47 protein-coding genes and 1 pseudogene (2 of these 48 cut by a window edge) are annotated in these 57,244 nt (G+C 71.9%); 23 read left to right on the top strand and 25 right to left on the bottom strand.

Features of this window, described 5'->3' with window-relative positions; translation table 11 throughout:
• The 3 genes in view from ACLZN2_RS24640 to ACLZN2_RS24630 are tightly spaced (each overlapping or abutting the next) and all read right to left on the bottom strand, a layout consistent with a single transcriptional unit that may run on beyond the window.
• Nucleotides 1-1,575, bottom strand: partial view of a xanthine dehydrogenase family protein molybdopterin-binding subunit gene (locus ACLZN2_RS24640; RefSeq protein WP_416981179.1) — the 5' portion only. 558 nt of this gene lie to the left of the window's left edge; 1,575 of the gene's 2,133 nt are visible here — the first part of the coding sequence; its start codon is at nt 1,573-1,575; the stop codon falls past the left edge of the window.
• Nucleotides 1,572-2,564: an FAD binding domain-containing protein gene (locus tag ACLZN2_RS24635; RefSeq protein ID WP_416981178.1), complete on the bottom strand. Its 993-nt coding sequence runs from the start codon at nt 2,562-2,564 to the stop codon at nt 1,572-1,574. Before ACLZN2_RS24635 ends, ACLZN2_RS24640 begins: the two co-directional genes overlap by 4 nt.
• On the bottom strand, nt 2,561-3,139 hold the full coding sequence (locus ACLZN2_RS24630) for a (2Fe-2S)-binding protein (protein ID WP_416981177.1): 579 nt from the start codon (nt 3,137-3,139) through the stop codon (nt 2,561-2,563). Before ACLZN2_RS24630 ends, ACLZN2_RS24635 begins: the two co-directional genes overlap by 4 nt.
• A gap of 173 nt (nt 3,140-3,312) precedes the next feature.
• On the opposite strand from ACLZN2_RS24630, the gene ACLZN2_RS24625 reads away from it, so the two are divergent.
• The 3 genes from ACLZN2_RS24625 (at nt 3,313) to ACLZN2_RS24615 (ending at nt 7,089) form a co-directional block, all read left to right on the top strand.
• Nucleotides 3,313-3,807: a hypothetical protein gene (locus ACLZN2_RS24625; RefSeq protein WP_416981176.1), complete on the top strand. Its 495-nt coding sequence runs from the start codon at nt 3,313-3,315 to the stop codon at nt 3,805-3,807.
• A gap of 161 nt (nt 3,808-3,968) precedes the next feature.
• On the top strand, nt 3,969-5,690 hold the full coding sequence (locus ACLZN2_RS24620; RefSeq protein WP_416981175.1) for an FAD-binding protein: 1,722 nt from the start codon (nt 3,969-3,971) through the stop codon (nt 5,688-5,690).
• Complete coding sequence (locus tag ACLZN2_RS24615) at nt 5,677-7,089, top strand: protoporphyrinogen/coproporphyrinogen oxidase (protein ID WP_416981174.1); 1,413 nt, start codon at nt 5,677-5,679, stop codon at nt 7,087-7,089. Before ACLZN2_RS24620 ends, ACLZN2_RS24615 begins: the two co-directional genes overlap by 14 nt.
• Here the strand turns inward: ACLZN2_RS24615 and ACLZN2_RS24610 are convergent.
• The 5 genes from ACLZN2_RS24610 to ACLZN2_RS24590 all read right to left on the bottom strand — a co-directional run bounded on the left by ACLZN2_RS24610 (nt 7,062) and on the right by ACLZN2_RS24590 (nt 12,937).
• The gene (locus ACLZN2_RS24610; RefSeq protein ID WP_416981173.1) at nt 7,062-7,670 is read right to left on the bottom strand and encodes a TetR/AcrR family transcriptional regulator; all 609 of its coding nucleotides are present in this window, start codon (nt 7,668-7,670) and stop codon (nt 7,062-7,064) included. The two genes, ACLZN2_RS24615 and ACLZN2_RS24610, sit on opposite strands and share 28 nt — an antisense overlap.
• Before the next feature lie 127 nt (nt 7,671-7,797).
• The gene (locus ACLZN2_RS24605; RefSeq protein WP_416981172.1) at nt 7,798-9,987 is read right to left on the bottom strand and encodes a xanthine dehydrogenase family protein molybdopterin-binding subunit; all 2,190 of its coding nucleotides are present in this window, start codon (nt 9,985-9,987) and stop codon (nt 7,798-7,800) included.
• On the bottom strand, nt 9,984-10,964 hold the full coding sequence (locus ACLZN2_RS24600; protein WP_416981171.1) for an FAD binding domain-containing protein: 981 nt from the start codon (nt 10,962-10,964) through the stop codon (nt 9,984-9,986). The genes ACLZN2_RS24605 and ACLZN2_RS24600 overlap by 4 nt, the downstream gene beginning before the upstream one ends.
• 9 nt (nt 10,965-10,973) lie before the next feature.
• Nucleotides 10,974-11,615 carry a (2Fe-2S)-binding protein gene (locus tag ACLZN2_RS24595; protein ID WP_416981170.1) on the bottom strand — a complete coding sequence of 214 codons (642 nt, stop codon included), beginning with the start codon at nt 11,613-11,615 and terminating at the stop codon, nt 10,974-10,976.
• A gap of 137 nt (nt 11,616-11,752) precedes the next feature.
• Complete coding sequence (locus ACLZN2_RS24590) at nt 11,753-12,937, bottom strand: thiolase family protein (RefSeq protein WP_416981169.1); 1,185 nt, start codon at nt 12,935-12,937, stop codon at nt 11,753-11,755.
• Nucleotides 12,938-13,099: 162 nt separating this feature from the next.
• On the opposite strand from ACLZN2_RS24590, the gene icmF reads away from it, so the two are divergent.
• Nucleotides 13,100-16,324 (top strand): fused isobutyryl-CoA mutase/GTPase IcmF, encoded by a 3,225-nt coding sequence (gene icmF, locus ACLZN2_RS24585; protein WP_416981168.1) that lies wholly within the window; start codon nt 13,100-13,102, stop codon nt 16,322-16,324.
• Nucleotides 16,325-16,838: 514 nt separating this feature from the next.
• On the opposite strand, the gene ACLZN2_RS24580 is transcribed toward icmF, so the two are convergent.
• Nucleotides 16,839-17,270, bottom strand: a complete 432-nt coding sequence (locus ACLZN2_RS24580) for a tautomerase family protein (RefSeq protein ID WP_416981167.1) — start codon at nt 17,268-17,270, stop codon at nt 16,839-16,841.
• A gap of 128 nt (nt 17,271-17,398) precedes the next feature.
• Between ACLZN2_RS24580 and ACLZN2_RS24575 the strand changes: the two genes are divergently transcribed.
• Complete coding sequence (locus ACLZN2_RS24575; protein WP_416981166.1) at nt 17,399-17,989, top strand: TetR/AcrR family transcriptional regulator; 591 nt, start codon at nt 17,399-17,401, stop codon at nt 17,987-17,989.
• Nucleotides 17,990-18,019: 30 nt separating this feature from the next.
• On the opposite strand, the gene ACLZN2_RS24570 is transcribed toward ACLZN2_RS24575, so the two are convergent.
• The 5 genes from ACLZN2_RS24570 to ACLZN2_RS24550 all read right to left on the bottom strand — a co-directional run bounded on the left by ACLZN2_RS24570 (nt 18,020) and on the right by ACLZN2_RS24550 (nt 23,566).
• Nucleotides 18,020-18,496 carry a tautomerase family protein gene (locus tag ACLZN2_RS24570; protein ID WP_416981165.1) on the bottom strand — a complete coding sequence of 159 codons (477 nt, stop codon included), beginning with the start codon at nt 18,494-18,496 and terminating at the stop codon, nt 18,020-18,022.
• A gap of 75 nt (nt 18,497-18,571) precedes the next feature.
• Nucleotides 18,572-20,176, bottom strand: coding sequence for a sigma-70 family RNA polymerase sigma factor (locus tag ACLZN2_RS24565; RefSeq protein WP_416981164.1), 1,605 nt, complete (start codon nt 20,174-20,176; stop codon nt 18,572-18,574).
• Nucleotides 20,177-20,330: 154 nt separating this feature from the next.
• Nucleotides 20,331-21,623, bottom strand: a complete 1,293-nt coding sequence (locus ACLZN2_RS24560) for a sugar ABC transporter permease (RefSeq protein WP_416981163.1) — start codon at nt 21,621-21,623, stop codon at nt 20,331-20,333.
• 5 nt (nt 21,624-21,628) lie between these two features.
• Complete coding sequence (locus ACLZN2_RS24555) at nt 21,629-22,402, bottom strand: ATP-binding cassette domain-containing protein (protein WP_416981162.1); 774 nt, start codon at nt 22,400-22,402, stop codon at nt 21,629-21,631.
• A gap of 57 nt (nt 22,403-22,459) precedes the next feature.
• The gene (locus ACLZN2_RS24550; RefSeq protein WP_416981161.1) at nt 22,460-23,566 is read right to left on the bottom strand and encodes a sugar ABC transporter substrate-binding protein; all 1,107 of its coding nucleotides are present in this window, start codon (nt 23,564-23,566) and stop codon (nt 22,460-22,462) included.
• 157 nt (nt 23,567-23,723) lie between these two features.
• Between ACLZN2_RS24550 and ACLZN2_RS24545 the strand changes: the two genes are divergently transcribed.
• Together ACLZN2_RS24545 and ACLZN2_RS24540 are read left to right on the top strand one after the other, a co-directional pair.
• Nucleotides 23,724-26,138 carry a SpoIIE family protein phosphatase gene (locus ACLZN2_RS24545; protein WP_416981160.1) on the top strand — a complete coding sequence of 805 codons (2,415 nt, stop codon included), beginning with the start codon at nt 23,724-23,726 and terminating at the stop codon, nt 26,136-26,138.
• The gene (locus ACLZN2_RS24540) at nt 26,135-27,220 is read left to right on the top strand and encodes a sugar ABC transporter substrate-binding protein (protein ID WP_416981159.1); all 1,086 of its coding nucleotides are present in this window, start codon (nt 26,135-26,137) and stop codon (nt 27,218-27,220) included. The genes ACLZN2_RS24545 and ACLZN2_RS24540 overlap by 4 nt, the downstream gene beginning before the upstream one ends.
• On the opposite strand, the gene ACLZN2_RS24535 is transcribed toward ACLZN2_RS24540, so the two are convergent.
• From ACLZN2_RS24535 to ACLZN2_RS24520, 4 genes are all read right to left on the bottom strand, one after another.
• Nucleotides 27,210-27,455: a zinc-ribbon domain-containing protein gene (locus tag ACLZN2_RS24535; protein WP_416981158.1), complete on the bottom strand. Its 246-nt coding sequence runs from the start codon at nt 27,453-27,455 to the stop codon at nt 27,210-27,212. The genes ACLZN2_RS24540 and ACLZN2_RS24535 overlap by 11 nt on opposite strands.
• Nucleotides 27,456-27,565: 110 nt before the next feature.
• Nucleotides 27,566-28,573, bottom strand: coding sequence for a 4-hydroxy-2-oxovalerate aldolase (gene dmpG, locus ACLZN2_RS24530; RefSeq protein WP_416981157.1), 1,008 nt, complete (start codon nt 28,571-28,573; stop codon nt 27,566-27,568).
• On the bottom strand, nt 28,570-29,517 hold the full coding sequence (locus ACLZN2_RS24525) for an acetaldehyde dehydrogenase (acetylating) (RefSeq protein WP_416981156.1): 948 nt from the start codon (nt 29,515-29,517) through the stop codon (nt 28,570-28,572). The genes dmpG and ACLZN2_RS24525 overlap by 4 nt, the downstream gene beginning before the upstream one ends.
• Nucleotides 29,514-30,365, bottom strand: coding sequence for a 2-keto-4-pentenoate hydratase (locus tag ACLZN2_RS24520; RefSeq protein ID WP_416981376.1), 852 nt, complete (start codon nt 30,363-30,365; stop codon nt 29,514-29,516). Before ACLZN2_RS24520 ends, ACLZN2_RS24525 begins: the two co-directional genes overlap by 4 nt.
• A gap of 140 nt (nt 30,366-30,505) precedes the next feature.
• Here ACLZN2_RS24520 and ACLZN2_RS24515 point away from each other — a divergent pair, with 140 nt between their 5' ends.
• Complete coding sequence (locus ACLZN2_RS24515; protein ID WP_416981375.1) at nt 30,506-31,228, top strand: IclR family transcriptional regulator; 723 nt, start codon at nt 30,506-30,508, stop codon at nt 31,226-31,228.
• A 36-nt stretch (nt 31,229-31,264) separates the two neighbouring features.
• On the opposite strand, the gene ACLZN2_RS24510 is transcribed toward ACLZN2_RS24515, so the two are convergent.
• A complete protein-coding gene (locus ACLZN2_RS24510) occupies nt 31,265-34,195 on the bottom strand; it encodes a glycosyl hydrolase 115 family protein (protein ID WP_416981374.1) in 2,931 nt (976 codons plus the stop codon).
• A 231-nt stretch (nt 34,196-34,426) separates the two neighbouring features.
• Nucleotides 34,427-35,008 (bottom strand): sigma-70 family RNA polymerase sigma factor, encoded by a 582-nt coding sequence (locus ACLZN2_RS24505; RefSeq protein WP_416981155.1) that lies wholly within the window; start codon nt 35,006-35,008, stop codon nt 34,427-34,429.
• Between the two features lie 114 nt (nt 35,009-35,122).
• Between ACLZN2_RS24505 and ACLZN2_RS24500 the strand changes: the two genes are divergently transcribed.
• The 5 genes from ACLZN2_RS24500 (at nt 35,123) to ACLZN2_RS24480 (ending at nt 41,420) form a co-directional block, all read left to right on the top strand.
• Nucleotides 35,123-35,983, top strand: a complete 861-nt coding sequence (locus tag ACLZN2_RS24500; protein WP_416981154.1) for an alpha/beta fold hydrolase — start codon at nt 35,123-35,125, stop codon at nt 35,981-35,983.
• 197 nt (nt 35,984-36,180) lie between these two features.
• The gene (locus tag ACLZN2_RS24495) at nt 36,181-37,056 is read left to right on the top strand and encodes an SCO6745 family protein (RefSeq protein WP_416981153.1); all 876 of its coding nucleotides are present in this window, start codon (nt 36,181-36,183) and stop codon (nt 37,054-37,056) included.
• A 61-nt stretch (nt 37,057-37,117) separates the two neighbouring features.
• Nucleotides 37,118-37,573 (top strand): RpiB/LacA/LacB family sugar-phosphate isomerase, encoded by a 456-nt coding sequence (locus tag ACLZN2_RS24490; protein ID WP_416981152.1) that lies wholly within the window; start codon nt 37,118-37,120, stop codon nt 37,571-37,573.
• Between the two features lie 143 nt (nt 37,574-37,716).
• Nucleotides 37,717-40,101 (top strand): phosphoketolase, encoded by a 2,385-nt coding sequence (locus tag ACLZN2_RS24485; RefSeq protein ID WP_416981151.1) that lies wholly within the window; start codon nt 37,717-37,719, stop codon nt 40,099-40,101.
• A 341-nt stretch (nt 40,102-40,442) separates the two neighbouring features.
• Complete coding sequence (locus ACLZN2_RS24480; RefSeq protein WP_416981150.1) at nt 40,443-41,420, top strand: ATP-grasp domain-containing protein; 978 nt, start codon at nt 40,443-40,445, stop codon at nt 41,418-41,420.
• Here the strand turns inward: ACLZN2_RS24480 and ACLZN2_RS24475 are convergent.
• On the bottom strand, nt 41,404-43,359 hold the full coding sequence (locus ACLZN2_RS24475) for a PAS domain S-box protein (RefSeq protein ID WP_416981149.1): 1,956 nt from the start codon (nt 43,357-43,359) through the stop codon (nt 41,404-41,406). The genes ACLZN2_RS24480 and ACLZN2_RS24475 overlap by 17 nt on opposite strands.
• 178 nt (nt 43,360-43,537) lie before the next feature.
• On the opposite strand from ACLZN2_RS24475, the pseudogene ACLZN2_RS24470 reads away from it, so the two are divergent.
• Nucleotides 43,538-44,407 (top strand): annotated as a pseudogene (locus ACLZN2_RS24470) (fructosamine kinase family protein).
• A 15-nt stretch (nt 44,408-44,422) separates the two neighbouring features.
• On the opposite strand, the gene ACLZN2_RS24465 reads toward ACLZN2_RS24470, so the two are convergent.
• Nucleotides 44,423-44,788, bottom strand: coding sequence for a DUF6479 family protein (locus ACLZN2_RS24465; protein WP_416981148.1), 366 nt, complete (start codon nt 44,786-44,788; stop codon nt 44,423-44,425).
• A 77-nt stretch (nt 44,789-44,865) separates the two neighbouring features.
• Complete coding sequence (locus ACLZN2_RS24460; protein ID WP_416981147.1) at nt 44,866-46,833, bottom strand: PE-PGRS family protein; 1,968 nt, start codon at nt 46,831-46,833, stop codon at nt 44,866-44,868.
• Between the two features lie 114 nt (nt 46,834-46,947).
• On the opposite strand from ACLZN2_RS24460, the gene ACLZN2_RS24455 reads away from it, so the two are divergent.
• Nucleotides 46,948-48,126 carry an acyl-CoA dehydrogenase family protein gene (locus ACLZN2_RS24455; RefSeq protein WP_416981373.1) on the top strand — a complete coding sequence of 393 codons (1,179 nt, stop codon included), beginning with the start codon at nt 46,948-46,950 and terminating at the stop codon, nt 48,124-48,126.
• 109 nt (nt 48,127-48,235) lie between these two features.
• A complete protein-coding gene (locus tag ACLZN2_RS24450) occupies nt 48,236-48,844 on the top strand; it encodes a helix-turn-helix domain-containing protein (protein WP_416981146.1) in 609 nt (202 codons plus the stop codon).
• Nucleotides 48,845-48,952: 108 nt separating this feature from the next.
• Here ACLZN2_RS24450 and ACLZN2_RS24445 read toward each other — a convergent pair whose 3' ends face one another.
• Together ACLZN2_RS24445 and ACLZN2_RS24440 are read right to left on the bottom strand one after the other, a co-directional pair.
• Entirely contained in the window at nt 48,953-49,807 is an 855-nt protein-coding gene (locus ACLZN2_RS24445; RefSeq protein WP_416981145.1) for an IclR family transcriptional regulator, read from the bottom strand.
• A 260-nt stretch (nt 49,808-50,067) separates the two neighbouring features.
• Nucleotides 50,068-51,432 carry an MFS transporter gene (locus ACLZN2_RS24440; protein WP_416981144.1) on the bottom strand — a complete coding sequence of 455 codons (1,365 nt, stop codon included), beginning with the start codon at nt 51,430-51,432 and terminating at the stop codon, nt 50,068-50,070.
• Between the two features lie 331 nt (nt 51,433-51,763).
• On the opposite strand from ACLZN2_RS24440, the gene ACLZN2_RS24435 reads away from it, so the two are divergent.
• The 7 genes in view from ACLZN2_RS24435 to ACLZN2_RS24405 are tightly spaced (at most 50 nt apart) and all read left to right on the top strand, a layout consistent with a single transcriptional unit that may run on beyond the window.
• Nucleotides 51,764-53,092: an aromatic ring-hydroxylating dioxygenase subunit alpha gene (locus ACLZN2_RS24435; RefSeq protein ID WP_416981143.1), complete on the top strand. Its 1,329-nt coding sequence runs from the start codon at nt 51,764-51,766 to the stop codon at nt 53,090-53,092.
• Nucleotides 53,089-53,466 carry a bifunctional 3-phenylpropionate/cinnamic acid dioxygenase ferredoxin subunit gene (locus ACLZN2_RS24430; protein ID WP_416981142.1) on the top strand — a complete coding sequence of 126 codons (378 nt, stop codon included), beginning with the start codon at nt 53,089-53,091 and terminating at the stop codon, nt 53,464-53,466. The genes ACLZN2_RS24435 and ACLZN2_RS24430 overlap by 4 nt, the downstream gene beginning before the upstream one ends.
• The gene (locus tag ACLZN2_RS24425; RefSeq protein ID WP_416981141.1) at nt 53,463-54,737 is read left to right on the top strand and encodes an NAD(P)/FAD-dependent oxidoreductase; all 1,275 of its coding nucleotides are present in this window, start codon (nt 53,463-53,465) and stop codon (nt 54,735-54,737) included. Before ACLZN2_RS24430 ends, ACLZN2_RS24425 begins: the two co-directional genes overlap by 4 nt.
• Nucleotides 54,734-55,303, top strand: a complete 570-nt coding sequence (locus tag ACLZN2_RS24420; RefSeq protein WP_416981140.1) for a 3-phenylpropionate/cinnamic acid dioxygenase subunit beta — start codon at nt 54,734-54,736, stop codon at nt 55,301-55,303. Before ACLZN2_RS24425 ends, ACLZN2_RS24420 begins: the two co-directional genes overlap by 4 nt.
• Nucleotides 55,304-55,316: 13 nt before the next feature.
• Entirely contained in the window at nt 55,317-56,219 is a 903-nt protein-coding gene (locus ACLZN2_RS24415; protein WP_416981139.1) for an alpha/beta fold hydrolase, read from the top strand.
• A 3-nt stretch (nt 56,220-56,222) separates the two neighbouring features.
• On the top strand, nt 56,223-57,062 hold the full coding sequence (hcaB, locus tag ACLZN2_RS24410) for a 3-(cis-5,6-dihydroxycyclohexa-1,3-dien-1-yl)propanoate dehydrogenase (protein WP_416981138.1): 840 nt from the start codon (nt 56,223-56,225) through the stop codon (nt 57,060-57,062).
• Nucleotides 57,063-57,112: 50 nt separating this feature from the next.
• A protein-coding gene (locus ACLZN2_RS24405; protein ID WP_416981137.1) for an acyl-CoA synthetase crosses the window boundary here: on the top strand, nt 57,113-57,244 show its beginning. 1,446 nt of this gene lie beyond the right edge of the window; 132 of the gene's 1,578 nt are visible here — the first part of the coding sequence; the start codon lies at nt 57,113-57,115; its stop codon lies off the right edge, out of view.

Raw genomic sequence — 57,244 nt, 5'->3', positions numbered from 1 at the left:
TTCGCCGCAGGCTTGCAGGACCGCCCAGGACCAGGAGCGGGTGCCCATGGAGCCGCCGCCCAGGATGGCCGGACCGAAGTCGCTGTCGCCGATGAGGACACGAACCCGGTCCGGGGCCACGTCCAGAGCGTCGGCGGCGACCAGCGTGAGCGCGGTCCGGGCACCGGTGCCCATGTCGGCGGCGGCGATCCGCACCGTGTAGCCGCCGTCGACCTCGGCGGTGACACTGGCCGTGGCCGGAGCGGCCGACACATGGTAGGTGGCCGCCGCCGTGCCGGTCCCGAGCAGCCAGCGCCCTTCGCGGCGTACGCCGGGACGCGGATCGCGCTCGGCCCAGCCGAACCTGCGGGCACCCTCCCGGAAGCAGGCGACCACGTGGCGGCCGCTGAACGGATGACCGGACACCGGGCCCCGCTCGGGTTCGTTGCGGATCCGCAGTTCGATCGGATCGATCCCGCTCTTCTCGGCGAGTTCGTCGAGCGCGGACTCGACCGCGAACGACCCCGGCGCCTCGCCCGGTGCCCGCATGAAGGACGGGGTGGGCACATCGAGGGGCACGACGTCGTTGGCCGTGCGGTGGGCGGCGGCGTCGTACATCACGCGGGAGAACCCGGCGGCGGGCTCCACGAACCGGTACACGGTCGAGGTCATGCTGAGGGCGCGGTGGTCCAGGGCGCGGAGTCGGCCGTGCGAGTCGGCGCCGAGCCTGACGCGCTGGAGCGTGGCGCTGCGATACCCGGTCAGCGCGAACATCTGCCGACGGGTCAGGACCACCCGTACAGGGCGGCGCAGCATGGTCGTGGCCATCACCGCCGCGACCTGGTGCACATGAACCATTCCCTTGCTGCCGAAGGCACCGCCGACGTGTTCCGACCACACCCGTACGGCGGCCGGATCGAGGGAGAACAGCCGCGAGAGGTGGTCCACGACCCAGGGGCTGCCCTGGTTGGCGTCGACGACCTCAAGCCGGTCGCCGTCCCAGCGGGCCGTCACCGCGTGCGGCTCGATCGGGCTGTGGTGTTCCTCCGGGGTGGTGTACTCGGCGTCCACGACGAACACGGACGCGGCGAGTTCCGCCTCCAGGTCCCCCTTCTCCGTCAGTCCCGGTCCGCCCGGTCCGTCCGCGGTGAGGATCCCGGGGCGCTCTGCCCCGAAGTCGACGTCGTGGGGCTCCGTGTCGTAGTGCACCACCAGCGACTCGGCCGCCTCTCGGGCCTGCTCGGACGTCTCGGCCACGACCAGCGCCACCGGCCAGCCCAGGTACGGCACCCGGTCGTTCTGGAAAAGGGCGAGGACCGGGTTCGGCTTGGTGCCCAGCATCGGCACCACGAAGTCGGCGTCCAGGGGCAGCGCGTGACCGTGGTGCAGCATGTCGACCACGCCCGGCATGGCGCGTACGGCGTCGGCCTCGACCGAGCGGATCCGGCCGCGGGCTACGGTGGACAACACCAGCCAGCCGTGGGCGAGTTCGGGAAAGGTGACCTCTCCCGCGTAGCGGGCGGCGCCGGTGACCTTGGCCCGGCCCTCCACTCGCACCTGTGCGGTGCCGACGACACGTCGGGCGGCGGTGGTCATCGTGCTGACTCCTCAACGAGAGCGGTCAGTTCGGACATCACCAGGTTGCGTAGCAGGGGAACCTTGAAGACGTTGTCCGGGAGTGGCTTCGCGGCCGACAGCTCGGCGGTCGCGGCGGCGGCGAAGGCCTCCGCGTTGGCCGGCGCCCCGCGCAGCACCCGCTCGGCCACACGCGCTCGCCACGGGTGTGAGGCGACGGCCCCGAAGGCCAGCCGTACATCGTGGACGACACCTTCGCGGACGTCGAGCGCGGCGGCGATCGAGCCGACGGCGAAGGCGTACGAGGCCCGCTCGCGCACCTTGCGGTAGTGCGACCTGGCGGCGACGGGGGAGGGCGGCAGGGTGACGGCGGTGATCAGGGCGCCCGAGGGCAGCGCGGTCTCCAGATGCGGGGTGTCCCGCACCGGGAGGTAGAAGTCGGCGAGTGCCAACTCGCCGGTCCCCTCGGCACTTTCGTATGACACGATCGCGTCGAAGGCGGCCAGGGCCACGCCCATGTCGGAGGGGTGCGTGGCCACACAGTGGTCGGACGTGCCGAGGATGGCGTGGTTGCGGTGCTCGCCCAGGACGGCGGGGCAACCGCTGCCGGGGGCACGCTTGTTGCAGGGCATGGTCACATCGGCGAAGTAGGCGCAGCGGGTGCGCTGGAGCAGGTTGCCGCCGACAGTGGCCATGTTGCGCAGCTGGCCGGAGGCTCCGGCGAGCACGGCCTGCGCGAGCGCCGGGTAGCGGCGGCGGACTTCCGGGTGCGCGGCGAGGTCGCTGTTGGTGACGGTCGCACCGATGCGCAGGCCGCCGTCCGGCTGCACCTCGATCTCGGTGAGCGGGAGTTCGCGGATGTCGACGAGCCGACCGGGTCGTTCGACGCCGGTCTTCATCAGGTCGACGAGGTTGGTGCCGCCGGCCAGGAAACGGGCCTGGGGGTCGGCGTCGAGCAGGGCGAGGGCGCCGGAGACGTCGTGCGCGCGCTGGTAGGCGAACTCCCTCACGCAGCGTCCCTTTCGGTGGTGTCCCTCTCGCCGGCGTCCCTCTCTGCGGCGGCGCGGGCGACGGCCCGGACGATCGACACGTAGGCTCCGCAGCGGCACAGGTTGCCGCTCATCCGTTCCCGGATCTCCTCGTCGGTCAGCGGTGGCGGCCCCGCCTCGGGACGGACGTCGTCGGTGGCGGCGCTGGGCCAGCCGGCCGCGTGCTCCTCCAACATCGCCACAGCGGAGCAGAGCTGGCCCGGTGTGCAGTAGCCGCACTGGTAACCGTCGAGGTCGAGGAACGCCTGCTGCACGGGGTGCAGTTGGTCGCCGTCGGCCAGGCCCTCGACGGTGGTGATCTCACGGCCCTCGGCCGCCACCGCGAGCTGGAGGCAGGCCAGCGCGCGACGACCGTCGATCAGGACCGTGCAGGCGCCGCACTGCCCCTGGTCGCAGCCCTTCTTGGTGCCGGGCAGATCGAGCCGCTCGCGCAGGGCGTCGAGCAGGGTGGTGCGGTGGTCGACGGACACCGGGTGCACAGCGCCATTGATGTACAGCCTTATGGCACTGTTCGTCGACGACGGCGGTGAGTTCATGGGGGGCTTCTTTCACAGATCCGGAGGACGTGAAGGGAGTGGCACGTCGGCCGCGGGTGCCGCAGGCCGGTCGAGTCGCGCATGTCCGGCCGCCGGGGTGGCCAAGCGGACAGCAGTCCGATAAGAACTTCAACGTAGCGGACGAGTGTCCGGTAAGCAAGGCGCTTCGAGTGATGGAGGGGATGGGGGGCGTGTTGTCGCGCGCTGCGGACGTGCCGCTGAGTGTGATCGCCAGGCGGGCGGGGGTCGGGCGGGGCACGCTCGATCGGCAGGTCGGGCAACTCGCCGACCGTGCGGCCCGATTGCTGAACGAGTGCGGTCCCGGTCGGGCTCTGCACGCATGGATGGATGACCTCGCCCAGTACGCCATGACCAACAGCGGTCTGTCCGACGCGTTGCGGGAGGCCGCGCGGGCGACCGGGGGTCCGGAGAGGTCGGGTTACTCCGTGATCGCCGAGGCGATCACCCGACTGCTCGACGCCAACCATGGGGTGGGCGCCCTGCGGCCGGGGGTTACGGCGGACGACTTCGTCCCGGCCTGCGAGCCGGTGCGCCCGGCGGGATGTGACCGGGTGGCGCCCCCCGGGGTCCCGGGTCCCCTGCTGTGCCGGCCTTGGGTTTCCCGCCGCACCCTTGACACTCGATTGACGCACTGTTGCAATATTTGACGGATCTGTAATCAGCGTCTGTGGGGCCGTCCTGGCTGTGCCGATCGCAACAGGCACCTGGACCGGAGAGCGCCCCGATCGGGACCGCGGGTGTCGACGCATACATCAAGACAACTGACATCGACGGGAATCGAGCCGACGCGAGGTCAAGGGAGTCCGCCATGCACGGAGTTGACGGCGTCCAGAGGGTTGCCCCCGACACCCCTAACGAAGTCGATGTGATCGTCGTCGGGTCGGGCTGCGGCGGACTCGTCGCCGGACTCGCGGCGAAGGCCGCGGGGTTGGACACCATCGTGTTGGAGAAGAGCGGGGTCGTGGGTGGAACCACGGCCCTGTCGCACGGCGCTATCTGGGTGCCCGACAACCCCGTGATGCGCCGGGCCGGGGTGAAGGACACGGCGGAGGACGGAGTCCGCTACCTCCAGTCCGTCGTCGGCGACCAGGGGCCGGCGACAAGCATCGGCCGCCAGGAGGCGTACGTCCGCGGAGGCGCGCGGATGATCGATTTCCTGTTGGAGGAAGGTGTTCCCCTCTCCATCGCACCCGACTACCCCGACTACCACCCCGAAGCCCCCGGCGCCCACGACCAGCGGATCGTCGCCACCCCATGGCTCGACGCCCGGGAACTCGGCCCCTGGCAGGACCTCCCGCGCCCCCGCCCCGACATCACCGCGGGCATGGTGCTGGCGTCGATCCCCGAGTTCCGTTCCCTCCTCAACGCCGGTGTCAGCTGGAAGGCCCGGCTGGGTGCCGGGAAGATCGTGGCCCGGACGCTCAAGTGGAAGCTGAACGGCGTGAAGCCGCTGATCATGGGGCAGTCGTACATCGGCCATCTGCTCAAGGTCGCGCAGCGGCGCGAGCTGCGCATCGCCCTCAACAGCCCGATGCTCGAACTGATCCACGAGGGGGGACGCGTCAGGGGCGTCGTCGTCGACCAGCCCGCCGGCCGCATGGCCCTTCGCGCCCGGTACGGCGTCCTTCTCGCGTCCGGCGGATTCCGCCACAACCTGGAGCTGTTGCAGAAGTTCGGGCCGCATCCCGCGAGCACCGACTGGACCGCGGTCAACGAGGGGGACACCGGTGACGCGTTCCTGGCCGCGACCGCGCTCGGTGCCGCGACCGCGAATCTCGACAAGGCCTACTACCTGCCGGGCCTGATGGACAAGGACGGCGTCTGCCAGATCTTCATCACCGAGCGCGTGGTGCCCGGCTCGATCCTCGTCGACCGCAGCGGCTCCCGCTTCGCCGACGAGGCCCAGTCCTACATGGCCCTCGGCAACGACCAGTACGCCCGCCAGCAGAGCGTGCCCGCCATACCGGCCTACCTGATCATCGACGCCGAGCACCGTCGCAGGTGGCCGCTCGGGCAGTACCCGCCGATGGTCCCGCCGCGCGCATGGCTCAGGAGCGGGCACCTCGTCAAGGCCGACTCGCTGCGGGAACTCGCCGAGAAATGCGGCGTCGACCCGGACGGCCTGGTCCACACCGTCGAGCGCTTCAACAAGATGGCCGTCGCCGGTGTCGACGAGGACTTCGGCCGGGGCGGCAACGCCTACGACCGGGCCTACGGCGACCCGACGTACAACGGCCCCAACCCCTGCCTGGGGCCGATCGAGAAGGCCCCGTTCTACGCGGCGAAGATGTTCCCGACGGACGTCGGCAGCGCCGGCGGACTCCTCACGGACGAACACGCCCGCGTGGTCGGAACGGACGGCGCGCCCATCGAGGGCCTGTACGCCTGCGGCACCGCCGCCGCGAGCTGCATGGGCGACAAGTACCCGGGCGGCGGCATCTCCCTCGGGCAGTCGTCGGCCTTCGGGTACATCGCCGCCGAGCAACTCATCGAGCGGGCCCGGACGGAGGCCGTCGATGCGGGACGCTGACCGTACGAGGACCAAGGCGGAGGGCGAACCAGCCGGTACCGGACGTCGTACGGACGTCGTGGTCGTCGGCGCGGGCATCTCGGGGCTCACCGCGGCCTTTCGGCTCCAGCGGCGGGGCTGGGACGTCACTGTGCTCGAAGCCGCCGACCACGTGGGCGGGAAGATGGCGAGCAGGGTGCGCGACGGCTACGTCCTCAACCGCGGCGCGACCATGATTCCCCAGGCCTTCACCGTACTGACCCAGCTGGCCGCGGATGCCGGACTCGCCGACTCGTTCAAGCTCGCGCCCCTCAGCTTCGGCATCCCACGCGAGGGAAGGGTGCTGCCCCTGGGCGGCGACGGAATCGGCGCCGCGGTACGCGGAGTCCGCACCGACCTGCTCTCCTGGCGGAGCAAGCTGCTGCTGCGCCGCCTTCTGACCGACCTGCTCCGCTGGCGGCGCCGGCTCGGGCACGACGACTTCGAGGCGGCCGGCCGCCTCGACACCGAGTCCGTCGCCTCGTACGCCGAACGACGCCTCAACCAGGAGATCTACGAGTACGTCATCGATCCGCTACTGCGCGGGATCTATCTCTCCGAGCCGTCCACGATGTCGGTCGTCGACTTCTTCCTGACGGTGGGAAAGTTCGCCGAGGGCGGGCCCATGGAATACCCGAACGGCATCGACTTCCTCGCCAGGCGGCTCGCCTCCCTGGTCCATGTCCGGACCGACGCGACGGTGTCGTCCATCAGTCACATCGGATCCGGAGTCCGTACCGTGTGGCAGGACGCGGCGGGAGAGCATGTCATCGAGAGCCGTGGCTGTGTCATCGCGGTCGATGGGCCCACGGTGCTGCGGATCTATCCCGAACTGACGGACCGGCAGCGTGAGTTGATTGAGTCCATTCCATACGGCAGTGTCCTGAAGGGGATCTTTGGGCTGCGCCGGGATCCGGTGCACGTTCCCACCATGGTCGCCGTCCCGAGCGGCGCGGGGCTCGGTCTCGGGATCACGAACGTCGACTCCAGGGCCATGCCGCAATCCGTGCCGAAGGGAAAGGCCGTGGTCTCCGGACACTGGGTCGACGACTACGCCAAGAAGGCCTTGGGGCGACCGGACGGCGACCTCTTGCCCGAGATGATCCGCGAGATGGAGACGATCATCCCCGGGCTCTCCGAAGATCTGGAGTTCGCCGAGATCGAGCGCTGGGAGACCGCCACCAACGCCCGACACGTCGGCTTCTACCGCACGGTGGCGGAGCTGCGGTCATCGGCCGATCCGGACGACGTCATCCGACTCGCCGGGGACTATCTGGGCATCTCCGGGACCAACAGCTCCGCGGAGGCTGGTGAGCGAGCCGCCGCGGCACTCGCCAGGCGGCTGGAGTCGCTCTACGGAAGCCTGCGCGGCGGCGTGTGAGCCGCCGGCCCGGGCGCTCCCGCCCGCAGTCCGTCCATCACGAGGTCCAAGAGGCGGGCGGCCCGGGCATGCCGCTCCTCGCTCAGGCCGATCTGCCAGAGGCCGGCGATGGCGAGGAGGAAGTCCTCCGAGGTCACTCCCGGGCGGATGGCGCCGAGCTCATGATTGGCGTCGAGCAGCAGTTGGATCGCGTCGTCCACCAGGCTGTACCCGGGCCTTTCCGGTCCGCCCGTCGCGCTCGTGGCATTGCGCAACGCGTCGGCCAGACCGGCTTTGGTCACGGCGAAGCGGGCGAGGTGGTCCATCCACTCCCGTAGGGCCCGGTCGGGTTCCCTGCTCTTCAGCAACTCCTTCGCGCTCTGGGCGAGTTGCTGCACCTCGTTGCGATGTACCTCCAGGACGAGCGCGTCACGGTTGGGAAAATTGCGGTAGAACGTCCCCTGTCCGACACCCGCCTTCTTGGCGATGACGCTCAGCGGGACGTCAGCCGCACGTGACAGTTCCGCCAGCGCCACCTCCAGGATGCGCTCGCGATTGCGCAGCGCGTCCGAGCGCTGAGGCGCGTCGTTCCGCGACTCCACTCGCCCTCCCTCCGGGCCCTGTCGGGGGCCTCTCCCGACGGGTACGGGCCCCCGACACGGTGAACCCAGTATCGGACTGGTGTCCGATTGGGACAGCATAGTGGGCCATGCGGTGGCCCTGACGTGCTCAGAGCAGGGCTTCGGGAGTGATCGGCAGTTCGCGGATCCGGCGGCCAGTGGCGTTGAAGACCGCGTTGGCGATGGCGGGCGCCACACCGACGATGACGATCTCTCCGAGCCCCTTGACACCGATCGGGTCGGCCTCGTAGTCCTGTCCGTCGATGAAGACCGCCTTCAGGTCGGCGGGAATGTCGGCGTGGACCGGCACGAGGTAGTCGGCGAGGCTGGCGTTGACGATCCGGCCGTCGCGGTGGTCGGTGACCGTGTGCTCCAGCAGAGCCTGGCCGATGCCGCCCACCATGGCCCCGATTGCCTGGCTGTCCGAGAGCTTCGGGCTGATGATCCGGCCGGCGTCGTACACCCCGACCATGCGCCGCACCCGCACCAGGCCGAGGCGGGCGTCGACCGCCACCTCCGCGAAGGTCGCGGCGTAGGCGTAGAGGGAGAACCTCTCCGTCGTGGGCGCCCCGGCGTAGGAGCCGAGCGCTTCGAGGTGGGTGAGATCGTTGCGGGCCAGGAGCTGCCGGTACGTCTCCCCGCGCGTGGGGTCGTTCTTCACGTGCAGTCGGCCGCCGCGCACCACGACATCGACGGGGTCGACGCCGTGCAGCGGCGATCCCTCGTCGCCGACTGCGAGCGTGATGGCCTGGTTGCGTAGCTTGTCGCAGCCGTCCTGGACGGCGGAGCCGACGCTGGCCATGGTCCGCGAGCCAGCGTGAATGGTGGCCGGGGGCATGAGGGAGTCACCCAGCCGGAAGGTCACCTGACGCATGGTCAGACCGAGGGCGTCGGCCGCGACCTGGGTCATGGAGGTGGCCGTGCCGGGACCCATGTCACTGGTGGCGGACTGCAGCAGGGCGGTGCCGTCGGCATCGAGCCGGACCGAGGCCTGGGACGCGCCGCGCTGAGTGTCGTAGACACCGGCGGCCATCCCCCTGCCGATCAACCAGTCACCGTCACGCACCGAGCGCGGCCCGGGGTTGCGCCGCTCCCAGCCGAACTCCCGGGCGCCCACGGTGTAGCAGTCGCGCAGCCGGCGGCTGGAGAACGGCAGCCCGCTGGACTGGTCGTCGGCGGGTTCGTTGCGCAGTCGCACCTCGATCGGGTCGATGCCCAGCTTGTGGGCGAGCTCGTCCATCGTCGACTCGATGGGGAACGCGCCACTGGAGTAGCCGGGACCGCGCATGTACGCCGGTGGGTTCACGTCCAGCCGAATGTGCTGGTACGCCTGGCTGACGTTGGGTGTGCTGTAGAGCATCTGTCCGGGCATGAGCACACCCTCGATGTGCGTCTCGGCGACGGCGGACTCCGCGCGGACGTCGTGATCCGACGCGGTGAGGCGTCCCCGCCGGTCGCTGCCCACGCGTAGCCCGTACTCGTAGGCGGGCCGGTAGCCCACGTTGAAGTACGTCTGCCTGCGGGTGAGGGTGAGTTTCACGGGGCGTTTCAGCTCGCGGGCCACCATGGCCGTGATGAGGGTGTGCGGCCAGCAGCGGCCGGAGCTGCCGAAGCCGCCGCCGACGTACGGCGCGATGACGCGGATCTTGCTCATCGGCATGCCGAGCTCGTTGGCCATGACCATCAGGGTGCCCTGCACCCAGTTGGTCTTCTCCCAGAGCGTGAGGTGGTCACCGTCCCAGCGGGCGACGGTGCCGGCGGGCTCCATCGGGTTGTGGTGGTTGCGGGACATCCGGTACGTCGACTCGAGCCGGACGGCGGAGCTCTTGAAGGCCGCGTCCGCGTCGCCGCGCGCATAGGTGAGGGTGGGGGCGGGTGTGGGCGCGGTGCTGATGTCGGTGGAGGGCGTCTTGGCGTCGTAGGCGATCTTCACCAGGCTCGCCGCGTGCTGTGCCGCCTCCAGGGTGGTCGCCACCGCGACCGCGATCGGCTGCCCGAAGAACCGGATCTGGTCGTCCTGGAAGGCGCGCAGCGCCCCGGCGGGCGGCATCGGGCCCTGCCGAGGCGGGAGCTCGGGTGCGTTGAGGTGGCTCATCACCATCAGGACGCCGCTGTGGGCGAGGGCGGCGCTGGTGTCGATGCCCGTGATACGGCCGAGGGCGACCGTGCTGTCGACGATCACCGCGTGCACGACCCCTTCGGGGCTGTTGTCGGTGGCGTACTTCGCCTTGCCGGTGACCCTCAGCCGTGCGTCGACTCGCGCTACCGACGCGCCGACGGCTGCCTGTGGCTGGCTCACTTGGTGCCTCCTACGATGCGCAGCTGGCGTTCGACGGTGCGTCTGAGCAGCGCGGGCTTGAAGCCGTTGTGGTGAAGGGGGCGGGCCCCGTCCGCCGCCAGTTCGGACGCCTCGGTCCACAGGGACTTCGAGGGCCGCTCACCGAGGAGCCGCTGCTCGACGGCGGGCAGCTTCCACGGCACGGTGCCCACGCCACCGGCGGCCACCTTCGCCGCGTGGATCACCCCGCCCTTGATGTGCAGTGCGACGGCCGCCGAGGTGAGGGCGAACTCGTACGACTGCCGGTCACGCACCTTCAGATAGCCGGACCGCAGCGGTCGCGGGTGGGCCGGTATCTCCACGGCGGTAATCAACTCGCCTTTGTGCAGGGCCTGCTCGCGGTTCGGTGTGCTGCCGGGCTCCAGCAGGAAGTCCGCGAAGGGTACTTCACGCGCCCCGTCCGGGCCGAGCAGGTGCACGCTCGCCTCCAGCGCCGCGAACGCCACGGCCACGTCGGAGGGGTGCGTCGCCACGCAGGAGTCGGACGTGCCCAGGATCGCGTGGCTGCGGTTGAATCCGTCGCGGGCCGCGCAACCGGTGCCCGGCTCGCGCTTGTTGCAGTTGGCGGACACATCGCGGAAGTAGGTGCAGCGGGTGCGCTGCATGATGTTGCCGCCGATCGTCGCCATGTTCCGCAGCTGGGGCGACGCGCTCAGCTCCAGAGCCTGGGAGATCACCGGGTATGCCTCGCGCACCGCCGGGTGGGCGGCGGCCTCGGCCATCCGCACGAGCGCGCCGATCCGCAGTCCGCCGCCCTCGGTGGCCGTCACCTCATGCAGGGGCAGGGCGCTGATGTCGACCAGCGTGTCGGGGGTTTCGACGGTCTCGCGCATCAGGTCGACGAGGGTGGTGCCGCCCGCGATGTAGCGCCCGCCGCGCCGGCCGGCGGCGAGTGCCGCACGGGTGTCAGAGACCCTGGTGTAGGTGAAGGGATGCATGACCGGGCCTCATTTCCCATCGGCGGTCTGCTCGACCGCGCGCACGATCTTCAGATAACAGCCGCACCTGCAGAGGTTGCCGCTCATCCACTCCCGGATCTCCTCCGGCGAGCCCGTGTGGCCCTCCGCGATGCAGGCGGTGCCGGACACGATCTGGCCGGGGGTGCAGAAGCCGCACTGGAAGGCGTCCTGCTCGATGAACGCCTGCTGCAGCGGATGGAGTCGGCCACCCCTCTCCAGGCCCTCGATCGTGGTGACTTCGGCGCCCTCCAGCCGCACTGCCAGCGTGAGACAGGAGTTGACCCGGCGTCCGTCGACCAGGACCGTACAGGCGCCGCAGGCACCGGCGTTGCAGCCCTTCTTGGCGCCGGTCAGGTCCAGATGTTCGCGCAGCAGGTCGAGCAGCGAGGTGCGGTTGTCGACCGTGACGGTGTGCCGGACACCGTTGACCTTCAAGGAGACCCGACTGCCGGGCGGTGGTTCGGCGGCCGACCCTTCCTCGGTGGCGAGCGCGGGCGGGGCCGCGGCCAGGCCGCTGGCCAGGGCGACCCCTCCGATCACGGTGGTCGTCGCGATGAAAGTGCGTCGGGTAGGTGCCGAGGCGGACTCGGTGGGGGGAGGCGCGGTGGAGTCTGAAAGTTCGGTGGACATGTCCACCCTTTCTTGAGATGGGGGGTGGTTGAACCCGCGTAACGCGCTGCAACGCACTAAGCGGACCACTGTCCGTTACTTCGGTGAAAGTAACGGACAGCGGTCCGCTTAGCAAGGGTCGTCGGGGGCTACGGCGCTCAGCGCACCCTGCGGAAGAGCGCGGCCAGTGCCTGACCACCGCCGATGCACATGGTGACGACGCCGAGTTCGAGGTCCCGGCGGACCAGGTCCTTGGCCACGCGCAGGGACAGGATCGCGCCGGTCGCGCCCACCGGATGGCCCAGGGCGATGGCACCGCCGTACGGATTGGTCTTCTCCGGGTCCAGTCCGGCGTCGCGGATCACCGCCACCGCCTGGGAGGCGAACGCCTCGTTCAGCTCGACCGTGTCGATGTCCCCGGGGGTGGTGCCGGTCTGCGCGAACAGCTTCTTGAGGGCCAACACGGGGGCGTAGCCCATGAGTTCGGGCTCCATGGCCGCGGTCGCCACGGATTCGAGGGACACGAGCCCGGTCAGGCCCCGTTCGCGTGCCGCCGACTCCCGGGCCAGCACCACGGCGGCGCCCCCGTCGTTGATGCCCGAGGTGTTGCCCGCCGTGACGGTGCCGCCCTCCGCGAACGCCGGACGCAGCTTGGCCAGCGTCTCCAACGTCGTTTCCGGCCGCGGGTGTTCGTCCTCGCCTACCGTGACCGGCTTCCGGCCGCCGGACTCCACCGGCACGATCTCCTCGGTGAACGCGGCACGGGCCGCGTCCGTCGCCGCGCGCCGCTGGGACTCCACGGCGAACTCGTCCTGCCGCTCACGCGACACGTCGTACTTCGTCGCCACGTTCTCCGCCGTCACGCCCATGTGGATCCCGTGGAACGGGTCGGTGAGCATCATCACCGTGCCGTCCGCCAGCTTGCGGTCCCCCAGCTTGTAACCCGACCGTGCCCCGAAGTCGTAGAACGGCATCCGGGTCATCGACTCGTTGCCGCCCGCCAGGGCGAAGTCCACCCCACCCCACCGCATCTGCATGGCGGCCGACCAGATGGCCTGAAGCCCGCTGCCGCACAGGCGGTTGACGGTGTAGGCGGGCACGCTCCGCGGTAGCCCGGCGGCGATCGCGACCCGGCGGGCGTTGTAGGCGTCCGGGCCCACCTGGCCGATGCACCCCATGACCACCTCGTCGATGTCCTCCGCACGGACGCCGGACCGTACGAGGGCCTCCCGCGCCGCGGCCGCGCCGAGTTCGAAGCCGGGTACGTCCTTGAACACTCCGCCGAAGCTTCCAATCGGGGTGCGGGCCCCGTCGAGGATCACGATCTTCTCGGTGTCCGTCATGCGTATCCCCTCTCGCGTGCTGTCACGGAGATCGTAGGGATAGTAGGACGTCCTACTATCTGTGCGACTCCTCACACCGTGCGGCGCGCTCAATAAATACTAGGACGTCCTAGTATTTTCGGTGTCTGTGCTCCCCGACACGTCTTTTGGGAAGGCCTCGCCATGAGCGAACTGCACCGTCCTGTGCACCCCGTCCGCCTGGTCACCGCCGCCGCCCTGTTCGACGGGCATGACGCGTCGATCAACATCATGCGCCGGATCTTCCAGTCCCAGGGGGCCGAGGTGATCCATCTCGGACACAACAGGTCGGTTCAGGAGGTCGTGGACGCGGCGCTGGAGGAGGACGTCCACGGTGTGGCGGTCTCGTCCTATCAGGGCGGGCACGTCGAGTACTTCGAGTACCTGGTCGAGTCGCTGCGCGCCCGCGGCGCCGGACATGTGCGCGTGGTGGGCGGCGGGGGCGGCGTCATCGTGCCCGAGGAGATCGCCCGGCTGCGCGACAGCGGGGTGACGATCTTCTCGCCCGAGGACGGGCAGCGCATGGGACTGGCCGGAATGGTCAACTCGGTGGTCAAGGAATGCGACGTCGACCTGTGGGACGGCAGGCCCGCCGACGTCGCGGGCGTACTCGCCGGTGACCGTTTCGCCGTAGCCCGGGCGATCACCGGCGCCGAGCTCGGCAAACTGCCCCCGGAGTTTCTGGAACAGCTGCGGGCCACGACCCGGACCGTCCCGGTACTCGGCATCACCGGCACCGGCGGCTCCGGCAAGTCGTCGCTCACCGACGAACTCGTGCGCCGTTTCCGGGCCGACCAGCAGGACAAGCTGCGCATCGCGGTGATCGCGGTCGACCCCAGCCGGCGCCGGGGCGGGGGCGCGCTGCTCGGCGACCGCATCCGGATGAACTCCCTCGACGGCAACCGGGTGTTCTTCCGCAGCCTCGCCACCCGCGGCAGCCACGAACTGCCCGAACACCTCGCCGACGTGATCAACGTGGTGAAGGCGGCCGGGTTCGACCTGGTGATCGTGGAGACGCCGGGCATCGGGCAGGGCGACGCGGCGATCGTGCCGTTCGTCGATGCCTCGCTGTACGTGATGACGCCGGAGTTCGGCGCCGCCTCGCAGCTCGAGAAGATCGACATGCTCGATTTCGCCGATGTCGTGGCGATCAACAAGTTCGAGCGGCGCGGCGCGAAGGACGCGTTGCGGGATGTGGGCCGCCAACTGGTCCGTAACCGCGAGGCGTTCGGCCGGCGGCCCGAGGACCTGCCGGTGTACGGCACCTCCGCCGCCACCTTCAACGACGACGGCGTCACCGCCCTCTACCAGCACCTCAAGGCGGGCCTGGCCGCCCACGGCCTGCCCCTGGTGGAAGCCGCCCTGGCACCCGTCGATGTGCGCCATTCCTCGGGCATCCGGCAGGTCGTGCCGGCGGACCGGGTGCGCTATCTCGCCGAGATCACCGACACGGTCCGCGCCTATCACACGCGGACGGCCCAACTGGCCGAGGCAGCACGGCGGTTGCAGCGTCTGGAGATGGTGCGGGACGAGCTCGCAGCGACGGGCTCTGGCATCGAGGGCGTCGACGCGCTGGCCAGGACCGCCCGCAGGCAACTCGACCCCGACGTTGCGGAGCAGATCGAGAACTGGCCCGCCGTCATCGCCTCCTACTCCGGTGACGAGCAGGTGGTGAAGGTCCGCGACAAGGAGATCCGCACCAGGCTGACCCGCGAGTCCCTTTCCGGCAACAAGGTCCCCCGGGTCGCCCTGCCCCGTTTCACCGACCACGGTGAGCTGGTGCGGTTCTGGCGCCGGGAGAACCTGCCCGGCTCCTTCCCCTTCACCGCCGGGGTGTTCCCCTTCAAGCGTGACGGCGAGGACCCGGCCCGGATGTTCGCCGGCGAGGGCGACCCGTTCCGCACCAACCGCCGCTTCAAGCTGCTCTCCGAGGGCCAGCCCGCCACCCGGCTGTCCACCGCCTTCGACTCCGTCACCCTCTACGGCCGCGACCCCGACGAGCGCCCCGACATCTACGGCAAAGTCGGCACCTCCGGCGTCTCCGTGGCCACCCTGGACGACATGAAGGCGCTCTACGACGGCTTCGACCTGGTCGCCCCCACCACCTCGGTCTCCATGACGATCAACGGCCCCGCGCCCACGATTCTCGCCTTCTTCCTCAACACGGCGATCGACCAGCAGGCGGAGGCCTTCCGTACCGCCGAGGGCCGCGAGCCGAACACCCAGGAAGCCGCCGAGCTGAGCGCCCGCGCCCTGGCGAACGTGCGCGGCACCGTGCAGGCGGACATCCTCAAGGAGGACCAGGGCCAGAACACCTGCCTGTTCTCCACCGAGTTCTCCCTGCGGATGATGGCCGACATCCAGGAGTGGTTCATCGAGCGCAAGGTCCGCAACTTCTACTCGGTGTCCATCTCCGGCTACCACATCGCCGAAGCGGGCGCGAACCCGATCAGCCAGCTCGCCTTCACCCTCGCCAACGGCTTCACCTACGTCGAGGCCTACCTCGCCCGCGGCATGCACATCGACGACTTCGCCCCCAACCTCTCCTTCTTCTTCTCCAACGGCATGGACCCCGAGTACAGCGTGCTGGGCCGGGTCGCCCGCCGGATCTGGGCGGTGGCGATGAAGGAGAAGTACGGCGCGAACGAGCGTTCCCAGAAACTGAAGTACCACGTCCAGACCTCCGGACGCTCCCTGCACGCCCAGGAGATGGACTTCAACGACATCCGCACCACCCTCCAGGCCCTCATCGCGATCTACGACAACTGCAACAGCCTGCACACCAACGCCTACGACGAGGCCGTCACCACCCCCACCGAGGACTCCGTCCGCCGCGCCCTGGCCATCCAGCTGATCATCAACCGGGAGTGGGGCCTGGCGATGAACGAGAACCCCCTCCAGGGCTCCTTCGTCATCGACGAACTCACCGACCTGGTCGAGGAGGCCGTGCTGAAGGAGTTCGAGCGGATCAACGAACGCGGCGGCGTGCTCGGTGCCATGGAGACCGGCTACCAGCGCGGCCGGATCCAGGACGAGTCGATGCTCTACGAACAGCGCAAGCACGACGGCAGCCTGCCCCTCATCGGCGTCAACACCTTCCGCAACCCCCACGCCGACACCACCGAACCCGGCGTGATCGAACTCGCCCGCGCCACCGAGGAGGAGAAGCACTCCCAGCTCCAGCGGGTCCGCGACTACCAGGCCGGACACCGCGACCAGGCGCACGCGGCCCTGGCCGCCCTGAAGGACGCCGCGGTGAACGACCGCAACGTCTTCGCCGTCCTCATGGACGCCGCCCGCGTCTGCTCCCTCCAGCAGATCACCGACGCGTTCTTCGAGGTGGGCGGCCAGTACCGGCGTAACGTCTGACCCGTGCTCAGACCCGCGCCCGTGGGAACAGGGCGCGGGTGCGCTCGGGGTCGGGCGAGACGAAGACGCCCTCCCCCGTGACCAGCACGGTGGAGGGGTCCTCCACAAGGCCGATCGAGCCGGTCACGAAGATCTTGCGGTCCTCGGTGCCGGTGACCCGGGCCGAGAGCGCACTGCCCTGTGACGCCGCCGTCCTCGTCCCGCGTCACCCGCACAGGCGGCGCCAACGGGCTGCCCTCCCCGGTGACGGGGCTGTACATCCGTACGCCTCCCGGGAACTCGTCCACGTCCGGGATCTCCGCCCGGGCACGGTGCCGTCCGGTCAGCTGACCGGTGAGCCGGCGCACGCCGTCCGTGACCCGGTGGAGAACCTCGGCCGGGGCCGCGGTGCGCGCGGTGGCCTCCACCAGAGTGCGCAGCTCATGGCCGAGTGCGGCGATCGCCGCCCGCTGCCGGTCCAGTTCCGCTCCTGTCGGTCGTACGGTGTCGAGGGGTTCGGCCGAAGTGGGTCGGTTCACGCACCGGCCCGCTGGTCCTTCGCCGGCGCCACCAGGTCGGCGTACCGGACGACCGAGCCGCCCGCGCCCCAGGTGCCGTCGGGCTGCTCGTGCACCCACACCCATACCCGCAGGGCGTCGGCCTGTCCGAGCCCGGCCGCTTCGAGCACCGTCCGCGTGGCGTCCTCGACCAGACCGGCCCTGCGCCGCTCGGACAGGGTGCCCTCGGGCACCGTGACCTCCACCAGGAAACGGGGCTCGTGGTCCTCGGCGGTCGTCTGAGCCCCTTCCGGCAGCTCGACGAGGTAACTCCACGCGAGGGCGCGGAAGAACGTGGTGTCGGGCGCGCCCTCCCAGCGCAGCAGTACGGCGGCCAGGTCCTTCTGGATGCTCGCGCGGCCCTGCTCGGTGAGGGCGCCGGACGGGACGGTGAGCCGGATCATCGGCATGACGGAGCCTCCCTTCGGCCGCACGCGGTCTATGACAGTCGTTATAGTCAGCGGCCAGGCTAGACTATGACGAGCGTTATAGCCAGTGGGGTGTGGCCGGATCGGTGCGGCCGGAGAGGAGTGCGGTCGTGGCAAAGTCCAGTACGCCGTCGCGGGAGCGCATCGTGGCAGGCGCCGCCGACCTGATCAGCAGGCGCGGTCTGAACGCCGCGAGCATCCGGGAGGTGGCCAAGCACGCCAAGGCGCCGCTCGGCTCGACGTACCACTACTTCCCCGAGGGCAAGCGGCAGCTGGCGACCGAGGCGGTGCGGTACGGCGGTGAGGCGGTCGCCCGCATCCTGCAAAAGGAGCTGGAGGCGGGACCGGTCGCCGGGGTGAGGGCCTTTCTGGGACTGTGGCGCGGCATCGTCGTCAAGAGCGACTTCCGGGCCGGCTGCCCCGTGCTGGCCGTGTCCGTGGAGGAGCCGCCGGACGGCGAGATCCCGCCCGCGCTCGTCGCCGCGGCCGAGGCCTTCGACACCTGGCAGCGGCTGCTCACCGAGTCGCTGTGCGAGCACGGTACCGCCCCCGAACGGGCGCCGGAACTCGCGGCCCTGGTGGTGGCGGCCGTCGAGGGGGCCATCGCCATGTGCCGCGCCCAGCGCAGCGCGCAGCCCCTGGACCGGGTCGCGCGACAGCTCGAAGCGGTGCTCGCCGGGGCGCTCGGGCGCCCGGCCTGATGGCGGAGGGTGTCCCGCCGTCCCGCCGTGTCAGCCCGCGATCGCCGCGCGGATCGCCTTCGCCTTCTCCTCGGTGAACACGCCGCTCTCCAGGAGGGAGAGGATCGACAGGACGCCTCCGCTCGAGCCCCAGCTGCCCTCTTCGATGACCCGGAAGTTCACCCACCAGGCCGGGGAGGGCGACGGCAGCCCGCAGGCCTCGGCCAGTGCGGCCAGCAGGCGTTCGACGACCTCCGTGCGCACTTCCTGGCGCCAGTCGCCGTCCATGACGGCCACGTCGATCACCATGACGTCGGGCGCCTGACCGGCATCCACCAGCAGGCGCCCGCCGATCGCCATCATGTCCGGCTCGCGCTCCACGAAGTGCACCTGGAACCCGGCCCGGGCGGGCGGAGCGAACTGACCGACCTCGGGCACGAGCACCGCGTCCGTCAGGGTCTCCGCCAGGGTGCGGCGCTGCTCGAGGCTCAGACGGCCCGTCGGGGTGTTCACGGTGATGACGGTCATGGCGATCTCCTGTGACGACTGTTATGGACGAACCCTACACGGGATCTATAACGAGTGTCATAGGCGGAGGTCCCGTCAGTCGGACCCGTGGGACCCCTCAGACCCGTCGGCCCCGCGCCCGGAGCGGCTGCCCCGGTGATGTCCTTCCTCACCGTTCCGGGACTTCCCGTACCCGCTGTCCTGGTCCCCGCCGGTCGTGCAGTCCCCGTCACCGGTCCCCCCGGTGCCCTGGTCGGCGTCGCCGCCGCCGTCCCCGGTCCCCGGCTCGGGATCCGAGGTGTGCGGCGGCTCGGGCTCCGGGTTCTCCGGCTGCGGGGTCTTGGGCCCGGGCGTCTCGGGGGAGGGGGCCGGGGGCTGTGGGGTCTCTTCCTTGTCGTCGCCCGGAGTGCCGTCGTCCGGAGTGCCGTCGTCCGCCGGGGGAGACGCCTGCTCTTCCTCGGGCGGGGTTCCGGTGGACGAGGGCTCGTCGTCGGCGGGCTCCTCTGCGGTGTTCCCGCCCCCGGTCGTGGTGGGCTGCCCGGTGTCGGACGACTGCGCCGCGTCCGTGGTCGTGGTCGCGGTGTCCGTCCGGGGGGCTCCCGCCGCGTCGGCCACCCGCGCGGACGTCGACCGGTCCTCGGTGTCCTCCACCGGCGCGGCGGCCCGCGCGGGAGGAATCGTCGGCTTCTCCGCCACGGGTAGCTGCCGCACGGGCGCGTCCGCGACCGGGGCACGCTGAGCCGGTACGGGAGCGGACTCGCCCGAGCCGATGACCAGGGCGAACGCGGCGGCACCCGCCACGAGCGCACCCGCCGCCACCGCCGCAGGCGCCTTCGAGCCGCCGACCGCCGCATGGCGCACCCCGTGCAGCAGACCGGCGCCGTGCCCGCCCGCCGCACCGGTGCCGGCCACCGCACCGGCGGACCCCGCGGTGAAGGCCATGAGGATCTTGCCCGTGCCGCCCAGTGCGAACAGCAGCAGCGCCGGCGCGACGATCGCGGGCAGCCGGTCGTTCGCGCGCATCAGCGCGGCGAGCCGGGCGCGGCAGTCGTCGCACGCGTCCACGTGACCGAGCAGCCGCTCGCCCTGGCGCGGGGTCGCGGAGCCACGGACGTACGCGGGCATCCGGGCCCAGTGGACCTGGCACGCCGGGTCCTCCGGGGCGCCGGTCTGGGTGCGCAGGAAGGCCAGCCGCATGCCCTCCCGGGCGCGGTGCAGCAGGACGGCCGTCGCGCCCTCCTTGGTGCCGAGCTGCGGCCCGATCGCCGCCAGCGGCTGCCCTTCCGCCTCGGCCAGCCACAGCGCCTTGACCCAGCGCTCGGGCAACTGGCCCAGCACCCGCACCACCAGGTCGACCTGGGACACCTGCTCGGCCGGGTCGACCTCGTGCCGCGCGCCCGGCTCCGCCCGCTCGTCGGTGTGCGGATCCCGGGGCGTCTCGCGCACCGCGGTCCCGGAGGCGATCGCGAGATGCCGCACCGTCGTCCTGAGGTACGCCGGTACGTTCTCGATCTCGTGCCCCTCGGCCAGCCGCCGCCACACCCGGAAGTGCGCCTCGGCGACGAGGTCCTCGGCGGTCCAGGCGTTCCTGGTGAGCGAGCGCGCGTACGCGACGAGCCGCGGCTGCTGTTCCTCGTAGATCCGGGCGTACGAGGCCGTCGCGGAGGCTTGTGCGGGGACGGCGGTGGACCTGTCGGTCATGGAGGGACGCTCCCGTTGCCTACTGGGGGGCCGAAGGGTTTGTCAGCCTAGATGACAAAACTTTCAATGAAAGTTGCGGTGGTTGCCTGATGTGATGCAGATCACGGAGGTGCTGTGAGGGGGGTAGCCGGGGCCGGTGAGGCCCCTGTGGCGGTCACGCCCGCCCGTGCGCCTCCTGCGAGTGCCGGGACAGCGCGTCGATGACCACGGCCGCGAACAGTACCCCACCCGTGATCACGAACTGGACGGCCGGAGGAGTGTCCGTGATCGCCATGCCCGAGGCGATCGACTGGATGACGAGCATGCCGAGCACCGCCGACCAGGTCGTACCGCGCCCGCCGAAGAGACTCGTGCCGCCGATCACAGCCGCCGCGATCGCGTTCACCAGCAGGACGCCCGAGCCCGAGCCCTGGCTCACCGAGGTGATGCGCGAGGCCAGGAACAGGCCGCCGATCGCGGCCATGGTGCCGGACACGGCGAGCACGGCGGTCTGGACCCGGAACACGCTGAGGCTGGCGCGGCGGGCGGCCTCGATGCTGCCGCCGAGGGCGTACACCTGCCGCCCGTAATGGGTGCGGCGCAGCAGGATGTCGAGGCCGGCCACCATCACGAGGAAGATCAGCAAGGCGAGCGGCAGCCCCTGGAAACGGTTGAGGAGGTAGGCGACACCGAACGCCATCACCGCCGTGAGAGAGGTGCGCGCCGCCACGGCCGTGAGGGAGCGGTGCGGCATGCCGACGGCCTGGCGGCGCCGTCTGTCCAGGTCGGCCGCGAGGAAGACCGCCGCGGTGGCCACCGCGGCCAGACCGTAGGCGACGGCGTCCTGAGTGAAGTAGTAGCTGGTCAGCTTGGCGACGAGCCCGTCCTCGTCGAGGTTGACGGTGCCGCTGTCGCCGAGCACGGCGAGCATGAGGCCGTTCCAGGTGAGCAGCCCCGCGAGCGTGACCACGAACGCCGGGACCCGGGTCCGGGCGACGGAGAAGCCCTGGATCGTGCCCGCGACGGTGCCGGTGAGGATCCCGACGACGAGCGCGAGCCACTCGGGGACGCCGTTGTTCACGTTCAGCACGGTGAAGACCGCCGCCGCGAAGCCGCTGATCGACCCCACGGACAGATCGAGTTCGCCGAGCAGCAGCACGAACACGATGCCGACCGCGATGAGGCCGGTCCCCACGATGTCCACGCTGAGGTTGGACAGGTTGCGCGGGGACAGGTAGTTCGGGTTGAGCGACTGGAAGGTGATCCAGACGACGGCGAGAACCATGACGACAGGCAGTGAGCCCAGTTCGCCCGCCCGCACCTTGCGCTGCAGCAGCGCGAGCGTGCCGCGCAGCGCGCGGACCCCGCCGTCCACGGCGCGGGAGGTCAGCCGCTCGCGCCGCGGCGGACGGGCCTCGCCGCCGGACGCGGTGGGCTCGGCCGGGGCCCCGTCCACCACCTTGCGCATGTCTTTCACCACCCCGACTCCCGGTGGGACGGCCGGCGGGGCACGTTCTCCGTGGCGCCGGTGATGGACGCGATGATCTGCTCCTGCGAGGCGGTGTTCACGTCGAAGAAGCCGTTGTTGCGGCCGAGCCGCAGCACCGCGGCCCGGTCCGCGAGGGCCTTCACGTCCCCCATGCTGTGGCTGATCAGCAGCACCCCCAGCCCCCGGTCCCGCAGCCGGTCGATGAGGTCCAGGATCTCGGAGGTCTGCTCGAACCCGAGCGCGGCGGTCGGCTCGTCGAGGAGCAGGACGCGCGGTTCGCCGAGGAGCGAGCGGGCGATGGCGACCGTCTGCCGCTGGCCGCTGGAGAGCGAGGCGACGGGCCCGCGCAGATCGGGCACCCGCCGCGTCAGACGCTCCAGCAGCTCCTGGGTGCGGCGTTCCATCTCCATCTCGTCGAGGAACCCGTACCGGCGGATCTCCCGCCCGAGGAACAGGTTCCCGACCACGTCGAGGTTCCCGCACAGTGCGAGGTCCTGGTAGACGGTGGCGATGCCGAGGTCCCGCGCGTCCTGCGGGCGCCTGATGTGGACCGCGCGGCCCTCCCACTCGATGACGCCCTTCTCCGCGGGCGCCACCCCGGAGATCACCTTCACCAGCGTGGACTTGCCGGCCCCGTTGTCCCCGAGGAGGGCGACGACCTGGCCGGAGTGGATCTCCAGCTCGATGTCCGTGAGGACGTCGACGACGCCGAAGCGCTTGCACACCCCGCGCAATGCCAGCAAGGGGGGATCCGGCACGGCAACCAACTCCTTCCCTGGCCCCGGACCAGGCCGGAGTCCGCGCGATGCGGCCCGTCAGATCAGCCCCGCCTCCTCGCAGGCGGCCCGGAGCTGAGGGGTGCAGATCTGCTGGACCGTGTGCAGGCCTTCCTTCACGACGGTGTCCTTGATGGTGTCGGCGGTCACGGACATCGGCGTGAGCAGCACGGCCGGGACCCGCTCGCCGCCGCGCGGCGTCACCTCGCTCGTCGCGACCTCCTCCAGGGCCTCCCGGCGGGCCGCGGCCACGGCCATCGCACCGCCCGCCGCGGCCTCCGGACCGAAGGGCTTGAAGACGGTCATGTACTGGTCGCCGGCCACGATCCGGCGCAGCGCGCCCAGTTCGGCGTCCTGGCCGGTGACCGGGGGCAGCGGAGCCACCTTGTTCGCCTTCAGCGCCGAGATGCTCCCGCCGGCGAGCCCGTCGTTGGCCGCGTAGACCCCGTCGATGGCGTCGGCGCCGAGGGCCGCGATGGCCGCGGACATGTTCATGTGCGCGGTCTCCGCCCGCCACAGCGGGGTGTCGTACGCCTTGCCGATCTTCACCTTCCCCTGCAGGACGGACAGCGCGCCCTCCTTGAACAGCGCGCTGTTCGGGTCGGCGGGATCGCCGTTCATCATCACGATCTGCGGCTGGGGTGTCCCGTCGCTCCCGTCGCTCCCGTCGCCCATCGCCTTGAGCAGGGCCCGGCCCTGGAGTCTGCCGACCTCCTTGCCGTCGAAGGAGACATAGCCGGAGATCGGGCCCTGGGCGAGCCGGTCGTAGGCGATCACGGGGATGCCCGCCGCGCGGGCCTCCGAGACCGACGAGGCGAGCGACTTGCCGTCCACCGCCACCAGCACGATGGCGTCCACGCCCTTGGTGATCATCGAGTCCATCTGCTCCTGCTGGGTGCCCACCTCACCTCTGGCGTTGGCGTGCTCGACCACGCAGGTGTCGCACAGTTCCTTGATCTTCTTCTCCAGCAGCGGCCGGTCCTGCGCCTCCCAGCGCGCCGTGGTGGCGTCCGGCAGCAGCAGACCGATGCTCGGCGTGTTCCCCCCGCCGGGGTCGCCTCCGGCGCCCGCCCCGCAGGCCGCGAGGGCGACGACCGCCGAGACCGCGGTCACGGCGGCGGCCGTGTCCCGTATGCAGACCTTCATGGGGGATACCTGGCTGGCGTAGACGACGTTGGTGACGACAGGCAGACGATGGGTGAGGCATCGAGTAGGTGTGTCCGGTTGGTTCGTATATGCGATTCTGGTGGGTGGGTGCCCCGTTCTCAACCTGTCGGCACCCGCGGCGGGGACGGGAGGTACGTTGCGGACATGCCTCGACCGGGCCCTGATCTTGGCCGGAGCGACACAGGCGGCGGTCTACACGCCCGGGGCCGGGAACGAAGAGCTTCGGCTGGTGGACTCGGCGGGATGTACCCCCTCCGAGCCGGGGCCACCGGTCCGGCTCCCCCTGTCCGGTGACTCACCCGCCGCGCGCGCCTTCCTCACCGACCGCCCCCTGTGGCTGACCGCGGACCCCTCGCTCGGCGCGCTGCCCCTCGACGTGGAGGGCCGCCGGGTCGGCTGTCTCGTCGTCACCTGCGCCTCCGCGGACGGCTTCGAGGCCGACCAGCGCCGCTTCCTGGAGCGCTACGCCGACGCGGTCGCCGGCCTGCTCCAGCCCGTGACGGGCCCGCCCGAGCCGTCCTCACTCCTGGACCCGGCCCTGCGCAGCCTGCGCGTCGGCTCCTTCGTCCTGGTCCCCGACACCGGACTGATCGAGGCCGACGGCACGCTGCTCGACCTGGTCGGCATCTCGGCGGACGACTTCGACGGCAAGGTCGACACCCTGCTCGCCCACGCCCTCCCCGAGGACATGCACGCCCTGATGTCCGTCCTGGAGCCCTCCCCCCAGGCCTCCGGCCGGCGTGATCTGGAGTTCCGGGTGCGCGGTCCCACGGGCGAGATGCGCTGGCTGAGCCTGAGCTGCCGCGCCGAGGCGGCCACCGCCGACCGGCCGGAACAGGTGCTGGGCGTGGTGACCGCCACCCCGGTGCTGCGCCGCAGCGCCGATGACGTCTCCCGCATCCAGTGGCTGACCGCCGCCCTCGACGACGCCGTGACCACCGGTGACGTCGGCCGCGTGGTGGTCTCCGCCCTGCGCGAGCCGCTGGGCGCCGACCGGGTGGCCCTCGCCGCCCTCCAGGACGACCGGCTGATGGTCACCGTCCTGGACCCGCCTGAGCCCGCCGCCTGGCCGGACGCCTGGCGCGCCGAATGGCGCACCGAGTGGCCCGACGCGCCCGTCCGCTCACTGCCCACCCTCCAGGCGGCCCTCGGCGACGGCCGGATGGACCTCTGGCCCGCCGGCACCGCCCTCGAACCCGGCCTGGCCGGCATCGGCCCCGGCGGACTCGCCGTCCTGCCGCTGCCCGCCAAGGGCCGGGTCGCCGGGGTGTGCCTGGTCGGCTGGGACCTCCCGCACGAGTTCGTCCCCGAGGAACGCTCCCTGCTCACCGCCACCGCGGCCCTCGTCGGCCAGGCCCTCCAGCGTGCCCACGCCCATGACGCGGAGCAGGAACTCGCCACCATGCTCCAGCGCAGCCTGCTGCCCCGCCGACTGCCCGAACTCCCCGGCGGGACCGCCGTCGCCCGCTATCTGCCCGCACGCCGGGGACTCCAGGTGGGCGGCGACTGGTACGACGTCATCGCCCTGTCCGAGGACAGGGTGGCCCTGGTCATCGGCGACGTCCAGGGCCACAGCGCCGGAGCCGCCACGATCATGGGCCAGATGCGGACCGCGGTCAGGGCGTACGCCATGGAGGGCCATCCGCCCGACGTCGTCGTCTCGCACGCCAACCGGCTCCTCGTCGCCATGGAGACCGACCTCTTCGCGACCTGCTGCTACGCCGAACTCGACATGGAGGAGGGCAACACCCTCTTCGTCCGCGCCGGGCACCTCGCGCCGCTGGTGCGCCATCCCGACGGCGGCACCGAGGAGGTGGAGGTCGCGGGCGGGCCACCGCTCGGCATCCTCGCCGAGGCGGAGTTCCCCATGACCTCGGTCGCGCTCGCCCCCGGTACCGTCCTCGCCCTCGTCACCGACGGCCTGGTCGAGGCCTCCGACCTGCCGCTCGACGAGGGCATGCGCCGCACCCGCACCGCGCTCGCCGCGGCCGACCCCGCCGACCCGGGAGCGATGGCCGACGAACTGCTCGGCGACGCGGGCCGCCGCGAGGACGACGTGGCCCTGCTGCTCCTGCGCTACGACGGCATGGAGACCCGCCCCATCCGGGCCGGCTGGATGGTGTGGCGGCTGCCCGACGCCGTCATGCACGCCCGCCGCTTCACCGCGCGCACCCTGCGCCGCTGGAAGGTCCCGGAAGCCGCCGACCCGGTGCTGCTGGTCGTCTCCGAACTCGTCACCAACGCCCTGGTGCACACCCAGGGCCCGGTCCGGCTCGACCTGGTGCTGCGCGGGGACCGGGTCCGGGTCGGCGTCAGCGACTCCTCGCCCCGCGCGCCCGCCAAGCCCGTGATCGTGGACTGGGAGTCCACCGGCGGCCGGGGACTGATGCTGGTCGAGGCGATGTCGGAGTCCTCCGGCTCGGTCCCGGTGGCCGGCGGCAAACAGGTGTGGAGCGAGATCGTCGTACCGGACGGAGAACCCGACGGCGACCCCGTCGGCGCCCCCGACGGACAACCGGCCGCCGAGAGGAAAGCCGGTGGTATGCCATGAGGCCGCGTGGCAGGCCGCTCGCCGCGGCGCTCGCCGCCGCCCTCCTCGCGCTGCCCGCGGCCGCCTGCGGCGAGGGTGACGCCGGCAGCGAGTCCGACGCCTTCACCGTCGGCCTGCTCCTGCCCAGCCGCTCGGTCCCCCGCTGGGAGCACTCCGACCGGCCGCTCATCCAGGCGCAGGTCAAGAAGCTCTGCCCCCGGTGCTCCTTCGCGTACGCCAACGCCGAGAACGACCCGACCCGGCAGCGACAACAGATGATCTCCATGATCACCAAAGGGGCCGGGGTCCTGATCCTCGACGCCGCCGACACCCGGGCCCTGCGCTCCTCGATCCAGGAGGCGCGCAGGGCGGGCGTCCCCGTCGTCGCCTACGACCGGCTCGCCGAGGGCCCGATCTCCGGCTACGTCGGTTTCGACGCCCTGCAGGTCGGCCGGCTCCAGGGCCACGCGCTGCTGGAGGGCCTGGAGAAGCGGGCCGACGGCCGGACGGTCGTCATGATGAACGGCGACCCGACCAGCCCCAACGCCGCCTGGTACCGGCGGGGCGCGCTGTCCGTCATCCAGGACCAGGTCCGCATCGCCAGGTCGTACGAGACCCAGGACTGGAGCACCCAGGCAGCCCACGCCAACATGTCCGCGGCCATCGCCGCCCTCGGCCCCTACGGGATCGACGGGGTCCTGGCGGCCAACGACAGCATCGCCTCGGGCGTCATCTCCGCCTTCAAGAGCGCCGGCGTCACCCGGATGCCGCCCGTCACCGGCCAGGACGCCGACCTCGACGCCGTACGGCGCATCGTCAAGGGCGAGCAGTACATGACGGTCTACAAGCCCTTCCGCAAGGAGGCCGCCGAGGCCGCCGCCATGGCCGTCGCGCTCGGCCGCGGCGAGGACGCCCGCGAGCACGCGCCGACCACCGTCGACAGCCCCACCCACCACAACATCCCGGCCGTCCTGCTCACGCCGTACGCGGTCACGGCAGCCGACATCGAACAGACCCTGGTCAAGGACGGCGTCTACACCGTCGACCGGATCTGCACCCGGGAGATACGGGCCGCCTGCGACCGGGCGGGGCTCACCCGGTGACGGCCCCCTGGGCCCGCAGCCGCTCCGCCTGCTCCCCGGTCACCTTCTGCTCGGCGCCGCAGAACGTGCACTGCGTCAGGTACTTCGTCGAGACCGGGAACAACGGCACGAAGAACAGCGTGAACTTGGTGACCCGCTTGCGCAGCGTGTGCGCGGCCGGGTTGCCGCACCGCCCGCACACCAGCGTCAGGATCGCCAGCTGGTACAGATACCCCTTGGTGCCGAAGATGATCACGCGGCTGTTCCCTCCCGGTCGGTGCCCTGTGCACGGCCCAGTCTCGCGCATGCGGCAGACGGGTCCGTGCCCCGGGCCACCCGAGGGACCGCGACCCTACGAGCCCCGGATCAGCTCCGTGCCGCCAGGTCCAGCGCGATGTCGGTGATCATGTCCTCCTGCCCGCCGACCATGCCGCGCCGGCCGACCTCGACCAGGATGGAGCGCGTGTCGAGCCCGTACCGGGCCGCCGCGGTCTCGGCGTGCCGCAGGAAGCTGGAGTAGACGCCCGCGTAGCCGAGACTCAGCGTCTCGCGGTCCACCCGCACCTCGCGGTCCTGCAGCGGCCGTACGAGATCGTCGGCGGCGTCCGTCAGCGGGAACAGGTCGCAGGCGTGGTCCCAGCCCATGAGGTCGGCGACCGCGACGAACGCCTCCAGCGGACAGTTGCCCGCCCCCGCACCCTGACCGGCCAGCGAGGCGTCGACGCGCACGGCGCCGCTCTCGACGGCGACCACGGTGTTGGCCACACCCAGGGCGAGGTTGTGGTGGGCGTGGATGCCCAGCTCCGTGGCCGGGTCGAGGACGTCCCGGTAGGCGCGGAAGCGGTCGCGGACCCCGTCCATGGTGAGCCGCCCGCCGGAGTCGGTGACGTACACGCAGTGCGCGCCGTAGGACTCCATCAGCTTGGCCTGGCGGGCCAGTTCGGCGGGCTCGGCCAGGTGGGACATCATCAGGAACCCGGCGACGTCCATGCCCAGGTCGCGCGCGGCGGAGATGTGCTGCGCCGCGATGTCCGCCTCGGTGCAGTGGGTGGCCACCCGCACCGAGCGGATGCCGAGCGCGTGCGCCCGCCGCAGCTCGCGCAGCGTGCCGATGCCGGGCAGCAGGAGCGTGGTGGGCACGGCGTTCTGCGTGACCTCGGTGACCGCCTCGATCCACTCCCAGTCGGTGTGGGCGCCGACGCCGTAGGTGATGCTGGAGCCGGCCAGCCCGTCGCCGTGGGCGATCTCGATCGCGGCCACCCCGGCCGCGTCCAGCGCCGAGGCGATGACACGGGCCTGCTCGACGGTGTAGCGGTGCCGGACGGCGTGCATGCCGTCCCTGAGGGTGACGTCCTGGACGTACAGACGGGTCATCGGGCCGCCACCTCCGTGGCACGTCGGGCGGCCATGCGCTCCGCGGTGCGCAGCGCGGCCGAGGTCATGATGTCGAGGTTCCCGGCGTAGGAGGGCAGGTAGTGGGCGGCGCCCTCGACCTCCAGGAACACCGAGACCTTGAGGGCCTCGCCGGTGCCCGGGGCGGCGAGCGTGCGCAGCGGGTCGTCCGCCGGTACACGCTCGAACTGCACCTTCTGCTTGAGGCGGTACCCCGGCACGTATTCCTGGACGCGGCCGACCATCTCCTCCACCGAGGCCGTGACCGCCTCGGTGGCGCAGTCCGAGACCAGACAGTGCACCGTGTCCCGCATGATCAGCGGCGGTTCGGCAGGGTTGAGGACGATGATCGCCTTGCCCTTCGCGGCCCCGCCGACCTGCTCGATCGCGCTGGACGTGGTCTCCGTGAACTCGTCGATGTTGGCGCGGGTGCCCGGTCCGGCGGAGCGGGAGGCGATGGACGCGACGATCTCGCCGTAGTGGACCGGCGCGACGGCGTCGACCGCCGCGACGACCGGGATGGTCGCCTGACCGCCGCAGGTGACCATGTTGACGTTCGGGGCGTCGAGATGGGCGTCGCCGTTGACCGGCGGGACGACGTACGGGCCGAGGGCGGCCGGGGTGAGGTCGACCAGGGTGCGGCCGAGCGGGCGCAGCACCTCGTCGTGGTGCCGGTGGGCGCCGGCGGAGGTCGCGTCGAAGACGATCTCGACGTCGGCGAACTCGTCCAGCGCGACGAGTCCCGCCACACCCTCGTGGGTCGTGGCGACCTTGAGCCGGCGGGCCCGGGCGAGGCCGTCGGAGTCCGGGTCGATCCCGGCCATGGCGACGATCTCCAGGCTCTCCGACAGCCGTAGAACCTTGATCATGAGGTCGGTTCCGATATTGCCGGAGCCGACGACGGCGACCTTCGTCGAACTGCTCACCGCGCGTCCCCTTCCGTGGCGAATCCGACCTGCACGGATCCCAGGCCGGAGATACGGGCCTCGAACCTGTCGCCCGGTGCCGCGGGAGCCATCGGGCCCAGCGCGCCGGTCAGCACGAGGTCGCCCGCCCGCAGCGGATCGCCCCGCTCGGCCAGCGCCGAGGCCAGCCAGACCGCCGCGTTCAGCGGACTGCCGAGACAGTCGGCGCCCGTCCCCCGCGAGACAGGCTCGCCGTCGCGGGTCATGGTCATCGACACGGTCCGCAGATCGACGGCGGTCAGCGGTACGGGCGTGGCCCCGAGGACGTACAGCCCGCAGGAGGCGTTGTCGGCGACCGTGTCGACCAGGGAGATGTCCCACCCGCGCACCCGGCTGTCGACGATCTCCAACGCCGGGAGCGCGAAGTCCACCGCCCGCAGCACGTCCACGACCGTGCACCGCCGGTCCGGCAGATCCCGCCCGAGCACCAGTGCGACCTCGGCCTCCACCTTCGGCTGCAGCAGGCGCCCCACGGGCACCTCACCGCCGTCCGGCACGGCCATGTCCGCGAACAGCGCACCGAAGTCGGGCCGGTCCACGCCGAGCTGGCGCTGGACGGCCACGGAGGTCAGACCGATCTTCCGGCCGACGATCCGGCGGCCGGCGTCGAGGCCGCGCCGCACGTTCAGCTGCTGCACCGCGTACGCGGTCTCCAGATCGCCGCCGCCGTCGTCGTCGAACAGATCACGTACGGGCGGACAGGCGGCCCCGGTGCGGGTGGCCTCCGCGAGCCGGTCGGCGGCCTTGACGACGGCCGGTGGTGGGGCTGCGTCCCTGCGGGCGCCTTCGAGAGGGGGCGACACGGGGATACCTCCAGGGGAAGCGAGGGCGGTCACCGGGGGAGCGGTGGGTGTACCAGAGGGGAGTGGTGCTTCGATCACCGATATAGACACCTCCGCGACCAGGGGACAAACTCTGTTCCGTGACACGGAACAACAACGGTGGCAGCATGCTGGAGAAAGCGGCGGTCATCCTGGAGAGCTTCAGCCCCAGCGGTGGCCCGTTCCGCCTGTCGGAACTTTCGGAGCGTACGGGGCTGCCCAAACCCACCGTCCACCGGCTGGCCGCCGACCTCGTCCGCCTGGGCTGGCTGGAGCGCGCCGGAGCCCGGTACCGGCTCGGCACCAAGCTGTTCGAGCTGGGCTCGCTCGTGCCGCACCGGCTCGATCTGCGCGAGGCGGCCCTGCCCTTCCTACAGGATCTGTTCGAGGCCACCCGCGAGACCGTCCACCTCGGCGTACGCGAGGGGCTGGAGGTCGTCTACCTGGAGCGGATCCACGGCCACGAGGCCCTGCGCCTGCCCTCCCGTATCGGCGGCAGCCTCCCGCTGAGCTGCACGGGCGTCGGCAAGGCCCTGCTCGCGTTCTCCGGCGCCGAACTGACGGAGGAGGTGCTGTCCCGGCCGCTGCCGAGCCTCACCCCGCACTCCATCACCGACCCCGCCCGGCTGCGGATGGCCCTGGAGAAGATCCAGGTCTCCGGCCTCGCCTACGAGGAGCAGGAGGCCGCACTGGGCGTGAGCTGCATCGCGGCCCCCGTCTTCGCCGGCGGCACCACGGTCGCCGCCCTCTCCGTGGCCGTACCCCGCTCCCGCTTCAGCCCCGCCCAACTCGCCCCCGCCGTACGGACGGCGGCGCTGGGGCTGTCGCGGGTACTGCGGGCGTCGGCCTGAAGGACCGAAACCGCTGCTGGTCGGGTACCGCAACCGCTACTGGTCCGCTGCCGTCGGCCCGGTTCCGGTGTCCGGCTCGGGATTGAACACCGGGTGGTAGCTCTCGGGCGGGGCCAGACCGGCGGCGGCCGGGACCCCGCCCGTGTCGATCACGATCTGGTCCACGGCGATCCCGGGATCGACCATGAAGACGCGCAGCACATGCTCACCGGGCTCGGCGACCGTCACCGTGGCGGTCAGCTTCTCGACGCCCTCCTCGACATTGCGCGCCCAGGCGTCCCCACGGTTGCCCGTGGCGATGTGCTGCCCCGTCAGCACGGTCACCGGCTGGTCGTCGAGGCCGACCGCCAGCCGCCGCGCGCCGCGCTCGTCCAGCGAGGGCAGCCGGAACACGGTCACCGGAAGGACGCCGGTGCTCGTGAAACGCACCCGGTACCGCAGCTCCGGAGCCCGGACGGAGTACTCCCCGGTGACCGGAGCCGCCGTGGACGGTACCGCCTCGACCGCGCCCGTACGACGTCCGAGACCGCGTACGGTCCGCCAGCGGGCCCCGCCGCGCGCCACCCGGCGCTCGGTGTGGGCGGCGTCGATCGAGACACAGCCGTCGGCCTCCACGAACCCACGCGCCCGGCGCCGGACCCGCTCCCCGGCGTCGGCCACCCGCAACGGCACCTCGACGCGCCGATCCGCACCGGTGACGACGACCGTGGCGTCGAGGGCGCCCTCGGGGGCGCCCTCGGGGGCGAGCGACCAGTCGACCTCGACCCACACCCGGATCTGCTCGGTGAGGGAGCCGCCGCTCGAACTCAGCTTCACCCAGGGGCGGTCGGCCTCGGCCGTCCAGGCCAGCGGCAGGAAACCGGTGTTGAACACGTCCACGAAACGCCGGCGGCGGGTGACGGAGGAGAAGACGAGCGGACGGTCCGCGCCGGTCTCGTTCCCCTCGGCGGCCACACCCAGCCCGGACGTCTCCTGCCGGGCAACCCGGGTGACGGCGGGACGCCCCGGCGCCTTGGGGATCTGGGAGGGGTACGGGTTGATGCAGCCGTCCCATTTACCGCCCGCCACCTGCGAGTTGTACCGCGCGGTGAGCGCGGCCTCAGCCGAGTGGGCGGCCAGGGCGAGGTCCGCGAAACGGTTGGCCCCGGCGCCCCGGCCCTGCCGCACCGCGAGCGCGTTGCGGTCCGCCCAGTAGTACTTCAGATTCATCAAGTAGGCGCCGTGCACCGGATATTCGACGAGCTCGTAGTAGGCGTCCCGGTAGGCGTCGGGCAGTTCGGCGCCGACCGCGCGGACCCGCTCCAGCAGCCGGTCGTAGGCGGCCGTCCGGCGTCCCGCCTCGTCCCCGTGATGGACCACGGAGAAGATGTCCCGGTCGATGAACTCCGGTCGGCGTTCGGCGGCCAGCCGGTAGTACTCGCCGCGGATCGCGGCGATCTCCGGAGCGCGGCGCCGCCCGAACTGCCGCCCGTACCACTCCACCAGGAAGCCCTCGACGTCGCCCGCGTCCCACCGGTCCACGTCCCAGGCCATGTGCATACAGAACGACAGCCCGGTCTCGATCGACTTGACGTCACCGACGTTGAAGATCCACATCCGGTCCGCGCCGTGCTCGTACACCCTCCGCAACTCCTGCCAGACCTTGGTGAGTTGCGTGGTGTCCAGCCACAGATAACTGCGCGGGCGGCCCCAGTAGGAGAGGTGGTAGTAGATCCCGTTGCCACCGGCCCGGGCGCGCTCCGCGTCGTCCGGCAGCTGGCGCATGTTGCCGTGGTTGTCGTCCGGCCAGATCAGCGTCACGTCGTCGGGAACCGCGACGCCCGCGTTGTACAGGTCCAGGACCTCCTTGTACGGGATGAAGATCTGCGACTCGGCCGCCGCGCCGACCTCCTCCGCGAGGATCCGGCGCTGGTCGGCGATGATGTCGTTCATCACCGCCACCTTCTCCGGGATCGTGGTGGCGTTCTTCGTCTCCAGCGCGGTGTCGTGCAGCCCGCGCATCCCGATCGTCCAACTGCTCTCGTACGCCGCGTTCTCCCGGGCCCGGGCCCTCCAGTAGGCGGAGATGACGGCCGGGTCGACCGTGTAGTCGTAGACCGGCAGGCTCCCGTCCGCCCGCCGGTGCTCCTCCGCCCAGGGCGCCCACTCGTGGACCCCGTTGCGCAGCAGCGCCTCGGGGTGGCTGGAGCCGACGACGATGCCGTAGCGGTCGGCGAGTTCGGGGTTCTCCCGGTACTTGTTGAAGAAGTCCGAGTACGGATGCATCGCCGGCCACAGGTAGTTGGCCTTGAGGCGCAGCAGCAGCTCGAAGACGCGCCGGTACGTCTGCGGGCCGATGTTCTTGTCCGGTTCCTGGGTGCGGTGCGACCACGTGGTCAGGTTCTGCTCGTCGTTGATGAAGACACCCCGGTAACGGACGGACGGCTCCGGCCGCTTGAGCGGCCCCGCGGGCACGGTCACCGTGTCCCGCCGCTCGACCGGTACGTCCGCCCACCAGTACCAGGGCGTGACACCGATGCGCTCCGAGGTGTCGTACACGCCGTAGACCGTGCCGCGCCGGTCGCTGCCCGCGATGACCAGGGCGCGGTCCACGCCGGGTGCCGGCCGGTCGACGACCTGGGTGACCGAGGCCTCCCAGTGGCCCTTCACCCGGGAGACGTCCAGGCGTCCCTGCGCCGCGAGCCGGTCGATGAGGGGGCTCGCACCGAGGGTGCCGATCAGTACGAGGGCGGTGGCTCCGTCCGGGAGGGTGTTCCGCAGCTCCGGGCGGACCCCGGTCACACGCTCCACGTCCGACTGAAGATCGCCGGCGACGCGGAGCACCGCGGGGTCGTCGGCCGCGTCGACGTGGAGGGCGACGGCGACTCCGTCCCGGACGAGCTCGAAGTCCGGGCGGTTCGACGAGGCCGCCGCGTCGGACGCCGGAAGTGCGGCGGGGAGCAAGGGGGCGACCCCGGTCGCCGCCATGCCCCGCAGGAACGACTTACGGGTCAACGGCCAGGGGGCCGACAGGTTCGGGAGGCTCGGCAGGTCCTTCGGATCCTTCGGGTCCTTCGGGGAGGAGTGCGGCACGAGACGCTTTCCCTTCCGTGCGGTGCGGTGCGGCGGACGGGCAGGCAGTGGCATGAGCATGCCGGAAAGCGCTTGCTATGGCACCCTAGGTCAGCCCCGCGGGACCCGTCCATAAGCGTGCGGGGGTCAGTCGCCCCGCAGTCGGTCGCGCTGGAGCTGCCGGGCCAGCGTGCGGCGCACCGAGGGTGAGGCGGCGGGAGGTTCACCCTTCGCGGGCAGGTCGAGCCCCCGGCTGATCACGTCGTACGCGGCCCGGAACCCTGCGGGCAGCTCCGTCGCGCTCACTCTCAGGTCGGCCTCGACGAGACGCCGCAGCGCATCGACGGTCTGCGGGGTGAAGCGCTTCCTGCCCCGGGTGAGGGCGCCGAGCTGCCGGGTGCAGTGGGCGGCGCCGTCGAGGAGTTCGGCGATCTCCTCGGCCAGGCCCCACAGGCGTCCTTCGAGCCAAGGGATGTCGGGCTGATCGAGGGCGAGCTCCAGAGGGGGCGGCGGGTCGTCCCGGTGCTTCGTCATCTGCTTGGACACGGCCGGCTGGCTCATCCCGGCGAGCCGGGCGATGGTGTCCTGCGTCCAGCCGAGGCCGGCGAACACCTGGATCATCTCGGCGCGCAGCGCACGCATCTCCTCGCCCGCGCGGATGACCTCGTTGATCTCGTTCAGCATGCGCTCGGCCTGCTCCTCGGTCAGCGTTTCCGGGCCGTTCCGCATGTTCTCCTCACCTGCCACAACCTGGTTATACACCCTGCTCACGTGCTGCTCGGGCCTCGACGGGTCTCCATAACCAGGTTGTATAACCGAGTTATGAGTGTCAGGATCCGGAGTATGCCCACCTTCTGCGCCTCCGACGGCACCCGGCTCGCCTACCGCGAGACGGGCGCCGGAACCCCGCTCGTCTGTGTCCCCGGCGGCCCCACGGACTCCGCCTACCTCGGGATTCTCGGCGGTCTGTCCGCGCACCACCGGCTGATCGTCCTGGACCTGCGTGGCACAGGGCGGTCCGCGATCCCCGAGGACACCTCCTCCTACCGCTGTGACCGTCTCGTCGACGACGTCGAGGCCCTGCGGGCCCATCTCGGACTTCCCCGGATCGACCTCCTCGGCCACTCCGCGGGTGCGAACGTCGTGACGCAGTACGCGGCCCGGCATCCGGAACGCGTCGAGAGGCTCGTGCTCGTCGCCCCCGGTCTACGAGCCGTCGGCATCGAGATCGCCGGCGAGACGCGGCGTGAGCTGGCGCGGCTCAGGAAGGACGCGCCGTGGTTCCCCGAGGCGTACGCCGCCCTGGAGGCGATCACCGAGGGCAGGGGCGGGGGCACTGACTGGGACGTGATCGCCCCCTTCTTCCACGGCCGTTGGGACGAGGCCGCGCGACAGCACCACGCACATGCGCGCCCGGCCGACACACAGGCCGTCGCCCTCTTCGGCGCCGAGGGTGCCTTCACCCCTGTGGCCACGCGAGCCGCCCTCGCCACCCTCTCGGCTCCCGTCCTGCTGCTCGCCGGGGAGTACGACCTGAACAGCCCGCCCACCTCGGTCGCGGAGTTCGCCGAACTGTTCCCGGTCGCCTCCCTCGTCGTCCAGCCGGGAGCGGGGCACCACCCCTGGCTGGACGACTCCGGGCGGTTCGTCGAGACCGTCTCGGCGTTCCTCGACCTGTCCGGCGGACGTCGCGGTCCGGGTTGATCGCGGCCTTCATCGGGCCGAAGCCGTCGGCGACAGGAAGTCCGACACGTTCCCCGCGACCATGCCGGCCTCGCCCTCCGGGCCGAGTAACACCACCGGCTGCTCGGTACTGACAACGCCCGACGGGGTTGTTATGACGCCTGTCATGACGGATGCTGCCTCCCGGCACCCGCCGACGACGCACCGGGAGGAACGCAGTGGGGGACACCGTCGCACGGAGCATGTGGGAGCGGTTCGAACCGGTCCACGACCTGGTCTACTTCACCCCCGAGGTACGCCGGGCCGCCGACGAACTCGGCCTGCGCGGCTACTGGATGGGTTACTTCGCCCTGCGCGCGGCCCCCCTCGGCCCCGCGCCCGCCTCGGTGGTCACCAGCTGCTTCTACGTCTTCCACCCCGACCGCGTCACCCGCGCCCTGCCGGACGCGTGGGGGTACGCCGACCCGGCGGCCGTGCTCGCCGCACGCGCGCGTGCCGTCGGCGCGGCGATGAGCAGCCTCTACGGCCCGGAAGTCGTCGCCTCCGACGAACTGGCCGAGGCGGCCGACCTGGCTTGGGCGGCGGCCGAGGCGGCGGACACGGCGGGGCGGGTGCTCGGCGCCGCCAATCAGGCGCTCGCCCGCCCCGCCGAGCCGCACATCAGGCTGTGGCAGGCCCTGACCACCCTGCGCGAACACCGCGGAGACGGCCATTTCGCCGTCCTCGTGGGGCGTGGCGTCGGCCCGGTCGAGGCGTTGGCGCTGAAGTGCGCGGCGGGGGAGTCGGAGGGGGAGTTCCAGCGGCAGACCCGTCAGTGGGACCTGGAACAGTGGCGGGCGGCGCAGGTGCGGCTGGGCGCGCGGGGCTGGCTGGACGAGGACGGACACCTCACCAAGGAGGGGGCTTCCGCCCGCGAGGAGATCGAGGCCGACACGGATGCCGCGGCCGCCGGCCCCTGGGACGCCCTCGGCGCCGACGGCACCGCCCGTCTCGCCCACCTGCTCGAACCCCTCGCCCGGACCGTCCTGGACTCGGGGATCATCCCGGACGCGAACCCGGTGGGGCTGACCAGGGACTCCTGGGGGGCCGCCTGACCCCACTCCACACGGCTCCCGGGGGCGACAGCGCGGGCGTCCGCTCAGTAGGCTCGCGGACATGCGGATCTCCGTCTCCTCGGACATGGACGAACCCGTGGCCCGCGCCCTGGTCGCGGAGCTGCGCGGGCGCGGGCACGACGTCGTGACCCACGGCGCGCTGCGCCCCGGCGACGACCCGCAGTGGGCGGTGTGCTCGGAGGCGGCGGCGCGGGACGTCGCCGACGGGATCTCGGCGCAGGCCGTGGTGTGCTGCTGGACCGGCACCGGCGCGTCGATCGCCGCCAACAAGGTGCCCGGCGTCCGGGCAGCCCTGTGCGCCGACGCCTACACGGCCGACGGCGCCCGCCGCTGGAACGACGCGAACGTCCTCGCCCTCAGCCTGCGCCTGACCTCCGAGCCGCTGCTCAAGGAGATCCTGGACGCCTGGTTCGGCGCCGAGGCCGGCCCGGACGCCGAGGACATCCGCAACGTGGAGCACATCGCCGGCCTCGACACGGACCGCACCGCTCGCTGAGGACGACCCCTGCCTCTTAAGGACGCATACGCTCGGCCGTATGGGCCGGTCGGCTCTGTGGGGTACCCGGTGGACCGGAGACAGTGGGGAGGTACGGACCGGCACGCACCTCCGCGCGACCCCGAACCGGAAGGGAACCCGTGATGCCCGTCGAACCGCAGCAGTCCTCCGCCCGGCTCACCGACGACGAGCTCAGGACACTGCACGCCCACTGGCGCGCCGCGAACTACCTGTCCGTCGGCCAGATCTACCTGATGTCCAACCCGCTGCTCACCGAGCCGCTGCGCCCCGAGCACGTCAAGCCGCGGCTGCTCGGCCACTGGGGCACCTCGCCCGGTCTCAACCTCGTGTACACCCACCTCAACCGGGTGATCCGGGGCCGCGACCTGAACGCCCTGTGCGTGTGGGGTCCGGGGCACGGGGGTCCGGCGGTGGTCGCCAACTCCTGGCTGGAGGGCTCGTACACCGAGACCTACCCCGACGTCACCCGGGACGCGGCCGGCATGGCCCGGCTGTTCCGGCAGTTCTCCTTCCCCGGCGGAGTGCCCAGCCATGTCGCGCCCGAGACACCCGGCTCGATCCACGAGGGCGGCGAGCTCGGCTACTCCCTCTCCCACGCCTACGGCGCCGCCTTCGACAACCCGGACCTGCTCGTCGCCTGCGTCATCGGTGACGGCGAGGCGGAGACCGGGCCGCTGGCCGCCTCCTGGCACTCCAACAAGTTCCTCGACCCGGTCCACGACGGCGCCGTCCTGCCGATCCTCCACCTCAACGGCTACAAGATCGCCAACCCGACCGTCCTCTCCCGTATCCCCGAGTCCGAACTCGACGACCTGCTGCGCGGCTACGGCCACGACCCCATCCACGTCACCGGCGACGAGCCGTACGCCGTCCACCGGGCGATGGCGCAGGCCATGGACACGGCGCTGGACCGCATCGCCGCCCTGCAGCGCGCCGCCCGTGTGGAGGGTGCCGGGGAGCGGCCGCGCTGGCCTGTCATCGTGCTGCGCACCCCGAAGGGCTGGACCGGTCCCGCCCATGTCGACCGGCTGCCGGTGGAGGGCACCTGGCGCGCCCACCAGGTCCCGCTGCCCGCCGTCCGGGACAACCCCGACCACCTGCGCCAGCTGGAGGCCTGGCTGCGCTCCTACCGGCCCGAGGAACTCTTCGACGAGCGCGGCGCCCCCCGCCTCGACGTCCTCGCCTGGATCCCCGAGGGCACCCGCCGCCTCGGCGCCACCCCGCACGCCAACGGCGGACTCCTCCTGCGTGAACTTCCCCTGCCGGGCCTCGACTCCCACGCCGTCCCCGTCGACAAGCCCGGCACCACCCTGCACGAACCCACCGGCGTCCTCGGCCAGTTGCTCGAAGACGTCATGCGATCCACCGCCGGGCGCCGGGACTTCCGGCTCGTCGGCCCCGACGAGACCGCCTCCAACCGCCTCCAGGCCGTCTACGGCGCGAGCGGCAAGGCCTGGCAGGCGCAGACCCTCCAGGTCGACGAACACCTCGACCGGCACGGCCGGGTGATGGAGATCCTCTCCGAACACACCTGCCAAGGCTGGCTGGAGGGCTATCTCCTGACGGGCCGTCACGGACTGTTCTCCTGCTACGAGGCGTTCGCGCACATCGTCGACTCGATGGTCAACCAGCACATCAAGTGGCTGCGGGTGACCCGGCGGCTGCCCTGGCGCGCCTCCATCGCCTCCCTCAACTACCTGCTCACCTCCCACGTCTGGCGCCAGGACCACAACGGCTTCTCCCACCAGGACCCCGGTTTCGTCGACCACATCCTCAACAAGAGCCCCGAGGCGGTACGGGTCTATCTGCCGCCGGACGCCAACACCCTGCTGTCGGTCGCGGACCACGCCCTGCGCAGCCGCGACTACGTCAACGTCATCGTGGCCGGCAAACAGCCCTGCTTCGACTGGCTGTCCATGGACGCCGCCCGGGTCCACTGCGCGCGCGGAGCCGGGATCTGGGACTGGGCCGGCACCGAGAACGGCAGCCGTGAGCCCGACGTCGTCCTCGCCTGCGCGGGGGACGTCCCGACCCAGGAGGTGCTCGCCGCCGCCCAGTTGCTGCGCCGCAACCTGCCCGAACTCGCGGTCCGTGTCGTCAACGTCGTCGACATCGCCCGCCTGATGCCGAGCGAGGAACACCCGCACGGCATGAGCGACTTCGAGTACGACGGCCTGTTCACGGCCGACAAGCCGGTCATCTTCGCGTACCACGGCTATCCGTGGCTGATCCACCGCCTCGCCTACCGCAGGGCCGGTCACGGCAACCTGCACGTGCGCGGCTACAAGGAGATCGGCACCACGACCACGCCGTTCGACATGGTCGTCCGCAACGACCTCGACCGCTACCGCCTCGTCATGGACGTCATCGACCGCGTCCCCGGGCTCGCGGTGCGCGCGGCGGCCGTACGCCAGCGGATGGAGGACGCGCGGCTGCGCCACCACGACTGGATCCGGGTCCACGGCACCGACCTTCCCGAGGTGGCGGACTGGTCCTGGGACGGCTGAGACTGCAGGTCACGGGCGGCCGGGCAGGGCGCACACACGGGGGCGGACGGCGCAGGGCGAGGGGCAGGAGGACGGCGCGCGTGCGCCCTGGCACGGCGCCTCGCCCGGTGCCTACAGTGGTCGGCCAGCCCTGCACGCGGATCCGGCGGGGCGACATCCCCGTGGTCCCGGCCGGGCGTCCGCCCGGCCCCCCGGTTCGGCTCCCGCACACCGGCGCGGCTCCCAGGGCGACGGGTGCGAGGACCACCCGCGCGACAGGCACCATCCGTGACACCGCTCGCTCCGCGCGCACCAGGCACCCCCGTGAACGCGAGCGCGCGTCGACACCACTGGAGGCCGCTGTGTCCCGACCGAGCATCGCCCTGATCGCCGATCCCACCTCGCCCGAAGGCTGCCGGGAGTACCTCGCCGACGCGGTGTACCTGCTCACCGGCGCACCGCCCGTCCGCATCGACTCCCGGCACTTCGCCACCGGCGGCCGCGGCCGCGCCGTCCCCGACGGGGGCCGGTTACGGCTCCAGGTCCCCGAGGAGCGGCTGGACTTCGTCCCCGACGTCGTCCTGCTCTACGAGATCCCCCCGCACCGCAGGCGGGACCTCGCCGCGTTCCAGGAACTCCTGCAGACCCACGACGTGGTGACCCTCGGCACCGGGGCCGAGGCCTGGCGGACGGCGACGGAGAAGAACCTCACCGTCGCCCGCTTCCACCGCGACGGCGTCGCCCAGATGGAGACCGTCGTCCTGTCCCGTCCCTCCGTCTGGGAGGCGGCCGACGTCTTCGACCGGCTCGGCGGCGACACCTGGGCCCGGCCCGTCGTCGGCACCGGCGGCGACGACACCTTCCACGTCACCAACCCCGAGCTGCTGGAGTACGCCACCGCCTACTACGCCGAGCACGGCACCGACTGGATGCTCTCCCGCGACGCCGGAAACGTCACCGCCGACGGGCTGCGCCACCAGTTCCGGGTCTTCGTCCTCGGCGGCCAGGTCGTGCACGCCCGCGAGCACCTCCAGCCGGAACCCGACACCCCCTGCAACACCTGCCGGGGCGCCACCCCCGTCCACATCGACCCGCCCGACCTGCCGCCGCGCCTCGCTGAACTCGCCGTCGCCGCGACGGCCTCGGTCGGGCTGCCGTTCGCCGGAGTCGACCTGGCGATCGAGAACGGCGGGGTCGTCTTCGAGGTCAACGTCCAGCCCGCCTTCGTCGACGGACGGATCGAGGTGGAGAAGGTGGCCGTGCCGTACGTCCAGGCCCATCTGGACGCCTTCGAACTGGCCCGTGGCGGGCCGTTCCGGGGACTCACAGCCTCAGCGTGAACCAGGTGGTCTTGCCCTCGTCCGTCGGCCGTACCCCCCAGCCGGCGGCGAGGGCACGGACCAGGATCAGCCCCCGCCCCGACTCCTCCTCCTCGGCCGCCAGCCGGGGCTGGGGCAGGTGCGGGCTGCGGTCGCCGACCTCGACCGTGAGATCGGTGGCCGTGCGGTGCAGATGCAGCCGGATCGGGCCCTCGGCGTGCAGGACGGCGTTGGTCAGCGTCTCCGACAGCAGCAGCAGCGCGTCGTCGGCGCGGGCCGCGCAGTTCCACGCGGCCAGCGTCCGGCGCAGGAAGGCCCGCCCGTGCGGCACGCTCGCCGGGGCGGCCGGCAGCTCGGTGGTGACGGACGCGAGCGGTGGCTCCGGAAGCCGGGCGAACAGCAGGGTCACGTCGTCGTTGTGGCTGTCGGCGTCCGGCAGCAGACCGGCCAGCACCTGGTCGGCGGCGGTCTCCAGCGACGGCGTGCCGGCGAACAAGTCGTCCAGGAGGGCGGTGAGTTCATCGATCCTGAACTCGATGTCGCTGCCGGGCGTCTCCACCAGCCCGTCCGTGTACAGCACCAGCGTGGCGCCCGGCGGTATCTCCGTGCTGGCCTGCTCGTACAGCACGTCGCCCACCCCGAGCGGCGCGTTCACCGGGCAGGGCAGCGCGGTGATGCCGTCGCCCACCCCGGCCACCAGCACCGGCAGATGGCCCGCCGAACAGACGGTGACCGTGCCCGCGTCCGGGGCGATAACGAGATAGCAGCAGGTGACGAGCTGGTCGGGAACATCGAGATCGGCGACACAGGTGTCCAGCGCCCGCATCAGCTGACGCGGCTGCATCCCGGTCTTCGCCAGGGCGTGCGCAGCCGACCGCAACTGGCCCATCACGGCGGCCGCTTCGAGCCCGCGGCCCATCACGTCACCGATCAGCACGCCCACCCGGTCGGCGCCCAGCGGGATCAGGTCGAACCAGTCGCCGCCCACACCGGCGCCCTGGGTGGCCGGCCGGTAGCGGCTCGCGGTGTCCAGCCCCGGCAGCGCGGGCGGGGTGCCCATCAGACTGCGCTGCAGGGTCAGCGCGATGTGCCGCTGCTGTTCCAGCAGCGCGGTGAGCTCGGCCTCGGCCCGCTTGCGGTCGCTGATGTCCCGCACGATCGCGCACGCCCCGACCACCGTGCCGTGCGTGTCCCGGGTCGGCCACAGCGTGACGTCGATGTCCAGCAGCGATCCCGTGCTGGTCAGCCGCAGGGTCTCGAAGTGCTCGACCTTCTCGCCGTGCCGCAGCCGCTTCAGCAGGGAGCGGACCTCGCCCCGCAGCTCCGGCGGCGCCAGCAGCGAGACATGACGCCCTATCACCTCCTCGGCCGTGTAGCCGTACAGCCGCTGCGCGGCCGCGTTCCAGTAGGTGATGTACCCGTCCAGGGTCTTGGCGAGGATCGCGTCCTGCGAGGACTCCACCAGCGCGGCGAGCTCGTTGATCCGGGCCTCCGCCGCCTTGCGGTCGCTGACGTCCCGCACGGCCGCCGACACCAGCAGCCCGTCGGCCGTCTCCAGCGGACTGAGGCTGATCTCCACCGGGAACTCGGTCCCGTCCTTGCGCAGCCCGTGCAGCTCCAGCCCGGCGCCCATCGGCCGCACCTGGCGGTTGGCCGTGTAGGCGCCCCGGTGCCCGGTGTGCTGGTCGCGGAAACGGTCCGGGATGAGCAACTCGACCGGATGGCCCAGGAGTTCCTCGCGGCCGTAGCCGAACAGCGCCTCCGTCTGGGCGTTGACCAGCTTGATCGCGCCCCGGTCGTCGACGATGACCATGGCGTCCGGCGCCGCCTCCAGCAGACCCCGGAACCGCTCCTCGGCCCCGCTCGGCGCACCGTCCGTTATGAGCGCACCACAGACGCACCGTTTCTGCTGTGCCCTGCCAGGGCGCAGCACGGGACCTGCCTGCATCACGTCGGCCATCTTCCACCTCACCCTGCGCGACGGTTCAGGCCACTACAGCGCCTTTCGGCCGCCTCCGCTCCACGAAGTCGTTTACTGTCCGTTCACTGTCCGAACCTGAACGCAGGGTCGCGGGATGGCCGCCTGATGGCGAACGCAGTTCTGCGCAGCGCGCGGGACCCGCCGTAGGCTCGTCCCCGTGACCTCGTCCCGCCGGCCCGGCCCGGGTCCCGCCTCCGCCGTCACCAGGCTCACCGGGACGCCCGTCCACCGGGTGCGCCCGCTGACCGGGACGCTCTGGGAAGCCGCGCTCGACGACGGGCGCACGGTGATGGTCAAACGGAGCGACGAGCGGGACGCCGTACGCGCAGAGGCGGCCGGGCTGCGCTGGCTCGCCGCGGCGGACACCGTACGGGTGCCCGGCGCCCTGGGGGCGGACGAGCGCTGGCTGGTCACCGAGCGGGTGGCGACCGGAGCGCCGGGCGCCGGGGCCGCCGTACGGTTCGGCCGCGACCTCGCCGCCCTGCACGCCTCAGGCGCCCCCGCGTTCGGCGCGCCGCCGCCGGACGGCCCCGAGGACGCCCACATCGGGCTCGCCCCCCTGCGCAACATCGCCGGCGAGGACTGGCCGAGCTAATACGCCGAGTACCGGGTGCTGGCCTATCTGCGCGCCGCGGTCGACGCCGGCACCGTGCGCCCTGCCGAGGCGGCCGACGTCGAACGCCTCTGCGCGCGGCTGCCCGAGGTGGCCGGGCCCACCGAGGCACCCGCCCGGCTCCACGGCGACCTGTGGAACGGCAACGTGCTGTGGGGCGCCGACGGCGACGTCCGGCTCATCGACCCGGCCGCGCACGGCGGACACCGCGAGACCGACCTCGCGATGCTCGCCCTGTTCGGCTGCCCGTACCTGCGGCAGATCATCGAGGGGTACGAGCAGGTGGCGCCGCTCGCCGAGGGGTGGGCCGGACGGGTCGGCGTGCACCAGCTCTTCCCGCTGCTGGTGCACGCCGTACTGTTCGGGAGACCGTACGCCGAGCAGGCGCTCGCGGCGGCCCGTACAGCCCTGTGACCCGCTCCCGGTGACTCAGTGGGCGCCCAGTCCGCCCCCGCCGAAGGAGCCGCTGCTGCCCTCGCTCCACCGGCGCCTGGTCTTGTCCGCGCTCGACCGGGTCTGCAGGTTGGTCAGCTCATAGGGGGTGAGGGGGCGTTCGCCCTTGGCGGTCCGGGGTACCTCCTGGGACTCACGGTTCTCACGGATCTCGTGCACCGCGCCGTCCGGCGGAAGGTGCGGCTGCTCCTCGGGGCGCGGCCTCGGCGACTCGCGCTCTTTGATCCGCGCGCCCAGCCAGAAGCTCCCGGCCATCAGCCCCACGACGACGACTGCGACCAGGAACAGCACCAGGCTGATCAGGCCGCTCGTGGCGGCCAGCTGCTCGGTTGCGATACTCATACCGCCCCAATACCCCAGGAACAGGGCGCAAATCCCGCCTCGCCCTACCCATTACTCAGCGTCGGCAAACCAGCACACTACGCCCCCGCCGTGCGCGCCTCCGCCAGGATCCGGCGCATGACCGGCACGGGCAGCCCTGGATTCCGGGCCGCCGTCTCCGCGGTCTCGAGGTCCCGCAGCAGCCCCACCAGGGTGCGGGCGGGCAGCTCCCGGTGTCGGGCCGCCGCCGCGCGGACCGTGTCGTACGGGTCGCTGAGCAGCCGTACCGCCGAGGCGGCCGACAGCCGGGGGTCGGCCGCCGCCCGCGCCCGCACCTCCGCGCTCCCGTCCCGGCCGAACCGCTCCACCAGCTCGGGCGTCGAGTCCGGGTCGTCCAGCGCCAGCCGCCGCATCCGGGGGCTTTGGTCGTCGGCGTACCGGAGCAGATCGCGGCGCGGGAAGTTCGGGTGACCGTGCGGCCGGTCCGGGTGGCTGAAGCTGCCGGTCCACCACCGCCACACCGACAGCAGCAGTTCGGCGGGCGCGTCCTCGCACGATTCGGCGAGGAAGAGATGGACGACCCGGTCCTCGTCCCCGGCCAGTCGCTCGACGACGTCCGCCGGGAGGTGCCGGGCCCGCGCGACGCTCCGGCGCACGACGGGGTGGGTGGAGGCGGCGAGCCGGCGCATGGCGTCGGGGTCGTCGTGCAGTGCCGTGACCCAGGCGAGATCGTGACACATGGTCCCCGGATCGAACGGGAAGTCGATACGGGCGCGGTCCTCCTCGCGGAGACCGGGGTGCAACGACGCCTCGAACCGGACGCCGCCGTCCTGATCCTTCCCCAGGAGGAGGACCAGGTCGGAGTCCAGACGCGGATTGCGGGCGAGGCGCCGGCGCAGGGCCGGATCCTCGTCCCGGACCAGGCGTTCGGCGAGCGCGCGATCCAACCGGCAGCTCTCCATCGCCCGGTCCCGGGGTCCTTCGGCCGCGTCGAACACGGACCGAGGCATCGGGTGGTCCTCGTGGTGACACAGCAGGGCGGCGGTGCGGACGCTGCCGTGGCCGTCGTGCAGCAGATCCTCGCGCGTCCGCTCGTCCAGATGCGGCCAGGCAGGCCCGCAGGCGGCGGCCCGCACGGAGGCGTGGGAGTCCACCGCCAGGGCGGTCAGCACCGGGACCGGCAGCCCGGGCACCTGCGCCAGCTCCTCGCGGACGGCGGCGGAGGGGTCGGCGGCGAGTCGCTCGTACGCGGCGGGCGGAAGCTCTTTGTGGCGGGTCGCCCACAGGAGGCTCGCCCGGCGCCGGGGTTCGGTCTCGGCGAGGACCAGGCGGGTGTACTGCTCCGGCGTCAGATTCGGCTGGTGCTCGGCGAAGCGCGCGCGTACGTCCCAGTCCTCGTGGGCCATCGCCGCCTCGACCACCGCGGCCGACTGGCGGTAGTACGGCAGGTAGCCGGACAGGGGCAGAAGCTCGATCCGCAGGTCGTCCGGGACGCCGGGGTTGCCGCCGAGGCTCTCCGCCCACAGCAGCCAGAACTTCCTCGACGCCCCCGCGAGCAGCGACTCCCAGGCCTCCTCCCGCTGTCGCGGGGTGTCCTCGGCGGCCCTGCGCGCCTCCTCCTCGACGCGCTCCGCGATCCGGTCCACCACCGTGATCCGGACGCCGTCCGCATCGCCGGTCACACCGATCACCGTGTCCCCGCCGACCGCCATGGCGACGAACTCCGCCTGCCCGTCCGGCGTCGGGCGCAGCCCGCCCGCCAGATCCCACCCGGGCGTCAGCCGCACCCGCGCCCAGTGCCGGGGCCCGCGGCCGGCGCGGTCGCCGTCGATCTCGACGAGGAACAGGCCGTCCCCGTCGAAGAAGCCGCTCTCCACCGCGAGGCGATACCACTGCGCATTGACGTCCGCGCGCCGGTCTCCCGGCAGGGTGACCCGCGGCGCGGTCTCCCCGCAGGTGACCCGGCGCCAGGCCTCACGGGACGGCAGCGGCCCCTCGGAGTACCAGGGATCCGCGATCTCGAGTCCCGCCCGCTCCAACCGTGCCTTCATTCCGTCAACCGTCATGGGACGACATCCTCCCCGCAACCTTGCTCTTCCCGCCCTGCCATTCCCAATTACTGGAACACGTTCTACCGTGTGCGCCGTCAGGACACCGGCCTGGGGAAGCCTGGAGGCGCCGTGCACCTCGACCACACGCCCGAGCAGCAGCGACTGCGCACCGAACTGCGCGCCTACTTCGCCGAGTTGGTACCGGACAACGCCTACGCCCGGCACACCGACCCTGTCGGCGCGAAACGCTTCTACCGCAGGACCATCCGCCGCCTCGGCGCGGACGGCTGGCTCGGCGTCGGCTGGCCCAAGGAGTACGGCGGACGCGGCCTGACCCCGATCGAGCAGTTCGTGTTCTTCGACGAGGCCGCCCAGGCAGGCGTACCGCTGCCGCTGATGGCCCTGAACACCGTCGGCCCGACGATCATGCAGTACGGCACCGACGAACAGAAGACGTACTTCCTGCCGAAGATCCTCTCCGGCGAGATCGACTTCGCCATCGGCTACAGCGAGCCCGGCGCCGGCACCGACCTCGCCTCCCTCAGGACGCGGGCCGTCCGGGAAGGGGACGAGTACGTCGTCAACGGCCAGAAGATCTGGACGACCAACGGCGACACCGCCGACTGGGTCTGGCTGGCGACCCGCACCGACCCCGAGGCCCCGCCCCACAAGGGCATCACCATGCTCCTGGTGCCGACCACCGACCCCGGCTACTCCTGCACGGTCATCCGCACCCTCGCCTCGCACGACACCACCGCCAGCTACTACGAGAACGTCCGCGTCCCCGTCTCCCACCGGGTCGGCGCCGAGAACCAGGGCTGGCGGCTCATCACCAACCAGCTCAACCACGAGCGCGTGACCCTCGCCGCGCACGGCACCATGGCGATCCGCGCCCTGCACGACGTCCAGCGCTGGGCGGCCGAGACCAAGCTCGCCGACGGCCGCCGGGTCGTCGACCTGCCCTGGGTACGCCGCCGCCTCGCCCGGACCCATGTCCGGCTGGACGCCCTCAAGCTCCTCAACTGGCAGATGGTGGGCGCCCTGCAGAACGGCACCCTCACCCCGCAGGACGCCTCCGCCGTCAAGGTGTACGGATCCGAGGCCCGCCGGGACGCCTACGCCTGGCTCCTGGAGATCGTCGCCGCCCCCGGCGCACTCCAGGAGGGCTCGGCGGGAGCCGTGCTGCACGGCGAACTCGAGCGCGGCTACCGCTCCGCCGTGATCTTCACCTTCGGCGGCGGCAACAACGAGATCCAGCGGGAGATCATCTCCTGGATCGGTCTCGGGATGCCGAGGGTGCGGCGCTGACCTGCCGAGACGATGGCCGGGTCGTGGAGCGGGAACACCGGGAAGTCCAGGCCGGGCAGGCGGGACTCCCGCTCGGCAGGCGCCGAAGGCCCTCCCTTACAGTGGTCCCGTGTCATCGGCGAACAGCGTGGTGGCGCGCAATGTGCGCCTTCTCAGAGAGCAGCGGGGCCTGTCCCTGGCGGAACTGGCCCGTCAGGCCGGCCTGGCCAAGCAGACGCTGTCCAAACTGGAACTGGGGACGGGGAATCCCACCGTCGACACGCTCTTCTCCATCGCCGGAGCGCTCGGTGTGCCGGTGACGCGGCTGGTGGCCGAGCGGGAACAGGTCATGACCGTGCAGCGGGGCGACGACGTCGTCTGGGAGCGGCACGACGGATACGAGTCCCGCACCCTGGACCATGTGTACGGCTCCGGCGTCATCGAGAACTACCTGGTCCGCGTCAGTCGGTCACAGGGCGCGGACCGACCGTCCGAGCCGCATCCGGTCGGCACCCTCGAGCATCTGTATGTGATCAGGGGCCGGGTGCGGGTCGGGCCCGCCGACGCCCCGGTCGAGCTGGTGGCGGGTGACTTCGTGAGATACCCGGGCGACCGGCCGCATGTGTACGAGTCGCTGGACGGCGAGAGTCTGGTCCACATCGTGGTGAGCGTGCCGCGTGTGCAGCCGGGCACCGGCGGTATGACCGTCACCCGCACCCACGGACACGAGCGCTCCTGAGAGCCTGAGCGCCGTCGGGTCCGCGGACGCCGGCGGCCCCGAGTGCCGTCGGGCACCCGGGGCCGCAGACCGCGCCGCAGACCGCGCCGCAGACCGCGCCGCAGGACGTCAGGCCACGGGCAGGCCGTCCCGTCCCGACGGGACCGGGCCGCGTGCCTTCGCGGCGGTGACCGCGCGAGCCGCTTCGTGGGCCACGCGGCGCAGGGCTCCGGCGTAGCGCGAGGGGTCGAAGCGGTGGTCGGCGCCGGCGACGGAGAGCGCGGCCACGGGACGGCCGAGGGGACCCATGATCGGTACGGCGACGCAGGTCAGGCCGATGGTGGCCTCCTGGCGGTCGTAGGCGATGCCGTTGCGGCGGATGCGCCGCAGCTCGGCCCGGAAGCTCGCGGCGTCGGTGAGGGTGTACTCGGTGAGGGCGGGCAGCCCCGCGTCGATGGCCGCCTCGGCCGCGTCGTGGTCGAAGGCGAGCAGGGCCTTGCCGACGGCGGTGCAGTACGCGGGCAGCCGGGCGCCGATCCGGGAGGGCGAGCGCGCCGCGCGGTGGCCGTGGATCTTGTTGATGTACACGATCTCGGTGCCGTGCAGCACGGCCAGGTGCACCGTTTCGTGCGTCAGTTCGTACAGATCCGCAAGGTGTGGCAGCAGCCGCTCCTGTAGGAGCTGGGGCGTCGGTCCGTAGACGCGGTTGCCGATGTCGAAGAGCTGGGTGCCGAGCCGGTAGTTGCTGCCGACCCGCTCGACGAGTTCGTTGCGCTGGAGGATGCCCAGCAGGCGGAAGGCCGTCGACTTGGTGAGACGGGCGCGGCGGGCCAGTTCGCTGACGCCGACCTCCCGGTCCTGTTCGGCGAGCGACTTCAGGAGGACCAGCGCCTTGTCGACCGCCGTCTGCTGCTCGGGCACGGGTCTCGGTGCACCGGGGTGCGGGCGGTCGGCATGCTCGGGAGAAGAGGCGGTGACGGGCATGGGCAGACTCCGGGGGGAAGAACCGAGTGATCCGAGAGGGCGACCAATCAAGTAGACGTGCGTCCAATGTAGGAGACCATGTCGGACTTGTAAACGCCACGTGCGACGGCCGTTCCGGACGCCCTCCGAAGGAGCGCGGAGAACTGCGCGACCGGCCACGACGGAACCGCCCGTCGCGCACCGGTGGCACGACGGGCGGTTCGCGACCCTCGGCGTGACCCGTCGTTCGGGCCCCGCTCGGGGTGATGGGGCGAGGGACGTCAGGCGCTGAAGTCCCGGTCGCGGGTCTCGGGCAGGGCCAGCACGCAGACCAGGCTGACCAGGCACAGCGCACCGGCGTAGGCACCGAGGACGAGCGGCGACCGCCAGTGCGAGTTCAGCCAGGTGGCGACCAGCGGGGCGAAGCCGCCGCCGAAGGTGGCGGCGAGGATGAAGGTCGCCGAGGCACCGGTGTAGCGCAGCCGGGCCGGGAACAGCTCCGGCAGGAACGCCGCCATGGGCGAGAACATCATGATGAACAGCACGAGCCCGACGGTGAACGCCCCGGCGATCAGCGCGCCGTCGCCGGTCCTGAGGGAGCCGAACATGGGCAGGGCCCACAGCACACAGCCCACGGCGCCGGTCAGCATCACCGGGCGCCTGCCCACCCGGTCGGCCAGCATCGCCACCGGCACCGTGGCGGCCACGACGGCCCCGGCGGCGATGCTCGTGGCGGTCAGCATCGTGGGCTGGGGGATACCGAGGGCCGTCGGGCCGTAGGAGAGGCTGTACACGATCGTCAGGTAGTACATCGCGGAGCCGCCGATCGCCGCGCCGATGCCCAGGAGCAGCCTGCCGGGGTGCTCCTTGACCAGGGCGACGAGCGGGAAACGGGGTACGTCGGCCGCGGCACCGGTGGAACGCCGCTCGAACACAGGGGACTCGGTGACCCGGGAGCGCACCCAGAGGCCGACGGCGATCAGGACGGTGCTCAGCAGGAACGGAACGCGCCAGGCCCATGCGGCGAAGCCGTCCTTGCCCGCGATCGCCAGCGTCGGCAGGATCACGGCGCTCGACAGCAGGAAGCCGAGCGGCGGGCCCGCCTGCGGGATCGACGCGAACAGGGCGCGGCGGCCGGGGGGCGCGTGCTCCGCCGCCAGCAGCACGGCGCCGCCCCACTCGCCGCCCAGGCTCACGCCCTGCAGCAGACGCAGCGCGACCAGGAGCACGGGGGCGACGATGCCCGCCGTCGCGTACGTCGGGAGCAGTCCCACGCCGACCGTGGACAGACCCATCAGCACCAGGGAGAGGAAGAGGGCCCGCTTGCGGCCGACCCGGTCGCCGATGCCGCCGAACAGCACCACGCCGACCGGTCGGGCCAGGAAGGCGGCGGCGAAGGTGAGGAAGGCGGCCAGGGTGGAGACGGTGGCGTTGCCGGCGGGGAAGAAGGCCGGGCCCAGGACGAGGGCCGCGGCCGTGCCGTACACGGCGAAGTCGTAGTACTCGATGGTGGTGCCGATGAGGCTCGCGACAGCGACCCGCGACACGGTGGACTTCCCTGTGGGCTTCTGTGCGGCGGATGCCGCCGTGGTGGTGATGGTGGTGACGCCGGTCTGTGTGGCGTCGCTCGTGGCCTCGGAGGACATGAAGCGGCTCGATTCCGATCAGGCCCGGATGCTCAGTGATCCAGGACACACGGTGGGGATTGAGCCGGGACTGTAGAGCCCCGGCGATGGCTCGAAAGATCCGTGTTCCGTTCTGCGGCACGACACATCGGGCGCACCCGGCACTCCGGTGCCAACGGCATGACGCGGTCCACGGCAGCGGTGTGCCGCAGCACGGAACAGCGGCTGTGCCGTTCCCCGGTCGGTGACGTCTGCTGGGCCCCATGCACCGACACGACACCGACGGCGCCGGCCCGCACACCCGGGCCGGGCGGCGCCCGGCAGGTCCGGCCCCGTTCGAGGAGGCCCAGCGATGACGTCCACCCCTGCCCGCCCCGCGGCGCACCGCCTGGCCCGGGTTCCCGAGCCGGCCGTCGACGTCAGCGGGTACTTCGACCTCGACCGGGGCCTGATCGACCGCACGATCTTCGGCGACCGGGCGCTCTACCGGCAGGAGTCGCGCCGGGTGTTCGCACCCAGCTGGCTGTTCCTCGCGCACGAGAGCCAGTTCGGCAAGCCCGGCGACTTCTTCACCACGTACATGGGGGAGGACCCCGTCATCGTCGCCATGGGCCGGGACCGCAGGCTGCGGGCGTTCCTCAACGCCTGCCGGCACCGGGGGATGCGGGTCTGCCGGGCCGACGCGGGCGCGACGAAGGCGTTCACGTGCAGCTACCACGGCTGGTCGTACGACATGGCGGGCGAGCTGGTCAACGTCCCCAACGGTGAGGACTACCCGGCGGACTTCGACCGCGAGCAGTGGGGACTGACCGAGGTCGCCCAGCTCGACACGTACAAGGGGCTCGTCTTCGCGACCTGGAATCCGGACGCGCCGCCGCTCATGGAGGCGCTGGGCGGAATGACCTGGTACATGGACGCGATGCTCGACCGCGACCCGGAGGGCACCGAGGTCGTCGGCGGCGTCCACAAGTGGGTGCTGGAGGGCAACTGGAAGCTGGCGGCCGAGCAGTTCGCCTCCGACTGGTACCACGTCAACATCTCGCACGCGTCCGCGCTGATGGTCATGTCGCCGTCCGGCAAGGGGCCGAAGACGGAGATCGTGCGGACCCCGGGACGGCAGTACACCGATCCGCTCGGTCACGGCGCCGGTTTCCCCACCCACCCCAAGAGCCGCTTCGACGACCGGGTGGTGCACGGCTACTACGACTACGACGCGCTGCGCGAACGGCTCGGGGACGCCCGGGTCGAGGGGCCCATGACCACCGGGCACGCCACCGTCTTCCCCAACTTCTCCTACCTGCCGGTCAACGGCTCCATCCGGGTCTGGCACCCCAAGGGCCCCGACCGGATGGAGGTGTGGGCCTGGACGGTCGTCGACCGGTCCATGCCGCAGGAGGTGAAGGAGGCCCAACGGCTGTACAACCTGCGCACGTTCGGGCCGACCGGCATCTTCGAGCAGGACGACGGCGAGAACTGGAGCGAGTGCCAGGCCACCGCGCACGGGTTCATGGCCGGGTCGATGATCCTCAACTACCAGATGGGGATAGGGCTCCAGACCGAGGACGGCGTCCATCCGGGCACCACCGGCCGCCTTTACAGCGACGGCGCCGCCCGCGGCTTCTACACCCGCTGGCGCGACCTGATGAACACGCCCGCCTGGCACGAGAAGGAAACGCGATGACCCTCACCCGCACCGGTGTCCGCGTCGCCGCCGTCGGCGACATCGAGGAGGGCGAGGCGCTGAAGGTGCCCGCCGGGACCACAGGCCACGACGACGCCATCGCCGTCTTCCACGACGACGGCGCCTACTACGCCCTCGACGACACCTGCTCGCACGGCCGGGCCTCCCTCGCCGACGGCTGGATCGAGAACGGCGAGGTGGAGTGCCCGTTGCACGGCGCCCGCTTCTGCCTGCGCACGGGGCAGCCGCAGTGCATGCCCGCCACCACCGGCGTGCGCGCGCACCGGGTCGAGGTCCGTGACGGCGGGATCTGGCTGCACCCCGGGACCGACCCCGACCCCGGCTACGGTCCCGGTCCCGAGGCCGTCGGATGAGCCCGCCGCGGAGCGTCGCCGTCGTCGGCGCGGGCCTGGCCGCCGTCTCCGCCTGCGACGCGCTGCGCGCCCAGGGCTACGACGGCGAGCTGGTGCTGTACAGCGCCGAGCGGGGACTGCCGTACGACCGGCCACCGCTCAGCAAGGACGTGCTGCTCGGCGAGGCCCGGCGCGACGACGTCCTTCTGCGGCCCGAGCGGTGGTACGAGGAGCAGCGCGTCGACCTGCGGGACGGCACCCCGGTGCGGGCGATCCGACCCCACGAGGGCGGCGTCGAACGGGCCGACGGGGTGGTGGCGGGCGCCGACCGGGTCGTCCTGGCCACCGGTGGCACTCCGCGGACCCTGCCCGTGCCCGGGGGAGACGACCCGGCCGTGCACGTCCTGCGCACCTGGCAGGACGCGGAGCGGCTGCGGGAACGGCTGCTGCCCCGGTCCCGGGTGACGGTCGTGGGCGCCGGGCTGATCGGCGCGGAGACGGCCGCCGTGGCGGTGGCCCTGGGCTGCCGGGTCACCCTGGTCGACCCGGTGCCGGTGCCGCTGGCCGCGGTGGTCGGCGACGAGATCGCGGGCGTCCTGCACCGCCGGCACACCGCCGAGGGCATCGAGGTGATCACCGCGGGTGTCGAGCGCGTCGAACACCGCCCCGGCGCGACGGAAGTCCTCGTCCACCTCGCGGGCGACGGCGTGGGCGACGGCAGGGTCGTCGCCGCCGACACGGTCGTGGCGGGCATCGGCATCCGCCCCGTGACCGGGCTCGCCGAAGCCGCCGGACTGCGGGTGGACAACGGCGTCGTCGTCCACCCCGGGCAGCGCACGTCCCACCCGAACGTGTTCGCCGTGGGGGACGTGGCCCGCCTCGACGGCCACCGCGTCCGCCACGAGCACTGGGATGCCGCCCAGCTGGGCGGCGCGGCCGCCGCCCACGGCATCCTCGGCCGCCCGCTCCCGCCGGCCGGCGCGACCTGGTTCTGGTCGGACCGCCACGGCTGCCGCCTGGAGGCGGTCGGCACGATGGCGGACGCCGAGCGGACCGTGCTGCGCGGTGCGCCGGACAGCGGCGCGTTCACCGTCCTGGGCCTCAGCGGCGACCGGCTGGTCGCGGCGGCGGCCGTCGACCGCGCCCGCGACATCAAGGCGGCCCGGCGGATCATCGACCGGGACGTGCCGGTCGACCCCGCCCTGCTCGCCGACGAGGGCACCGACCTGCGCACGGTGCTGAAGCGATCCGACACCGCACCGGACGCGGCCCGCGGGAGGACCCACCGATGAGCATTCACACCCCGGAGCCGACGGTCACGGCCCCCTCGTCCCCGTCCCTCGACGACGACATCCGCCTCCACTTCGAGGTGCAGAGGCTGTACGCCACCGAGGCGCGGCTCCTGGACCAGCACCGCTACGCCGACTGGCTGGAGCTGTTCGCCGACGACCTGCACTACTGGGCGCCGGTGCGCACCAACCGGCTGCGCAGACAGCAGGCGCTGGCGGACGGCGCCCCCGGCGAGGTGGCGATCTTCGACGAGACCAGGGCCAGTCTGGCCTGGCGGATCCGCCGCTTCGAGTCCGGCATGGCCTGGGCCGAGGAACCCCCGTCCCGGACCCGGCACCTGATCACCGACGTCCTGGTCCGGACGGCCGACGAGCCGGGCGAGTACGTCGCCGAGTCGTCCTTCCTCTGCTACCGCAACCGCCTGGAACGCGAGGTCGACCTCTACGCCGGCGGCCGGACCGACCTGCTGCGCCGCGACCCGGACGACGGACGGCTGCTGATCGCCCGCCGCACGATCCTGCTCGACCAGAACGTCCTGCTAGCCAAGAACATCAGCACCTTCCTGTGACCGGAGACCTCTCGTGACCACAGCACCCACCGGAGAACACCGGCTCACCGAAGAACACCGGCTCACCGGAGAACCCGAGCTCGTCGAGCACACCGTACGGACCACGCTGGGGCCCATCACCGTCAGCGAGGCCGGTACGGGACCGGTGCTGGTGATGCTGCACGGCGGCGGACCCGGTGCGAGCGCCGTCGCCAACTACCACCAGAACCTGCCCGCCCTCACCGGACACTTCCGGGTCGTCCTGCCCGACCAACCCGGCTTCGGCGGGAGCTACCGGCCCACCGAGGAGGACCTGGACGCCCGCAGCATCACCGAGATCACCGTCGACGCGCTGCTGCAGACCCTCGACGCCCTCGGCATCGACCGCTTCCACCTCCTCGGCAACAGCCTCGGCGGCGCCGCCGCCATCGCCACCGCGCTCACCGCCCCCGAGCGCGTCGAGAAGCTGGTGCTCATGGCCCCGGGCGGCGGCTGGCTGCCCTTCGGGCCGACCCCGACCGAGGGCCAGAAGGCGATGTTCCGCTACTACAACGGCGAGGGCCCGACCCTGAAGAAGATGCGGGACTTCATCGGCGTGATGACCGCCGAACCGAAGCGCTGGGCCGACACCGCGCAGGCCCGCTACGAGGCGTCCCTCGACGAGTCCCACGTCGCCTTCTACCACCGCTACAACGCGGCCTTCGCCAAGCGGCACGGAATGGACCCGCTCTGGCAGCGCGTCCACCGGATCACAGCGCCGACGCTGCTGCTGTGGGGCCGCGACGACCGCACGATCACCCTGGACGGCGCGCAGCTCATGCTCAAGCAGCTCCGCGACGTCCAGCTGCACGTCTTCGGCGGCTGCGGCCACTGGGTGCAGCTGGAGCGGCAGGCCGCGTTCGAGCGTCTGGTCACCGACTTCCTGAAGGAGGACTGAATCATGGGCTGGCTGGAGGGCGAGGTCGCCCTCATCACCGGCGGCGGGTCCGGCATCGGCCGGGCCGTCGCGCTCCGCTATCTCGCCGAGGGCGCGCGCGTCGCCGTCCTCGGCCGCAGCGCCGGACAGCTCCAGGACGTGGTGGGCGCGGCGGGCGACCGCGGTGACCGGGTGCTGGCGGTGCCGGGCGACGTACGCTCCCCGGACGACCTGCACGCCGCGGTCGAGGCGACCGTGGAGCGGTTCGGCAGGCTGGACGTCCTCGTGCCCAACGCCGGCATCTGGGACTACCACCGCAGCCTCACCCGGCTGACCGGCAAGGAGTTCTCCGAGGCCTTCGACGAAATCTTCGCGATCAACGTCAAGGGGTACGTCCTGGCCGTGGAGGCCGCCTGGCGCGAGCTGGTCGCCACCCGCGGCAGCATCGTGATGACCCTGTCGAACGCCTCCTTCCACACCGACGGCGGCGGCGTGCTCTACACCGCCAGCAAACACGCCTGCCTCGGCCTGCTCCGCCAGTTCGCCTACGAACTGGCGCCGAGCGTGCGGGTCAACGGCGTCGCCGTCGGCGGCATGCGCACCCAGCTGCGCGGCCCGGAGAGCCTGGGCCTTCAGGGCCGTACGCTGGCGGCCTCCTTCGCCCGCAACGAGGCGTCCGGCGACACACAGCCGCCGCTCATCCCCTTGTACGACTCCAGCGTCGAGCCCGAGGATTTCACCGGTCCCTACGTCCTGCTCGCCTCCCGTGCCGACAGCGGCACCGTCACCGGTGCGGTCATCCCCGCGGACGGCGGCATCGCCGTACGGGGCTTCCGCACACCGGCCGGCGGCGCCGGCCTCTGACCACCCTCCGCCACCTCACCCGTACGACAGCCATCGAAGGAGCCGCCGCCATGGCCGCCGTCGACATCAGCCCCGCCGCCGCACTGCGCCGCAGAGCCCGGTTCCCCACCCACACCGCCGTCCTGTACGAGGGCCGCGAGATCTCCGCCGGACGGCTCGCCGCCACGGCGGACGAACTCGCC

This window comes from Streptomyces sp. T028, assembly GCF_048159505.1.
GTDB lineage: Bacteria > Actinomycetota > Actinomycetes > Streptomycetales > Streptomycetaceae > Streptomyces.
This window is presented reverse-complemented; position numbering and strand designations above follow the sequence as displayed.

Excerpts from the sequence above, each read along its gene's own strand:
- ACLZN2_RS24630 (WP_416981177.1), bottom strand. The coding sequence starts at position 3,139 with ATGAACTCACCGCCGTCGTCGACGAACAGTGCCATAAGGCTGTACATC.
- ACLZN2_RS24625 (WP_416981176.1), top strand. The coding sequence starts at position 3,313 with ATGGAGGGGATGGGGGGCGTGTTGTCGCGCGCTGCGGACGTGCCGCTG.
- ACLZN2_RS24620 (WP_416981175.1), top strand. The coding sequence starts at position 3,969 with ATGCACGGAGTTGACGGCGTCCAGAGGGTTGCCCCCGACACCCCTAAC.
- ACLZN2_RS24615 (WP_416981174.1), top strand. The coding sequence starts at position 5,677 with ATGCGGGACGCTGACCGTACGAGGACCAAGGCGGAGGGCGAACCAGCC.
- ACLZN2_RS24600 (WP_416981171.1), bottom strand. The coding sequence starts at position 10,964 with ATGCATCCCTTCACCTACACCAGGGTCTCTGACACCCGTGCGGCACTC.
- ACLZN2_RS24595 (WP_416981170.1), bottom strand. The coding sequence starts at position 11,615 with ATGTCCACCGAACTTTCAGACTCCACCGCGCCTCCCCCCACCGAGTCC.
- ACLZN2_RS24590 (WP_416981169.1), bottom strand. The coding sequence starts at position 12,937 with ATGACGGACACCGAGAAGATCGTGATCCTCGACGGGGCCCGCACCCCG.
- icmF (WP_416981168.1), top strand. The coding sequence starts at position 13,100 with ATGAGCGAACTGCACCGTCCTGTGCACCCCGTCCGCCTGGTCACCGCC.
- ACLZN2_RS24580 (WP_416981167.1), bottom strand. The coding sequence starts at position 17,270 with ATGCCGATGATCCGGCTCACCGTCCCGTCCGGCGCCCTCACCGAGCAG.
- ACLZN2_RS24570 (WP_416981165.1), bottom strand. The coding sequence starts at position 18,496 with ATGACCGTCATCACCGTGAACACCCCGACGGGCCGTCTGAGCCTCGAG.
- ACLZN2_RS24565 (WP_416981164.1), bottom strand. The coding sequence starts at position 20,176 with ATGACCGACAGGTCCACCGCCGTCCCCGCACAAGCCTCCGCGACGGCC.
- ACLZN2_RS24560 (WP_416981163.1), bottom strand. The coding sequence starts at position 21,623 with ATGCGCAAGGTGGTGGACGGGGCCCCGGCCGAGCCCACCGCGTCCGGC.
- ACLZN2_RS24550 (WP_416981161.1), bottom strand. The coding sequence starts at position 23,566 with ATGAAGGTCTGCATACGGGACACGGCCGCCGCCGTGACCGCGGTCTCG.
- ACLZN2_RS24540 (WP_416981159.1), top strand. The coding sequence starts at position 26,135 with ATGAGGCCGCGTGGCAGGCCGCTCGCCGCGGCGCTCGCCGCCGCCCTC.
- dmpG (WP_416981157.1), bottom strand. The coding sequence starts at position 28,573 with ATGACCCGTCTGTACGTCCAGGACGTCACCCTCAGGGACGGCATGCAC.
- ACLZN2_RS24515 (WP_416981375.1), top strand. The coding sequence starts at position 30,506 with ATGCTGGAGAAAGCGGCGGTCATCCTGGAGAGCTTCAGCCCCAGCGGT.
- ACLZN2_RS24510 (WP_416981374.1), bottom strand. The coding sequence starts at position 34,195 with ATGGCGGCGACCGGGGTCGCCCCCTTGCTCCCCGCCGCACTTCCGGCG.
- ACLZN2_RS24505 (WP_416981155.1), bottom strand. The coding sequence starts at position 35,008 with ATGCGGAACGGCCCGGAAACGCTGACCGAGGAGCAGGCCGAGCGCATG.
- ACLZN2_RS24500 (WP_416981154.1), top strand. The coding sequence starts at position 35,123 with ATGCCCACCTTCTGCGCCTCCGACGGCACCCGGCTCGCCTACCGCGAG.
- ACLZN2_RS24490 (WP_416981152.1), top strand. The coding sequence starts at position 37,118 with ATGCGGATCTCCGTCTCCTCGGACATGGACGAACCCGTGGCCCGCGCC.
- ACLZN2_RS24485 (WP_416981151.1), top strand. The coding sequence starts at position 37,717 with ATGCCCGTCGAACCGCAGCAGTCCTCCGCCCGGCTCACCGACGACGAG.
- ACLZN2_RS24475 (WP_416981149.1), bottom strand. The coding sequence starts at position 43,359 with ATGGCCGACGTGATGCAGGCAGGTCCCGTGCTGCGCCCTGGCAGGGCA.
- ACLZN2_RS24465 (WP_416981148.1), bottom strand. The coding sequence starts at position 44,788 with ATGAGTATCGCAACCGAGCAGCTGGCCGCCACGAGCGGCCTGATCAGC.
- ACLZN2_RS24460 (WP_416981147.1), bottom strand. The coding sequence starts at position 46,833 with ATGACGGTTGACGGAATGAAGGCACGGTTGGAGCGGGCGGGACTCGAG.
- ACLZN2_RS24445 (WP_416981145.1), bottom strand. The coding sequence starts at position 49,807 with ATGCCCGTCACCGCCTCTTCTCCCGAGCATGCCGACCGCCCGCACCCC.
- ACLZN2_RS24440 (WP_416981144.1), bottom strand. The coding sequence starts at position 51,432 with ATGTCCTCCGAGGCCACGAGCGACGCCACACAGACCGGCGTCACCACC.
- ACLZN2_RS24435 (WP_416981143.1), top strand. The coding sequence starts at position 51,764 with ATGACGTCCACCCCTGCCCGCCCCGCGGCGCACCGCCTGGCCCGGGTT.
- ACLZN2_RS24430 (WP_416981142.1), top strand. The coding sequence starts at position 53,089 with ATGACCCTCACCCGCACCGGTGTCCGCGTCGCCGCCGTCGGCGACATC.
- ACLZN2_RS24425 (WP_416981141.1), top strand. The coding sequence starts at position 53,463 with ATGAGCCCGCCGCGGAGCGTCGCCGTCGTCGGCGCGGGCCTGGCCGCC.
- ACLZN2_RS24420 (WP_416981140.1), top strand. The coding sequence starts at position 54,734 with ATGAGCATTCACACCCCGGAGCCGACGGTCACGGCCCCCTCGTCCCCG.
- hcaB (WP_416981138.1), top strand. The coding sequence starts at position 56,223 with ATGGGCTGGCTGGAGGGCGAGGTCGCCCTCATCACCGGCGGCGGGTCC.